This window comes from Serratia sp. PF-27 (genome assembly GCF_030053255.1).
GTDB lineage: Bacteria > Pseudomonadota > Gammaproteobacteria > Enterobacterales > Enterobacteriaceae > Serratia > Serratia bockelmannii.
The window spans coordinates 85,361-143,031 of the sequence record NZ_JASGBT010000023.1; the positions used below are offsets into that span (position 1 = coordinate 85,361).

The 57,671-nt window shown below is 58.2% G+C and carries 46 protein-coding genes (2 of these 46 running past the window's edge); 28 read left to right on the forward strand and 18 right to left on the reverse strand.

What is annotated here, in order from left to right:
- Positions 1-159: the 3' end of a replication-associated recombination protein A gene (locus QMZ29_RS23535; RefSeq protein ID WP_049204286.1), read on the forward strand. The gene continues 1,128 nt to the left of window position 1, outside the view; 159 of the gene's 1,287 nt are visible here — the last part of the coding sequence; its start codon lies off the left edge, out of view; it ends in the stop codon at positions 157-159.
- Between the two features lie 109 nt (positions 160-268).
- Positions 269-1,561 carry a serine--tRNA ligase gene (gene serS, locus QMZ29_RS23540; protein WP_025302270.1) on the forward strand — a complete coding sequence of 431 codons (1,293 nt, stop codon included), beginning with the start codon at positions 269-271 and terminating at the stop codon, positions 1,559-1,561.
- A gap of 53 nt (positions 1,562-1,614) precedes the next feature.
- Here serS and QMZ29_RS23545 read toward each other — a convergent pair whose 3' ends face one another.
- Entirely contained in the window at positions 1,615-1,980 is a 366-nt protein-coding gene (locus QMZ29_RS23545) for a DUF1801 domain-containing protein (protein ID WP_261423684.1), read from the reverse strand.
- A 163-nt stretch (positions 1,981-2,143) separates the two neighbouring features.
- Here QMZ29_RS23545 and QMZ29_RS23550 point away from each other — a divergent pair, with 163 nt between their 5' ends.
- The gene (locus tag QMZ29_RS23550) at positions 2,144-3,295 is read left to right on the forward strand and encodes an MFS transporter (RefSeq protein ID WP_033637849.1); all 1,152 of its coding nucleotides are present in this window, start codon (positions 2,144-2,146) and stop codon (positions 3,293-3,295) included.
- Positions 3,296-3,344: 49 nt separating this feature from the next.
- Here QMZ29_RS23550 and pflA read toward each other — a convergent pair whose 3' ends face one another.
- From pflA to ycaO, 4 genes are all read right to left on the reverse strand, one after another.
- Positions 3,345-4,085 carry a pyruvate formate lyase 1-activating protein gene (pflA, locus tag QMZ29_RS23555; RefSeq protein ID WP_016928325.1) on the reverse strand — a complete coding sequence of 247 codons (741 nt, stop codon included), beginning with the start codon at positions 4,083-4,085 and terminating at the stop codon, positions 3,345-3,347.
- Positions 4,086-4,364: 279 nt separating this feature from the next.
- Positions 4,365-6,647 carry a formate C-acetyltransferase gene (gene pflB, locus QMZ29_RS23560; protein ID WP_004928286.1) on the reverse strand — a complete coding sequence of 761 codons (2,283 nt, stop codon included), beginning with the start codon at positions 6,645-6,647 and terminating at the stop codon, positions 4,365-4,367.
- 54 nt (positions 6,648-6,701) lie between these two features.
- Positions 6,702-7,562 (reverse strand): formate transporter FocA, encoded by an 861-nt coding sequence (focA, locus tag QMZ29_RS23565; RefSeq protein ID WP_019454548.1) that lies wholly within the window; start codon positions 7,560-7,562, stop codon positions 6,702-6,704.
- 460 nt (positions 7,563-8,022) lie between these two features.
- Positions 8,023-9,786: a 30S ribosomal protein S12 methylthiotransferase accessory factor YcaO gene (ycaO, locus tag QMZ29_RS23570; RefSeq protein WP_261423683.1), complete on the reverse strand. Its 1,764-nt coding sequence runs from the start codon at positions 9,784-9,786 to the stop codon at positions 8,023-8,025.
- Positions 9,787-9,934: 148 nt separating this feature from the next.
- Here ycaO and ansB point away from each other — a divergent pair, with 148 nt between their 5' ends.
- The 9 genes from ansB to lpxK all read left to right on the forward strand — a co-directional run bounded on the left by ansB (position 9,935) and on the right by lpxK (position 22,238).
- Entirely contained in the window at positions 9,935-10,981 is a 1,047-nt protein-coding gene (gene ansB / locus QMZ29_RS23575; RefSeq protein WP_043137688.1) for an L-asparaginase 2, read from the forward strand.
- 302 nt (positions 10,982-11,283) lie between these two features.
- A complete protein-coding gene (gene serC, locus QMZ29_RS23580; RefSeq protein WP_033633446.1) occupies positions 11,284-12,369 on the forward strand; it encodes a 3-phosphoserine/phosphohydroxythreonine transaminase in 1,086 nt (361 codons plus the stop codon).
- A gap of 114 nt (positions 12,370-12,483) precedes the next feature.
- A complete protein-coding gene (gene aroA / locus QMZ29_RS23585; protein ID WP_261423682.1) occupies positions 12,484-13,770 on the forward strand; it encodes a 3-phosphoshikimate 1-carboxyvinyltransferase in 1,287 nt (428 codons plus the stop codon).
- Between the two features lie 262 nt (positions 13,771-14,032).
- Positions 14,033-14,722, forward strand: a complete 690-nt coding sequence (cmk, locus tag QMZ29_RS23590; protein ID WP_004928270.1) for a (d)CMP kinase — start codon at positions 14,033-14,035, stop codon at positions 14,720-14,722.
- A gap of 184 nt (positions 14,723-14,906) precedes the next feature.
- Positions 14,907-16,580, forward strand: a complete 1,674-nt coding sequence (gene rpsA / locus QMZ29_RS23595; protein WP_004928267.1) for a 30S ribosomal protein S1 — start codon at positions 14,907-14,909, stop codon at positions 16,578-16,580.
- 62 nt (positions 16,581-16,642) lie between these two features.
- The gene (gene ihfB, locus QMZ29_RS23600) at positions 16,643-16,927 is read left to right on the forward strand and encodes an integration host factor subunit beta (protein ID WP_004928264.1); all 285 of its coding nucleotides are present in this window, start codon (positions 16,643-16,645) and stop codon (positions 16,925-16,927) included.
- Between the two features lie 270 nt (positions 16,928-17,197).
- Positions 17,198-19,474 (forward strand): ComEC family protein, encoded by a 2,277-nt coding sequence (locus QMZ29_RS23605; protein WP_392396788.1) that lies wholly within the window; start codon positions 17,198-17,200, stop codon positions 19,472-19,474.
- A 35-nt stretch (positions 19,475-19,509) separates the two neighbouring features.
- Positions 19,510-21,258, forward strand: a complete 1,749-nt coding sequence (msbA, locus tag QMZ29_RS23610; RefSeq protein WP_025302279.1) for a lipid A ABC transporter ATP-binding protein/permease MsbA — start codon at positions 19,510-19,512, stop codon at positions 21,256-21,258.
- Complete coding sequence (gene lpxK / locus QMZ29_RS23615; protein ID WP_261423681.1) at positions 21,258-22,238, forward strand: tetraacyldisaccharide 4'-kinase; 981 nt, start codon at positions 21,258-21,260, stop codon at positions 22,236-22,238. The genes msbA and lpxK overlap by 1 nt, the downstream gene beginning before the upstream one ends.
- 2 nt (positions 22,239-22,240) lie before the next feature.
- On the opposite strand, the gene hglS is transcribed toward lpxK, so the two are convergent.
- A complete protein-coding gene (hglS, locus tag QMZ29_RS23620; protein WP_060432821.1) occupies positions 22,241-23,647 on the reverse strand; it encodes a 2-oxoadipate dioxygenase/decarboxylase HglS in 1,407 nt (468 codons plus the stop codon).
- Positions 23,648-24,172: 525 nt separating this feature from the next.
- Here hglS and cspE point away from each other — a divergent pair.
- The 6 genes from cspE (at position 24,173) to QMZ29_RS23650 (ending at position 28,439) form a co-directional block, all read left to right on the forward strand.
- A complete protein-coding gene (gene cspE / locus QMZ29_RS23625; protein WP_004928244.1) occupies positions 24,173-24,382 on the forward strand; it encodes a transcription antiterminator/RNA stability regulator CspE in 210 nt (69 codons plus the stop codon).
- Positions 24,383-24,604: 222 nt separating this feature from the next.
- Positions 24,605-24,826, forward strand: coding sequence for a cold-shock protein (locus QMZ29_RS23630; protein ID WP_004928241.1), 222 nt, complete (start codon positions 24,605-24,607; stop codon positions 24,824-24,826).
- Positions 24,827-24,939: 113 nt separating this feature from the next.
- On the forward strand, positions 24,940-26,166 hold the full coding sequence (locus QMZ29_RS23635) for a winged helix-turn-helix domain-containing protein (RefSeq protein ID WP_049204253.1): 1,227 nt from the start codon (positions 24,940-24,942) through the stop codon (positions 26,164-26,166).
- A 297-nt stretch (positions 26,167-26,463) separates the two neighbouring features.
- Positions 26,464-26,646 (forward strand): Trm112 family protein, encoded by a 183-nt coding sequence (locus QMZ29_RS23640; protein ID WP_004928237.1) that lies wholly within the window; start codon positions 26,464-26,466, stop codon positions 26,644-26,646.
- Positions 26,643-27,392, forward strand: a complete 750-nt coding sequence (kdsB, locus tag QMZ29_RS23645) for a 3-deoxy-manno-octulosonate cytidylyltransferase (RefSeq protein WP_004928235.1) — start codon at positions 26,643-26,645, stop codon at positions 27,390-27,392. Before QMZ29_RS23640 ends, kdsB begins: the two co-directional genes overlap by 4 nt.
- A gap of 150 nt (positions 27,393-27,542) precedes the next feature.
- Positions 27,543-28,439 (forward strand): YcbJ family phosphotransferase, encoded by an 897-nt coding sequence (locus tag QMZ29_RS23650; RefSeq protein ID WP_261423680.1) that lies wholly within the window; start codon positions 27,543-27,545, stop codon positions 28,437-28,439.
- A gap of 7 nt (positions 28,440-28,446) precedes the next feature.
- On the opposite strand, the gene elyC is transcribed toward QMZ29_RS23650, so the two are convergent.
- Entirely contained in the window at positions 28,447-29,220 is a 774-nt protein-coding gene (gene elyC, locus QMZ29_RS23655; protein WP_261423679.1) for an envelope biogenesis factor ElyC, read from the reverse strand.
- 151 nt (positions 29,221-29,371) lie between these two features.
- Here elyC and cmoM point away from each other — a divergent pair, with 151 nt between their 5' ends.
- From cmoM to QMZ29_RS23690, 7 genes are all read left to right on the forward strand, one after another.
- A complete protein-coding gene (cmoM, locus tag QMZ29_RS23660) occupies positions 29,372-30,157 on the forward strand; it encodes a tRNA uridine 5-oxyacetic acid(34) methyltransferase CmoM (RefSeq protein ID WP_025302286.1) in 786 nt (261 codons plus the stop codon).
- Positions 30,154-31,476: a chromosome partition protein MukF gene (gene mukF / locus QMZ29_RS23665; protein WP_004928228.1), complete on the forward strand. Its 1,323-nt coding sequence runs from the start codon at positions 30,154-30,156 to the stop codon at positions 31,474-31,476. The genes cmoM and mukF overlap by 4 nt, the downstream gene beginning before the upstream one ends.
- Positions 31,457-32,185 (forward strand): chromosome partition protein MukE, encoded by a 729-nt coding sequence (gene mukE, locus QMZ29_RS23670; RefSeq protein ID WP_004928226.1) that lies wholly within the window; start codon positions 31,457-31,459, stop codon positions 32,183-32,185. The genes mukF and mukE overlap by 20 nt, the downstream gene beginning before the upstream one ends.
- Positions 32,182-36,630, forward strand: a complete 4,449-nt coding sequence (mukB, locus tag QMZ29_RS23675; RefSeq protein WP_043137650.1) for a chromosome partition protein MukB — start codon at positions 32,182-32,184, stop codon at positions 36,628-36,630. Before mukE ends, mukB begins: the two co-directional genes overlap by 4 nt.
- A 220-nt stretch (positions 36,631-36,850) precedes the next feature.
- Positions 36,851-38,659, forward strand: coding sequence for a L,D-transpeptidase (gene ldtD, locus QMZ29_RS23680; RefSeq protein ID WP_025302288.1), 1,809 nt, complete (start codon positions 36,851-36,853; stop codon positions 38,657-38,659).
- 180 nt (positions 38,660-38,839) lie between these two features.
- Positions 38,840-39,388 carry a peptidoglycan L,D-endopeptidase MepK gene (mepK, locus tag QMZ29_RS23685; RefSeq protein ID WP_025302289.1) on the forward strand — a complete coding sequence of 183 codons (549 nt, stop codon included), beginning with the start codon at positions 38,840-38,842 and terminating at the stop codon, positions 39,386-39,388.
- A 64-nt stretch (positions 39,389-39,452) separates the two neighbouring features.
- Positions 39,453-40,100 carry an MBL fold metallo-hydrolase gene (locus tag QMZ29_RS23690; RefSeq protein WP_025302290.1) on the forward strand — a complete coding sequence of 216 codons (648 nt, stop codon included), beginning with the start codon at positions 39,453-39,455 and terminating at the stop codon, positions 40,098-40,100.
- Positions 40,101-40,177: 77 nt separating this feature from the next.
- On the opposite strand, the gene QMZ29_RS23695 is transcribed toward QMZ29_RS23690, so the two are convergent.
- The 5 genes from QMZ29_RS23695 to QMZ29_RS23715 all read right to left on the reverse strand — a co-directional run bounded on the left by QMZ29_RS23695 (position 40,178) and on the right by QMZ29_RS23715 (position 47,816).
- Entirely contained in the window at positions 40,178-41,368 is a 1,191-nt protein-coding gene (locus tag QMZ29_RS23695) for an amino acid aminotransferase (RefSeq protein WP_049208028.1), read from the reverse strand.
- 244 nt (positions 41,369-41,612) lie between these two features.
- Positions 41,613-42,740 carry a porin OmpC gene (gene ompC / locus QMZ29_RS23700; RefSeq protein WP_025302292.1) on the reverse strand — a complete coding sequence of 376 codons (1,128 nt, stop codon included), beginning with the start codon at positions 42,738-42,740 and terminating at the stop codon, positions 41,613-41,615.
- Between the two features lie 301 nt (positions 42,741-43,041).
- On the reverse strand, positions 43,042-44,442 hold the full coding sequence (gene asnS / locus QMZ29_RS23705) for an asparagine--tRNA ligase (RefSeq protein ID WP_004928205.1): 1,401 nt from the start codon (positions 44,440-44,442) through the stop codon (positions 43,042-43,044).
- A gap of 212 nt (positions 44,443-44,654) precedes the next feature.
- A complete protein-coding gene (gene pncB / locus QMZ29_RS23710; RefSeq protein ID WP_043137639.1) occupies positions 44,655-45,860 on the reverse strand; it encodes a nicotinate phosphoribosyltransferase in 1,206 nt (401 codons plus the stop codon).
- A 255-nt stretch (positions 45,861-46,115) separates the two neighbouring features.
- The gene (locus tag QMZ29_RS23715) at positions 46,116-47,816 is read right to left on the reverse strand and encodes a GGDEF domain-containing protein (RefSeq protein ID WP_025302294.1); all 1,701 of its coding nucleotides are present in this window, start codon (positions 47,814-47,816) and stop codon (positions 46,116-46,118) included.
- Between the two features lie 337 nt (positions 47,817-48,153).
- Here QMZ29_RS23715 and pepN point away from each other — a divergent pair, with 337 nt between their 5' ends.
- Positions 48,154-50,772, forward strand: coding sequence for an aminopeptidase N (pepN, locus tag QMZ29_RS23720; RefSeq protein WP_261423678.1), 2,619 nt, complete (start codon positions 48,154-48,156; stop codon positions 50,770-50,772).
- Positions 50,773-50,824: 52 nt separating this feature from the next.
- On the opposite strand, the gene ssuB is transcribed toward pepN, so the two are convergent.
- Genes ssuB through ssuE form a run of 5 tightly spaced genes read right to left on the reverse strand, consistent with a single transcriptional unit; the run spans position 50,825 to position 55,137 of the window.
- A complete protein-coding gene (gene ssuB, locus QMZ29_RS23725) occupies positions 50,825-51,598 on the reverse strand; it encodes an aliphatic sulfonates ABC transporter ATP-binding protein (RefSeq protein WP_025302296.1) in 774 nt (257 codons plus the stop codon).
- Complete coding sequence (ssuC, locus tag QMZ29_RS23730; RefSeq protein ID WP_167324982.1) at positions 51,595-52,389, reverse strand: aliphatic sulfonate ABC transporter permease SsuC; 795 nt, start codon at positions 52,387-52,389, stop codon at positions 51,595-51,597. The genes ssuB and ssuC overlap by 4 nt, the downstream gene beginning before the upstream one ends.
- Before the next feature lie 11 nt (positions 52,390-52,400).
- Positions 52,401-53,549 carry an FMNH2-dependent alkanesulfonate monooxygenase gene (ssuD, locus tag QMZ29_RS23735; RefSeq protein WP_025302298.1) on the reverse strand — a complete coding sequence of 383 codons (1,149 nt, stop codon included), beginning with the start codon at positions 53,547-53,549 and terminating at the stop codon, positions 52,401-52,403.
- Between the two features lie 19 nt (positions 53,550-53,568).
- The gene (locus tag QMZ29_RS23740; protein WP_261423677.1) at positions 53,569-54,534 is read right to left on the reverse strand and encodes a sulfonate ABC transporter substrate-binding protein; all 966 of its coding nucleotides are present in this window, start codon (positions 54,532-54,534) and stop codon (positions 53,569-53,571) included.
- 24 nt (positions 54,535-54,558) lie between these two features.
- Positions 54,559-55,137: an NADPH-dependent FMN reductase gene (gene ssuE / locus QMZ29_RS23745; RefSeq protein WP_043137622.1), complete on the reverse strand. Its 579-nt coding sequence runs from the start codon at positions 55,135-55,137 to the stop codon at positions 54,559-54,561.
- Positions 55,138-55,395: 258 nt separating this feature from the next.
- On the opposite strand from ssuE, the gene pyrD reads away from it, so the two are divergent.
- Positions 55,396-56,406 carry a quinone-dependent dihydroorotate dehydrogenase gene (pyrD, locus tag QMZ29_RS23750; protein WP_173889810.1) on the forward strand — a complete coding sequence of 337 codons (1,011 nt, stop codon included), beginning with the start codon at positions 55,396-55,398 and terminating at the stop codon, positions 56,404-56,406.
- Between the two features lie 176 nt (positions 56,407-56,582).
- On the forward strand, positions 56,583-57,131 hold the full coding sequence (locus QMZ29_RS23755; RefSeq protein ID WP_004928171.1) for a cell division protein ZapC: 549 nt from the start codon (positions 56,583-56,585) through the stop codon (positions 57,129-57,131).
- Positions 57,132-57,137: 6 nt separating this feature from the next.
- On the opposite strand, the gene QMZ29_RS23760 is transcribed toward QMZ29_RS23755, so the two are convergent.
- Positions 57,138-57,671 carry the 3' end of a YcbX family protein gene (locus QMZ29_RS23760; protein WP_016928298.1) on the reverse strand. 570 nt of this gene lie beyond the right edge of the window, so the window shows 534 of its 1,104 coding nt (coding positions 571-1,104); its start codon lies off the right edge, out of view — the gene reads right to left on this strand; it ends in the stop codon at positions 57,138-57,140.

The window sequence follows — 57,671 nt, forward strand, 5'->3', positions numbered from 1 at the left end:
CCCAACGCCTACGCCGCCGGCGAGAACTATTTCCCGCCCGAAATGGCCAAGACACGCTACTATCAACCGACCTCGCGTGGGCTTGAAGGGAAAATCGGCGAAAAGTTGGCATGGCTGGCTGAGCAGGATCAAAATAGCCCGACAAAACGCTACCGCTAGCGAGGCCGTTGCGGTAAGGTTAGCGGGTATCACTCTTCTTTTATGCGGCTATAAATCAGCCGCATAGAACAACAACACTTCTTTCAATAACAACAAGCACAGGATTAGCATGCTCGATCCCAATCTGCTGCGTAATGAGCTAGACGCAGTCGCCGTCAAACTGGCTCGCCGAGGCTTTAAACTCGATCTGGATCTGCTGCGTTCGCAGGAAGAACGCCGCAAAGTTCTGCAGGTAGAAACTGAAACGCTGCAAGCGGAACGCAACTCCCGATCGAAATCCATCGGCGCGGCCAAAGCGCGTGGGGAAGACATCGAGCCGCTGCGTCGCGAAGTGAACGAGCTGGGTGACAAGCTGGATGCCGCCAAGGCAGAGCTGGATACGCTGCAGAGCGAGATCCGCGATTACGCTTTGACGCTGCCTAACCTGCCGGACGACGCCGTGCCGGATGGTAAAGACGACAGTGAAAACCTGGAAGTCACCCGCTGGGGCGAACCGCGCCAGTACGACTTCGCGGTGCGCGATCACGTCGATCTGGGCGAAATGGCCGGCGGGCTGGATTTTGCCGCCGCGGTTAAGCTGACCGGTTCGCGCTTCGTGGTCATGAAGGGGCAAATCGCCCGCATGCACCGCGCGCTGTCCCAGTTCATGCTGGATCTGCACACCGAGCAGCACGGCTACCTGGAGGCCTACGTGCCTTACCTGGTCAACCACGCCACGCTGTACGGTACCGGCCAACTGCCGAAGTTCGGCGAAGACCTGTTCCATACCCGTCCGCTGGAAGAAGAAGCCGACAGCAGCAACTACGCGCTGATCCCAACGGCGGAAGTGCCGCTGACCAACCTGGTGCGCGACGAGATCGTCGAAGAGGAAACTCTGCCGCTGAAGATGACCGCGCACACGCCATGCTTCCGTGCGGAAGCCGGTTCTTACGGCCGTGACACCCGCGGTTTGATCCGCATGCACCAGTTCGACAAGGTCGAAATGGTGCAGATCGTCCGTCCGGAAGATTCGATGGATGCCCTGGAAGAGCTGACCGGCCATGCGGAAAAAGTGCTGCAGCTGCTGAACCTGCCTTACCGCAAGGTGCTGCTGTGCACCGGAGACATGGGCTTCGGCGCCTGCAAGACCTACGATCTGGAAGTGTGGCTGCCGGCGCAGAACACCTACCGCGAGATCTCGTCCTGCTCCAACATGTGGGACTTCCAGGCGCGCCGCATGCAGGCTCGCTGCCGCAGCAAGGCCGACAAGAAGCCGCGTCTGGTCCACACGCTGAACGGTTCCGGCCTGGCGGTCGGCCGTACGCTGGTGGCGGTGCTGGAAAACTACCAGCAGGCCGACGGTCGCATTCAGGTGCCTGAAGTGTTGCGTCCTTATATGGGCGGCCTGGAATACATCGGCTAAACGGCAAACTACGAGAAAAAAGCGCCTGCGGGCGCTTTTTTTATGTTGAGAATTCAGTCTGTCGTCAGTGCGTAAGCCTGTTGAATGTAGTCCGCAAGATGTTTGCTTTTCACCTCGCCGGACGAGTGGAGCTTGATGTGCCGCCGATACTGGCCGTTGCCTTCGAGCTGATGATGGCTGTCTGCCATCCGGTAGCCGTGGCCGAACTCCACCGTGACGTGATTGCGGTAGGCGAAAACGCCGCAGAAAAATTGAGTATGCGAGAACATGATGCCGCCGTATTTGACCGATTCGGTGACGCCGTTGCCGCTCGCCGCCGCGATCCGGCGCACCCGCTGCACGATGGCCAATAGCTCACCGTGCGTGCTGCCAATGTCCGCCAGCAGGGCCTCTACCGCCGCATCATTTGCCTGATTCATCCTGTCTCTCCATCGTCAAATCCGCTCTGCGCTCAGCATAGCGCTTTTTCAGCCGGTTAGCCGGAAACAAATCGTGCGGTGAAATGATAAGAGGCGATTGACTTTTTTATCGCCAGTGGCATGATGCGCGCACTCTCATTGCGCGTTCGGTCACAATTTCACTATGTCCGCATACTCCCGCCCAGTGCTCTTATTGCTCTGCGGCCTCTTGCTGCTCACGGTATCCATTGCCGTTTTGAATACGCTCGTGCCTCTTTGGTTAACGCATGCTCAGCTGTCAACCTGGCAGGTGGGAATGGTCAGCTCCTCTTATTTCAGCGGCAACCTGTTGGGCACGCTGGTGGCGGGCAAACTGATTCAGCGCGTCGGCTTTACCCGCAGCTATCATCTTTCTTGCCTGGTGTTTGCCGCCGCGACCGCCGGCATGGTGCTGTCGATCGATTTTTGGAGCTGGCTGGGCTGGCGTTTCTTCGCCGGCGTCGGCTGCGCCTGGATCTGGGTGATCGTGGAGAGCGCGCTGTTGCGCAGCGGTAACCTGAGCAACCGCGGCCAGCTGCTGGCGGCCTATATGATTGTCTATTACCTCGGTACGGTGACCGGGCAATTGCTGTTGAGCATGACCTCGACCGAATTGCTGCACGTGGTGCCGTGGGTGACCGCGATCGTGATCAGCGCCATGCTGCCAATGCTGTTTGCGCGGGTCAACCGCCATGAAGACGAGCCGCAGCAGGCGGCGGTGTGGACAATGTTAAGACGTCGCAGCGCGCGCCTCGGCATCAACGGCTGCATCATTTCCGGCATCGTGCTCGGTTCTCTGTATGGTCTGATGCCGCTGTATCTCTCCCATCAGGGCATGAGCGACGCCAACGTCGGTTACTGGATGGCGCTGCTGGTCAGCTCCGGCATCGTTGGGCAATGGCCGGTCGGGCGCTTGGCCGATCGTTATGGGCGCCTGCTGGTGCTGCGCATTCAGGTGTTCGTGGTGATCCTCGCCAGCGTGGCGATGCTCGGCAACTACGCCATGGCGCCTTCGCTGTTCATCCTCGGCTGCGCCGGCTTTACCCTGTATCCGGTGGCGATGTCCTGGGCCTGCGAGAAGGCGCTGCCGCACGAACTGGTGGCGATGAACCAGGCGCTGTTGATGAGTTACACCATCGGCAGCCTGCTGGGCCCGTCGATGACGGCGCTGCTGATGCAAAACTACTCCGACCGTGTGCTGTTCGTGATGATCGCCGCCGTAGCGCTGGTTTACCTGCTGATGCTGCTGAAAAAGCAGAAGCCGGATCACCACCACACGCCGTTCGCCGCCGCCTGAGCATAAAAAAACCGGCCATGAGCCGGTTTTTTCTTTTGGCGTGCGCCAATCAGTAAATCACTTTGTGACCGTAGCTTTCCAGGATGCCTTTGACGCGATCCATGGTCTCGGCCTTCGGCGGATGTACGCCGTCCAGTTTGTACTCTTCCCCCATCGCTATCCATTTATGCTTGCCCAGTTCGTGGTAGGGCAGCAGCTCGATTTTCTCGATGTTGGTCATGTCCTTGGTGAACTCGCCCAGCAGGTGTGCCGATTTGTCATCATCTGACCAGCCCGGCACCACCACGTAACGGATCCAGGTGCGTTGGTTACGTTTCGCCAGGTAGCGGGCGAATTCCAACGTGCGGTGGTTGGAGACGCCGACCAGATTCTGGTGGATATCGTCGTTCATCTGTTTCAGATCCAGCATCACCAGATCGGTGGTGTCCAGCAACTCGTCGATCACCGGATCGTAGCGGCGCACGAAGCCATTGGTGTCCAGGCAGGTATTGATGCCTTCGGCATGGCAGGCGCGGAACCAGTCGCGCACGAATTCAGCCTGCAGGATCGCCTCGCCGCCGGACGCGGTCACGCCGCCACCGGAAGCGTTCATGAAGTGGCGGTAGGCCACCGCGTCTTTCATCAGCTCTTCGACGGTCACTTCTTTGCCGCCGTGGGTGTCCCAGGTGTCGCGGTTATGGCAATAGAGGCAGCGCATCAGGCAGCCCTGGAAGAAGACGATAAAGCGGATCCCGGGCCCATCGACGGTGCCGCAGGATTCGAAGGAGTGGATGCGACCAGTTACTGACATTGCGGGGTTTTCTCCAATATTGACTGTCAAACGCAGTCTAAAAATAGGCGCGTGGCCGCCGGCCAGGTATCTGCGATGCAGCAGCGGGTGGAGCCGCCACCGGGGGTAATGATGCCTGTCGGCCGGTCAGTTGCCGGATAACTGTTTTGCCGGCTATCCATTCAGTATAGATGTCCGGCAAAACAGACTCTACAGAGTCAGGGGAGAGCGGTGGAAGAAAAGGGCCGGCAGAACCGGCCCTGACGTTGGCACCGGGCGGTTTCCCGCCCGGTTGGCGTATTACATCGTTTGAGTGAAGGTACGAGTAATGACGTCCTGCTGTTGCTCTTTGGTCAGCGAGTTGAAGCGCACGGCGTAACCGGAAACGCGGATGGTCAGCTGAGGGTATTTCTCAGGGTTTTCCATCGCGTCCAGCAGCATTTCGCGGTTCATTACGTTGACGTTCAGGTGCTGGCCGCCTTCGATGGAGGCTTCATGGTGGAAGTAACCATCCATCAGGCCCGCCAGGTTGGCTTTACGCACGTCGTCGTCTTTACCCAGCGCGTTAGGCACGATGGAGAAGGTGTAGGAGATCCCGTCTTTCGCGTAGGCAAACGGCAGTTTGGCTACCGAGGTCAGGGAGGCTACTGCGCCTTTCTGGTCGCGGCCGTGCATCGGGTTGGCACCTGGGCCGAACGGTGCGCCGGCGCGGCGGCCATCCGGGGTGTTACCGGTTTTCTTACCGTACACCACGTTGGAGGTGATGGTCAGTACGGACTGAGTCGGTACCGCATTGCGGTAGGTGCGCAGTTTCTGAATTTTCTTCATGAAACGTTCCACCAGGTCGCAAGCGATGTCATCGACGCGGGCGTCGTTGTTACCGAACTGCGGATACTCGCCTTCCACTTTGAAGTCGATGGCCAGGCCGTCTTCGTCGCGAATGGTGGTGACTTTCGCGTACTTGATGGCAGACAGGGAGTCGGCCGCCACGGACAGACCGGCGATGCCGCAAGCCATGGTGCGATAAACGTCACGGTCATGCAGCGCCATCAGCGCAGCTTCGTAGCTGTACTTGTCGTGCATGTAGTGAATGATGTTCAGCGCGGTCACGTATTGCTTGGCCAGCCAATCCATAAAGTGGTCCATGCGCGCCATGACTTTGTCATAGTCCAGCACTTCGTCCATCATCGGCGCTTCTTTCGGGCCGACCTGCATTTTCAGTTTTTCGTCAACGCCGCCGTTGATGGCGTACAGCATGGTTTTCGCCAAGTTGGCGCGGGCGCCGAAGAACTGCATTTGTTTGCCGACGATCATTGGGCTGACGCAGCAAGCGATGGCGTAGTCATCGTTGTTGAAGTCAGGACGCATCAGGTCGTCGTTTTCGTACTGAACGGAAGAGGTGTCGATGGACACTTTCGCCGCGAATTTCTTGAAGTTCAGCGGCAGCTTCTCAGACCACAGGATGGTCATGTTCGGCTCCGGAGACGGCCCCATGGTGTACAGGGTGTTCAGGAAGCGGAAGCTGTTTTTGGTGACCAGGGTACGGCCGTCGACGCCCATGCCGGCCAGGGATTCAGTCGCCCAGATTGGGTCGCCGGAGAACAGCTCATCGTACTCAGGAGTACGCAGGAAGCGCACCATACGCAGTTTCATCACCAGGTGGTCGATCAGTTCCTGCGCTTGCTCTTCGGTCAGTTTGCCCGCCTTGATGTCGCGCTCGATGAACACGTCGAGGAAGGTGGACACGCGGCCGAAGGACATGGCGGCGCCGTTCTGGGATTTCACCGCGGCCAGGTAGCCGAAGTAGGTCCACTGCACCGCTTCTTGGGCGCTGGTGGCCGGGCCAGAGATGTCGTAACCGTATTTGGCGGCCATCTCTTTGATCTGAGCCAGAGCGCGATGCTGTTCAGCGATCTCTTCGCGCAGCTGGATGGTCATTTCCAGGTCTTCGCCGTTTTCCAGTTTTTCCTGCAGCGATTTGAACTGGTTCAGCTTGTCGGCCATCAGGAAGTCGATGCCGTACAGCGCCACGCGGCGGTAGTCGCCGATGATGCGGCCACGGCCGTAAGCGTCTGGCAGACCGGTCAGCACGCCGGATTTACGGCAGTTCAGGATGTCTTTGGTGTAAACGTCGAATACGCCCTGGTTGTGGGTTTTACGGTATTCGGTGAACACTTTTTTCAGCTGCGGATCCAGTTCGCGGCCGTACACTTTGCACGAACCTTCGACCATTTTGATGCCGCCGAACGGGATCAGCGCGCGTTTCAGAGGGGCGTCGGTCTGCAGACCCACGATGGTTTCCAGCTCTTTGGCGATGTAACCCGCGTCGTGAGAAACGATGGTTGAAGCAACGTTGGTGTCGAAATCAACCGGCGCATGAGTGCGGTTTTCCAGTTTGATCCCTTCCATAACCTTGTCCCACAAGGTGGTGGTGGCTTGAGTTGCGCCAGCCAGGAAGGATTCGTCACCTTCATAAGGCGTGTAGTTTTTCTGGATGAAGTCACGAACGTTGACTTCATTCTGCCAGTCACCCTTGCTGAAACCTTCCCAAGCGTTGGCTAATTTCTCGTTAAGTTCGGTCATTGTACACCTACCTTTGATTGTGGATTTCTAACTCTGCGCGCGGTAACTCACAGCTTAGTGCTGTTCGCGGCCCCCGCGCAGATAAATTACCCAGTAAGTCAACCCAACCAGCAGACCGCCGCCGATGATGTTACCAATGGTGACCGGAATCAGGTTGTCGATGATGAAGTTGCTTACTGTCAGATGAGCGAATTGCTCAGGTACCGCCCCTACGGCTTGCCAGAATTCCGGCGTGGCGAAGTGTTTGACCACGATGCCCATAGGGATCATAAACATGTTGGCGATGCTGTGTTCGAAGCCGCTGGCGACAAACATACCGACCGGCAGCACCATGGCGAGCATCTTGTCGGTCAGGGTACGGCCGGAGTAGCTCATCCAGACCGCCAGGCAGACCATCAGGTTAGCCAGAATGCCGAGGCAGACGGCTTCGATAAAGGTGTGATGCAGCTTGTGGTCTGCGGTTTGCAGAACATTCAGGCCCCACTGGCCGTTGGCGACCATATACTCGCCGGAGAACCAGATCAGCGCCACGAAGAACAGCGCGCCGACCAGGTTGCCGAGATAAACGTTCAGCCAGTTGGCGCCCAGTTGGCCCCAGCTGATGCGGCCGCTGGCCTTGGCGATGACGATAAGCACGGTAGAGGTGAACAGGTCGGCGCCCGACACTACCACCAGCATTAACCCGAGAGAGAAGCAGATGCCGCCGACCAGTTTCGCCAGCCCGAAAGGCACGCCGGCGGTGCCGGTGGTCGCCGTGATGTAGAAAACGAAGGCGATGGAAATGAAGACACCGGCGGTGATCGCCAAATAAAACGTTTTCAGCGGATGTTTGGTGGCTTTATACACGCCGGCATCTTCAGCGATTTTCGCCGTTGCCGCAGGTAAAATCAGATCGAATGGGCTGTCAGTTTTCAAACTAACTCTCGCTCTTAAGGGTTAAAACAACGCAATGAGATACTAGCAAAGCAGTATAGGGGAAAATTTGATTTGGATCATAAGGCGGGGAAGTAGAGCGCCAAAATGACATGCTTTCTGTGTGGTTTTTGTAGGTAATTAATTGAATTTAAACAAAAAACAATTTTTTAATGTTTGCAATTTTTTTTGAATTCACCCGGTGTGCCGAGGGTGTCAAAGTTAAATTTTTAGGCGTTTTGTCGCTGTTCGTCGCTGAAAGTTTAATTATCGGTTAATTATTATTTCACCGTCCGGCAACAATCGCCGGTTTATTTATTCTTATGCTCGTTTAACCGCCTATTTTCCTGCGGGAAAATAAAACAGAATGCGTTGAAATAAACCGCAAAATGAAAACGCCGCAGCGGAGTGCGGCGTTTGACCGGGGAGGGTACCCCAAAAGTGGCGGTACCCCCAATGGCGATTAGGCCTTGGCCCAGTGGCGGCGTTTGGCCGCCTGCAGCTTCTCGTAGGCCGCCAGCAGCGCCTGATGGGCCGGCAGCGCCTTCAGCTCGGCATCGACGGCGAACAGCCCGTTGAAGCGTTCTTCACCGCTGATGGCGGCCGAGGCCGCGTCCACCGCTTCCTGGCCGTACATTTTCACGAACGCGGTGTAGTATTGCGCCGCTTCGCGCTCAGGCTCCTGCGCCAGCAGCAACAGCGTTTGCAGGCAGCGGTAGTAGTTGCTGCGCGCCGGGCTCAGCACCGAGGCGTTGAAGTCCTGCGTCCATTCGGTCCAAATCAGCGCCTGATCCAGATCGCCGCCCGCCAGTGCCAGCATCGACTTCAGCTCGCCCACGCGCAGGGTATGCCAGGCGTTGTCTTTGCCGCTGGCAATACCCAGCAGTTCGCGTACGCGGGTGAAATCGTCCAGCCCTTCATCGTCCAACTGCTCGATCAGCGCCAGGTATTCTTCCGGCTCCCACTCGCTGCCCGGCAGCGCCAGCAGCGTATCGCGCAGGTGCGCGCCCATGCTGTTGTTGGCCAGCAGCAGGTCTTCTGCCGGGTAGATATCGGACATGCCCGGCACGATGATGCGGCAAGCGTAGACGCCCAGGTGCTCGTAGTCGGCGATGTACACTTCCGCGTCTTCTTTGTCGAAGATGCTCATCAGGGTGGCGAACTCTTCCTGCGTGCTGCCGCTGAAGCTCCAGTCAACGAACGGATAGTCCGCATCCTGCTTGAACAGATCCCAGGAGATCAGGCCGCTGGAGTCGATGAAGTGCGTTTCCAGGTTGGTGTGTTCCGCCACTTCTTCGTCATCGAAGGTCGGTGCGGTGAACACGTCGAGATCTTTCAGGCTGCGGCCCTGCAGCAGCTCGGTTACCGTGCGCTCCAGCGCCACGCCGAAGTCCGGGTGCGCGCCGAACGAGGCGAAGCAGGTGCCGTTGGTCGGGTTGAATAGCACCACGCAGATCACCGGGTAGTTGCCGCCCAGCGAGGCGTCGTAGGAGAGGATCGGGAAACCTTCCTCTTCCAGCTTGGCGATGGCTTCCACCACGCCCGGGTAGCGGTTCAGCACTTCGTCCGGGATCGCCGGCAGGCTGATGGATTCGGCGATGATGCGGTTTTTCACATAGCGCTCGAACACTTCCGACAGGCCCTGCACCCGCGCTTCGTTGGCGGTGTTGCCGGCGGACATACCGTTGGAAACATACAGGTTGCCGATGATATTCATCGGAATGTACACGGTTTGCTGGTCGGACTGACGGGTAAACGGCAGCGCGCACACGCCGCGATCGGCATTACCGGACTGCAGATCGACAAGATCGCTGGCGCTCAGCTCTTGCTGCGGATCGTAGAAGGCGTGCAGACGCTCGTCGAGGATGCCGGCCGGCAGCGTATCGTCCGCCGGGATCGGGAACCATTTCTCATTCGGGTAGTGCACGAAGTCGCCTTCGGCGATCTGCCGGCCCAGATAGAAATCGGCGAAGAAGTAGTTGGTGGACAGGCGCTCGAAATATTCACCCAGCGCGGAGGCCAGCGCGGCTTTTTTGCTGGCGCCTTTGCCGTTGGTGAAGCACAGCGGGCAATCGCGATCGCGAATGTGCACCGACCACACGTGCGGCACTGGATTCAGCCAGGAGGCCTCTTCGATGTTGAAACCGAGGTCGCTCAGTTTCTGCTGGAAACGGGCGATGGAGTCTTCCAGAGCGGCGTCTTTACCGGGGATAAAAGTTTGCGTCATTGTCTTCACTTTTTGCGCGTACTAAAAACGCGCAATGATACGGGGTTTTACGCTGGAGCTCCACGTATTCCTAAAGCGGTGGCAAAGTCACAGTTTTTTTAAGGATAAAGGCCATAATTCAGCGAGTTATCTGTCACGGAGAAATCTAATGAAATCAGTGAAACTCAGCGTGTTAACCCTCTTGTTGACCGGCGTCAGCGCCTCGGCGCTGGCGCTGCCCAACATCACCCTGCTGGCGACAGGCGGCACCATCGCCGGTGGCGGCGATTCGGCGACGAAATCTAACTATACCGCGGGCAAGCTGGGTGTCGAGGCGCTGGTCGATGCGGTGCCGGCGCTGAAAGATATCGCCAACGTGCAGGGGGAGCAGGTGGTGAACATCGGCTCGCAGGACATGAACGATCAGGTCTGGCTGACGCTGGTGAAGAAAATTGACGCCGACTGCGGCAAAACCGACGGCTTCGTCATCACCCACGGCACCGATACGCTGGAAGAGACGGCCTATTTCCTCGATCTGACGGTGAAGTGCGACAAGCCGGTGGTGCTTGTCGGGGCGATGCGGCCGGCGACGGCGATGAGCGCCGATGGCCCGTTCAACCTGTATAATGCGGTGGTGACGGCGGCAGATCCGCAATCGGCCAACCGCGGGGTGCTGGTGGCGATGAACGACACCGTGCTGGACGCGCGCGACGTCACCAAGACCAATACCACCGCCGTGCAGACCTTCCAGTCGCCGAACTTTGGCCCGCTCGGGTATATCCACAACGGCAAGGTCGATTACCAGCGCTCACCGCAGCGCAAGCATACCCGTGATACGCCGTTCGACGTCAGCAAGCTGAACGAACTGCCGAAGGTCGGCATCGTCTACAACTACGCCAACGCCTCCGATGCGCCGGTCAAGGCGCTGATCGCCGAAGGGTACCAGGGCATCGTCAGCGCCGGGGTCGGCAACGGCAACCTGTATAAAACGGTGTTCGACACACTGGCGACGGCGGCACACAACGGCGTGGCGGTGGTGCGTTCTTCGCGCGTACCGACCGGCGCCACTACCGAAGATGCGGAAGTGGACGACGCCAAGTACGGCTTCGTGGCCGCCGGCACGCTGAATCCGCAAAAAGCGCGCATTTTGCTGCAGCTCGCGCTGACGCAAGCCAAAGACGCGAAGCAAATCCAGCAGATGTTCAATCAGTACTGATCGTTTTCTCTCCTGCGGGGGCCGACCGGGTTCCCGCAGCCATCTCGGCTGAATACAGCATAAAGCACCGCGTTAACCCGCTGAATTTCCCCATGTCGCAGGGTTTTATCGTCCAAACAATCGCGATGGCCGCAGAGCCTGTCATCACCCGGCGAGACCGTTTGCCGCCGGCGGGCGAATAAGCGTTGCAGCCATGGGGCGTGAGTGATAAAACCGATGGGTTGGTTAACGCGAGCGTTAACTTCGGGCATCTTTTCGACAGGTCGCTTTTCTGCGGCGAACAGTGAATGTGGTGAGGGGAAATGACTCAGGTTTATAATTTTAGCTCTGGCCCGGCGATGCTGCCGGTGGAAGTGTTGCGTCGTGCGGAACAGGAACTGTGCAACTGGCACGGCCTGGGCACGTCAGTGATGGAGATCAGTCACCGCAGCAAAGAATTCATCGCCGTTGCCGAGCAGGCGGAACAGGATCTGCGCGATCTGCTGAAAGTCCCCTCCAACTATAAGGTGCTGTTTTGCCACGGCGGCGCCCGCGCACAATTTGCCGCTCTGCCGCTGAACCTGCTGGGCGACAAGGCTACCGCCGACTATATCGACGGCGGCTATTGGGCGCACAGCGCCATCAAGGAAGCGGAAAAGTATTGCGCTCCGAACGTCATCGACGTGAAAACCCGCATCGACGGCCTGAGCGGCATCAAGCCGATGAAAGAGTGGCAACTCAGCGCCGACGCGGCTTATGTGCACTATTGCCCGAATGAGACCATCGACGGCGTGGCCATCGATGAAACGCCGGACTTCGGCGACAAAGTGGTGATCGGCGATTACTCCTCGACCATCCTGTCCCGCCCGCTCGACGTCAGCCGCTTCGGCGTGATTTACGCCGGCGCGCAGAAAAATATCGGCCCGGCCGGCCTGACGCTGGTGATCGTGCGTGACGATCTGCTGGGCAAGGCGCGCAAAGAAGTGCCGTCGATCCTCGACTACACCGTGCTGGCCGAGAACGATTCGATGTTCAACACCCCGCCGACCTTCGCCTGGTACCTGTCCGGGCTGGTGTTCAAATGGCTGAAAGAGCAGGGCGGCCTGGTGGAGATGCAAAAACGCAATCAGGCCAAGGCCGAGCTGCTGTACGCGACCATCGATAAATCCGACTTCTACCGCAGCCAGGTGGCCATCGCCAACCGCTCGTGGATGAACGTGCCGTTCCAACTGGCCGATGCGGCGCTGGACAAAGTGTTCCTCAGCGAAGCCGAGGCCATCGGCCTGCAGGCGCTGAAAGGCCACCGGGTAGTTGGCGGCATGCGCGCTTCTATTTACAATGCGATGCCGCTGGCCGGCGTGCAGGCGCTGACCGACTTCATGGCCGACTTCGAACGTCGTCACGGTTGATTCCGTCAGCCCGCCAGGCGCGGGCTGCCTCAGGCTGTTGTCCTTTTGCATTAAAGCGGCTCCGGCATTATTCCGGAGCCGTTTCGTTTATCAGAATTGGAGAGTTTTGTTCACATGGTGGATTCCCTGACGTTACAACCGGTCGCCCTGGTCAATGGCACCGTCAACTTACCCGGCTCGAAGAGCGTTTCTAACCGCGCTCTGCTGCTGGCGGCGCTGGCGAAAGGCACGACCCGGCTGACTAACCTGCTGGACAGCGACGACGTGCGTCATATGCTGAACGCGTTGCAGGCGTTGGGTGTGAACTATCAACTTTCCGCCGATCGTACCGTGTGCGAAGTGACCGGCGTGGCCGGGCCGCTGGTGGCCGGCCAGCCGCTGGAACTGTTCCTCGGCAACGCCGGTACGGCGATGCGCCCATTGGCGGCGGCGCTGTGCCTCGGCGAAGGCGACGTGGTGTTGACCGGTGAACCGCGCATGAAAGAGCGCCCGATCGGCCATCTGGTGGACGCGTTGCGCCAGGGCGGGGCGCAGATTGATTATCTCGAGCAGACCGATTACCCGCCGATTCGCCTGCGCGGCGGCTTCCTGGGCGGCGACGTCACCGTTGACGGCAGCGTCTCCAGCCAGTTCCTGACCGCGTTGCTGATGACCGCGCCGCTGGCGCCGCAGGATACGCAGATCCACATCAAGGGCGAGTTGGTTTCCAAGCCGTACATCGACATCACGCTGCATCTGATGCGTACCTTCGGCGTATCGGTGAGCCACGACAACTACCGGGTGTTCCATATCCAAGGGCGCCAGACGTATATCGCGCCGGGCGATTATCTGGTTGAGGGCGACGCTTCTTCCGCCTCCTACTTCCTGGCGGCGGCTGCGATCAAAGGCGGCACCGTGCGCGTGACCGGCATCGGCCGCAAAAGCGTGCAGGGCGACACCAAGTTCGCCGATGTTCTGGAGAAAATGGGCGCGTGCATCACCTGGGGCGACGATTTCATCGAGTGCAGCCGCGGTGAACTGCACGGCATCGACATGGACATGAACCACATTCCGGACGCGGCGATGACTATCGCCACCGCGGCGTTGTTCGCCGAGGGGCCGACCACCATACGCAATATCTACAACTGGCGGGTGAAGGAGACCGACCGTCTGGCGGCGATGGCCACCGAGCTGCGTAAAGTGGGGGCGGAAGTGGACGAGGGTGAAGACTACATTCACGTCGTGCCGCCGGCCAAACTGCAGTTTGCCGAGATCGGTACCTACAACGATCACCGCATGGCGATGTGCTTCTCGCTGGTGGCGCTGTCGGATACCCCGGTCACCATTCTCGATCCGAAATGCACCGCGAAAACCTTCCCGGATTATTTCGAGCAGTTGGCGCGCATCAGCCAGCCGGCGTAGTAACCCGTCAAATCGTTTATTTTAAGGCCCCTTTGTGGGCCTTTATCGTTTTTAACCTTCGGCGACCGGCGTTTCTTCTATACTTTTTCGCGGTTGTGCGCTTATTTTCAACAACCGGACAGTTCCAGGGTAACAGATTGCCGTAGGGCAGCGTATAATACGCCACCGTATTTGCCCCTGATTGGGCAGGTGGCAGAGCGCACGGGCTTCGAGTCGAAGCGTGCCGTGTCTCTGTGAGGTTTTCTACCTGAAGGAGAGAGAAATGACGGCTACAGCCCCGGTGATAACCGTTGATGGACCAAGTGGCGCAGGCAAAGGCACGCTGTGTAAAGCGTTGGCCGAGTCCCTTGGTTGGCGTTTGCTGGATTCCGGCGCGATCTATCGCGTGCTGGCGCTGGCGGCGTTGCATCATCAGGTGGATATCACTTCTGAGGAAGCGCTGGTTCCGCTGGCCGCACATCTCGATGTTCGCTTCGTTGCCCAGGACGGCAAGCTGCAGGTGATTTTGGAAGGTGAGGACGTCAGCAATGAGATCCGCACCGAAACCGTCGGCAACACCGCGTCGCAAGCGGCGGCGTTTCCTCGCGTGCGCGAGGCGTTGCTGCGCCGCCAGCGCGCATTCCGCGAAGCGCCCGGCCTGATTGCCGACGGTCGCGATATGGGCACGGTGGTGTTCCCGGACGCGCCGGTCAAGATTTTCCTCGACGCCAGCTCGGAGGAGCGCGCACACCGCCGCATGCTGCAGTTGCAGGAGAAGGGCTTTAATGTTAACTTTGAACGTCTTTTAGCCGAGATAAAGGAGCGGGACGACCGTGACCGTAATCGGCCTATCGCGCCTCTGGTGCCTGCTTCTGACGCCCTCGTGCTGGATTCTACCAGTATGTCGATCGAAGAAGTGATCCGGCAGGCGTTGACGTATGCACAGAAAGTGTTGGCGTTGCCGCAGCAATAAGCGCGGCGGCGCTATTGGCTTTTTGTCATATTTGTCATAGCGGTATCGCAATATATCGGGTAAAATTTTACCCCTGTAACCTTAAACCCTGTCGGCATGGAGCCAATGGCGGGGTATGTGAAACAACCCCATTCGGCGGGACGCTAAATGGACGTTAAACTAAAGAACCCTGAAGATTAACAACATGACTGAATCTTTCGCTCAACTCTTTGAAGAATCCTTAAAAGAAATCGAAACCCGCCCGGGTTCCATCGTTCGTGGCGTCGTTGTTGCTATCGACAAAGATATCGTACTGGTTGACGCCGGTCTGAAATCTGAGTCTGCCATCCCGGCTGAGCAATTCAAAAACGCCCAGGGCGAGCTGGAAATCCAGGTTGGTGACGAAGTTGACGTTGCTCTGGATGCTGTTGAAGACGGCTTCGGTGAAACCCTGCTGTCCCGTGAGAAAGCTAAGCGTCACGAAGCTTGGATCACGCTGGAAAAAGCCTACGAAGAAGCTGAGACTGTAACCGGTGTTATCAACGGCAAAGTGAAGGGTGGCTTCACCGTCGAGCTGAACGGCATCCGCGCGTTCCTGCCAGGTTCCCTGGTTGACGTGCGTCCGGTACGTGACACTCTGCACCTGGAAGGCAAAGAGCTTGAGTTCAAAGTCATCAAGCTGGATCAGAAGCGCAACAACGTTGTCGTTTCTCGCCGTGCGGTTATCGAATCCGAGAACAGCGCTGAGCGCGATCAACTGCTGGAAAACCTGCAGGAAGGCATGGAAGTTAAAGGTATCGTTAAGAACCTCACTGACTACGGTGCATTCGTTGATCTGGGCGGCGTAGACGGCCTGCTGCACATCACTGACATGGCTTGGAAACGCGTTAAGCACCCAAGCGAAATCGTCAATGTTGGCGATGAAATCACTGTTAAAGTGCTGAAGTTCGACCGCGAGCGTACTCGTGTATCCCTGGGCCTGAAACAGCTGGGCGAAGATCCATGGGTTGCTATCGCGAAACGTTACCCAGAAGGCACCAAGCTGACTGGCCGTGTAACCAACCTGACTGATTACGGCTGCTTCGTGGAAATCGAAGAAGGCGTTGAAGGTCTGGTACACGTTTCTGAAATGGATTGGACCAACAAAAACATCCATCCGTCCAAAGTTGTTAACGTGGGCGACGTAGTGGAAGTGATGGTTCTGGACATCGATGAAGAACGTCGTCGTATCTCCCTGGGCCTGAAGCAGTGCAAATCCAACCCATGGCAGCAGTTCGCAGAGACCCACAACAAGGGCGACCGCGTTGAAGGTAAAATCAAGTCTATCACTGACTTCGGTATCTTCATCGGCCTGGACGGCGGCATCGACGGCCTGGTTCACCTGTCTGACATCTCCTGGAACGTTGCAGGCGAAGAAGCAGTACGTGAATACAAGAAAGGCGACGAAATCGCTGCGGTTGTTCTGCAAGTTGACGCAGAGCGCGAGCGTATCTCCCTGGGCGTGAAGCAGCTGGCTGAAGACCCGTTCAATAACTACCTGTCTATGAACAAGAAAGGTGCTATTGTTACTGGTAAAGTCACTGCAGTTGACGCCAAAGGTGCTACAGTTGAATTGGCAGGCGGCGTAGAAGGTTACCTGCGTGCATCTGAAGCCTCTCGCGACCGCATTGAAGATGCAACTCTGGTTCTGAACGTAGGTGACGAAGTTGAAGCTAAATTCACCGGCGTTGACCGTAAGAACCGCGTTGTAAGCCTGTCCGTACGTGCTAAGGACGAAGCTGACGAGAAAGACGCCATCGCAACTGTTAACAACAAACAGGAAGAAGGCAACTTCTCTAACGCAATGGCTGAAGCTTTCAAAGCGGCTAAAGGCGAGTAATGACGGGGGGCGGTTTCTGACCGCCCCGATACGGTAGTTTAGCTGCAAAGCTTGGAGGTACTATGACCAAGTCTGAACTTATTGAAAGACTTGCTGGCCAGCAATCTCATATTCCGGCGAAGGCCGTTGAGGATGCAGTGAAAGAGATGCTTGAGCACATGGCCGCTACGCTGGCCGAGGGCGAACGCATTGAGATCCGCGGATTCGGCAGTTTTTCTCTTCACTACCGTGCCCCGCGTGTAGGTCGCAACCCGAAAACCGGTGACAAAGTTGAGCTGGACGGCAAGTACGTTCCTCACTTCAAACCAGGCAAAGAGTTGCGTGACCGCGCCAATATCTATGGCTAGTCGCTGACTGCTCATAGCGTTGTTGCTTGAAAAGAATATAAAACGGTGCCTTTAAGGCGCCGTTTTTTTTCGCCTGCGGTTCTCCCTGCTCCGCTTAGGAATTGCGCACCGCGCCGCATTTACGATGTTGCTCCTGCATAGATCTCTCTTATCCTGCCATGTTCACCGCATCTTCATTAAAGCCCGCTGGCGGTGACATGTCGGCTGAATGATCCTGCTTGCTTGCCATGACGCGCTTTTGCTCATGGCGGAGCCGATGGGAGAAGATCGATCAAAATTTCGCTGGATCTGGCGATACTCGCCGTTATCTGCGGCATCCTGCCGCTGCTGGTTTTACCTCAGTTGCCTGAGCAATGGCAGCTGTGGCCGATGCTGTTTGTCGCCTGTTTACTGCTGCGCACCCGTTGGCCGTGCTGCCGTTATTTGGCCTGCCTGGGATTGGGATTCATATGGGCGGTTTTCAACGCCGGAAGCCTGCTCGGGCAAATGGAGCGCCTAAGCCGCATGCCGGACATGATGGCGGTGGTGCAGGTGAGCAGCGTCGCGCTGGAGCCTGCCGTCAATAAGCAGGCGCTGATGCGCATCGAGCGGATAGATGGTCATTGGTTGGTACCTGCATTGACGTTTACCACGCTATGGGCTCCTGAGCAGCAGCGCCTGTGCGCCGGGCAGCGTTGGCAATTGAAACTGCGTTTGCGGCCGGTGCATGGCAAACTCAATGAAGGCGGCTTCGACAGCCAACGTTGGGCGATCGCGCAGCGCCAGCCGTTAACTGGCCAAGTCAGGCAGGCTCGTTTGCTGGATGGCGATTGCGGCTTACGCCAGCGCATAATCAGCCATGCGGAAACCAATATCGGCGAGCTGCGTTACAAGGCAGTATTGCTGGCGTTGGCATTTGGGGAGCGAACCGCACTGGAGCAGGCTTTACGCATGCTGATGTTGAAAACCGGCATCGCGCACTTGATGGCAATCTCAGGGTTGCATGTGGCGATGGTCGCCATCTTGTTCTGGGTTACATTGCGTGCGCTGCAGCTTTTTCTTCCTTCTCATCTAATTGGCTATCGCTTTCCGCTGGTCGCGGGCTGGGTGGCGACGCTGATCTATGTCTGGTTGGTAGGCGCCCAGCCGCCGGCGGTGCGCACCGCGTTGGCGATGACGCTGTGGATGCTGCTGCGCTTGCGCGGCGTCCATTGTTCTTCTTGGCAAGTGTGGCTGTGGTGTGTCGGGCTTATTTTACTGTGCGATCCGCTGGCGGTCTTGTCAGACAGTTTCTGGCTGTCGGTACTGGCGGTGGGGTGCCTGATTTTTTGGTTCGAATGGGCACCGCTCGGCGAGCGATTCCGATCGGCCTGGTATTGGGCACCGGTGCGTTGGCTGCATATTCAGCTCGGTATGACGTTGCTGCTGGTGCCGATGCAGGCCGCGCTGTTTCTGGGCCTGACGCTGACCTCGCTGCCGGCCAATTTGTGGGCGGTACCGATTGTCTCATTGGTGTCGGTGCCGCTGATTTTGCTGGCGGTGATGTTCGGTTTCTTCCCTTCGTTAAGCTACGGACTATGGTGGCTGGCGGACTTCACGCTGCAGTGGGTATTTGTACCTCTGAATTACCTGCAACGTGGTTGGGTGGATTTGGGGGCGGCTTCGCTGTTGGCCAGCGCGGCGGGATGGCTCATCGTCGTCTGTTGGCGCTTTCATTGGTGGTGGCGTTATGCGTCGGGACTGGCGACGATAGCGATATGCTGCGTGCTGTGGCGGGAAAAAGAACCGACTTACCGCTGGCGAGTCGATATGCTTGATGTCGGGCACGGTTTGGCGGTGGTCATTGAACAAAACGGTAAGGGAGTACTGTATGATACTGGCGATCGTTGGCCGGGTGGCAGTGCCGCCGAGCGGCATATTTTGCCAATGCTGAACTGGCGGAGTATTGAACTGGAACAGATCATTATCAGCCATGACCACCTCGATCATACCGGTGGGGCACCTGCTGTGCGGCGGGTGTTTCCACAGGCTACGGTGCGCAGCCCGATGCGCGGGGAGGGGCACTTGCCCTGCGTCGCCGGTGAGCGCTGGCGCTGGCAGGCGTTGCAATTCGAGGTGCTGTGGCCGCCGAAAACGCGTAAAAAGCCGGGCAATGACGACTCTTGCGTGATCCGTATCGACGACGGGAAACACAGCCTGCTGCTTACCGGTGATGCGGAAAAAAAGGCGGAGGCGCAGCTGCTCCGATTGCGGCGCGATCGCTTGGCGGCGACGGTGTTGCAGGTGGGGCACCATGGCAGCAGAACCTCCTCCACGCCGCCGTTTCTGCGCGCGGTCAATCCTCAGGCGGCATTGGCGTCAGCATCTCGTTACAACAAATGGCGTTTGCCGGCGCGCAAAGTGGTCGCCAGATACCGGGCAAATGGCATTATATGGCGCGATACGACGCGCTCCGGCCAGTTATCGGTACTTTTTTTCGACAATGATTGGCAAATTAAAGGCTTTCGCGAACAATTAATGCCCCGTTGGTACCATCAGCGGTTTGGCGTAGAGGGTGATAATGAGTAAAATAGGCCGCTATTTCTTCCGATGCTGGTATTTGCATGATGAATGATAAAGATCTCTCGACCTGGCAGACATTCCGTCGACTCTGGCCGATGATCACTCCTTTTAAGACCGGGCTGATTGTGGCCGCCATTGCGTTGATTATGAACGCAGCGGGGGACACGCTGATGCTGTCTCTGCTTAAACCGCTATTGGACGATGGGTTTGGAAAAACCGACAGCAGCGTGCTGGTGTGGATGCCGTTGGCCGTCATCGCGCTGATGCTGATGCGCGGCGTAACCAGCTTTGTTTCAAGCTACTGCATTTCCTGGGTTTCCGGCATGGTGGTGATGCAGATGCGTCGCCGCCTGTTTGGCCACATGATGAGAATGCCGGTGGCCTTCTTCGATCAACAGTCCACCGGGACTTTGCTGTCGCGCATTACCTATGATTCCGAGCAGGTAGCTTCCTCCTCGTCCAGCGCGCTGGTGACCGTGGTGCGTGAAGGGGCTTCGATCATTGGCCTGTTCATCATGATGTTCTACTACAGCTGGCAGCTGTCGGTGATCCTGATCGTGCTGGCGCCGATCGTCTCCATCGCTATTCGCCTGGTCTCCAAGCGTTTCCGCAACATCAGCAAGAACATGCAGAACACGATGGGGCAGGTGACCACCAGCGCCGAACAGATGCTGAAAGGCCATAAAGAAGTGCTGATCTTCGGTGGCCAGCAGGTGGAAACCGAGCGCTTCAACTCGGTCAGCAACCGCATGCGTCAACAGGGCATGAAACTGGTTTCCGCGTCTTCGATTTCCGATCCGATCATTCAGCTGATCGCTTCGCTGGCGCTGGCGTTCGTGCTGTTTGCCGCCAGCTTCCCAAGCGTGATGGCAACCCTGACCGCCGGTACCATTACCGTGGTGTTCTCATCGATGATCGCGCTGATGCGCCCGCTGAAGTCGCTGACCAACGTCAATGCCCAGTTCCAACGCGGGATGGCGGCATGCCAGACGCTGTTCTCCATTTTGGATATGGAACAGGAAAAAGACACCGGCACCCGCGAAGTGAAGCGTGCGAAAGGCGATATCGAATTCCGCAACGTCACTTTCTACTACCCATCCAAGGAAACGCCGGCGCTGCGTGATATCAACCTGAAAATCGCCGAAGGCAAGACCGTCGCCTTGGTGGGCCGTTCCGGTTCGGGTAAATCCACGATCGCCAACCTGTTGACGCGTTTCTACGATATCCAAGAAGGCGAAATCCTGATGGATGGCCACGATTTGCGCGAATATACCCTGGCCTCGCTGCGCAATCAGGTAGCGCTGGTCTCGCAAAACGTGCACCTGTTCAACGACACCATCGCCAACAACATTGCCTATGCACGCGAGAGTGAATATAGCCGCGAGCAGATTGAGAAAGCGGCCGAAATGGCGTACGCAATGGACTTCATCAACAAGATGGAGAACGGCCTGGATACGGTGATCGGTGAGAACGGCGTAATGCTGTCCGGCGGCCAACGTCAGCGTATCGCCATCGCGCGCGCGTTGCTGCGCGACTGCCCGATCCTGATCCTGGATGAGGCGACGTCTGCGCTGGATACCGAGTCCGAACGTGCCATCCAGGCTGCGCTGGACGAGTTGCAGAAAGACCGTACTTCGCTGGTGATCGCGCACCGTCTGTCGACGATTGAGAAGGCGGACGAGATCCTGGTGGTGGAAGATGGTCGCATTGTTGAACGCGGCGAACACACCGAGTTGCTTGAACGCCAGGGCGCCTATGCGCAACTGCACCGCATGCAGTTTGGTCAATAATGATTGAGCGCATCTGGTCCGGCGGTTCGCTGCTTTATCTGGCGCTGCTGCCGCTCTCCTGGCTGTATGGCCTGCTCAGTTGGCTGATTCGCCTAAGCTATCGCTGTGGCCTGCGCAAAAGCTGGCGCGCGCCGGTGCCGGTGGTGGTGGTGGGCAATCTCACTGCCGGCGGCAACGGCAAAACGCCGATGGTGATCTGGCTGGTGGAACACCTGCAGCAGCGGGGCTATCGCGTTGGGGTGGTGTCGCGCGGCTACGGCGGCAAGTCGGCGGTCTATCCTCTGGTGCTGGGTCAGAATACATCGACCCGCGAGGCGGGGGATGAGCCGGTGCTGATTTATCAGCGTACCGGGGCGCCCGTGGCGATCGCGCCCAAGCGCGCCGAGGCGGTGCAGGCTCTGCTGCAACAACAGCCGCTGGATGTGATCATCACCGACGACGGCTTGCAGCACTATGCCTTACAGCGTGACTTCGAGCTGGTGGTCATCGACGGTGTGCGTCGGTTCGGTAACGGCTGGTGGTTACCAGCCGGACCGATGCGTGAGCGTGCTGCGCGGCTTGGCAGCGTCGATGCGCGTGTCGCCAATGGCGGCGTGGCGCAGGCCGGAGAAATTGCTATGCGTCTGCAGGCGCGTGACGCAGTAAACCTGCTAAGCGGTGAACGTCGCCCGGCGGCCGAGCTGCCGCGCGTGGTGGCGATGGCGGGTATCGGCCATCCGCCGCGTTTCTTCGCGACGTTGGAAAAGCTGAACGTCGAGGTGGTGCAGGAAGTGGCGTTTGCCGATCATCAGGAATATCAGCAGCCGCAGCTGGCGGCGTTGGTTACCGCAGAGCAAACGCTGCTGATGACGGAGAAGGACGCGGTGAAATGCCGCGCCTTTGCCCAGCCTAATTGGTGGTATTTACCGGTTGATGCGGTGCTACCTTCCGCTCAGGCTGAGCAACTGCTGCAGGATATCGAGTCTCTACTGGCTAAGTAACCTCAGGACGCCAGCGTGACAAGCCCCAGGGCTTGCGCGCAGGCTTCCAGCGAACGCTGCTGGGTTTGTTGATACAGCGCCAGCTCGTCGATCACCTCACTGCCCAACGCTTGTTCAAACGCTGCCCGGCTTGACGCCGCATTGTACTGTGTATGGCGGCTGTCCCCCAGATTCGATTGGAAAATCCCCGCCGCGCTGACCGGCAGAAAATCTTCATACACCAGTGGCTGGAAGCGAACGTGTTCTTTCTCGATCAGTTGCTCCAGGGTGCTGTGCTTATCCAGTGATTCTTTGGCCGCCAGGCCGCACTCGGTCGGGAAATAGCGGAACCAGGCCAGCTGTTGCTCGCGCAGCGTGGCGTAATCATCCGGAAACGCCCGGAAGTTTTCTTCCAGCAACTGATAATAGCGTTCGGCATTTTTCTCGCTCGGCGGCGCCTGCAGCGCATCGTTGGTGGCCTTCAGCAGACGGTCGTAAAGTTCGCGTCCTTTGGTCGTCAGCGCTACACCACGCTGTTCGATCTCGCCGAAGCGTGCGGTATGATGACCGGCGACGACGCGGCCGTCGCGCTCAACGAAATCGACGCGTTCTTCCAACGCTTTGAAGCTGGTCTGGCGCAGCAGGATCGCGCGACGGCGCCGAGGCGGCCCCTCAATGACCGCTTTGGGCGTAATACCGCGGGCGGGCATCGCCTGCTGAACGCGATCGATATCCAGCGTGCGCGGTGTCAGGTGGTTGATATGCGGCCCTTTAAACGCCACGACGTCGGCGATCAGGCGATGCTGATCGTGCAGCTGCCGGTATTCTTCGGCGCTGACCGTCGCCTGGTTGTGCCAGCGGAAGGTTTCCAGCGCTTGTTCGACAAATTCTTGCGCCTGTACTTCATTTAGCCCGCCTTGCGCTTCCTGCAACGCGATCAGTTCCAACGCGCGATCGGTAAAGATACGGCGGCGCGCCAGCAAGCCTTCGGCCAGCTCACGCAGCGCGGGATCTTCTATCAGCTCCAGGCGAAGCAAGGAGGTAAATACGCGGAACGGACTGACCTGCAGCGCGTCTTCGTGTACGGCGCGAAAGGCGGTCGAGTGCACGGGAACGCCCGCCACAGACAGATCATAGTAACCGACCGGCGCCATGCCCATCACCCGGAACAGACGGCGCAGGGTGGCCAGTTCGCCAGCAGTGCCGACCCGGATCGCGCCGTGGCGCTCCATCGCAAGGCGTTCGATCTCGCCGGTGATTTGCAGTTGATGAGCCAGTGCGGCATCTTCGCGCAGAACCTGTCGGTTGGTTTCCGCCACCAGCTCCAGCAGATCGCCGTACAGTGGTACCTCCTTTTGGTACATGTCCGACATCGCGTGAGAGAATCTGGCGCGGATTTCATTAGGTGAAACGAACTGCTGGGCGGTCATGCGCATAGCTCCTTGATTCAGCATAATCTGAAAAATCGTGTTTTTAGCGGCAAAAGTGCTGGCGAAAAAGCCGTCTGCCTTGTTTTCCCCTCAAGTTTAGCCATCTGATTTGGGATTTGTTATAGACGTGGCAAGCATATTAGAGTTTTATGCGTTAGCTCTCATTTGCAGCGCACGGACGGACAAATGATGCCCCGGTGAGCAGAGGAACGCGGTGGATCGGCCGCGGCGAGCGTTAAATTAAGTCATGCATATTCAGGGGGATAAAAATAAATTCGGCGTATTTATGAATTTAATGCAATAAACCCCTTGTGCATCCACCATTTTTATGAGTAAATGCAAGTCGGCCTGTAATCCAGACCTATTTATGTTCGAGTTTAGAGTTAAGCAGTTCCTCCAAAAACGTTATCATCCGATTCCGCTTCAAAGACGAACCTTCTAAGTACCTCCCATAAGTAATGTTTCTGACATGGCCACAATTGCCTCTTATGGCAGGTTTTGTAAATATATTTAAAGGTAAAAGTAATGTCTAAGAAGACGGGTCAAGTTAAGTGGTTCAACGAAAGCAAAGGTTTTGGTTTCATTGAGCAGCACGACGGCGGCAAAGATGTATTCGTACACTTCTCCGCTATCATGACCGACGGTTTCAAGACCCTGGCTGAAGGCCAGCGCGTCGAGTACACCATTCAGGACAGCCCGCGCGGGCCGGCTGCCGCTAACGTAGTTGCTCTGTAAGAAGACAGGGAACGCGTATAAGAGATCTTAATACAACCATGGTGATGCCTCAGCGCTGAATCATGCGGAAGATATTAAGTTCAACAAGCCCGCCTTCGTGCGGGTTTTTTAATTTTTTGCTCACGAGAGGTTTGTTACGAAAAACTTTAGGATGGGCTGGTAGCGTCCAGACAATATAAAAAATGACGTTGTCAAGGATGCTCAAGTAAAAGGATATAAGTTATGTTTAAAAATACTGTGTTAAAAATGGGCCGTGTGAAATGGTTTAATCAGGCCGAAGGCTATGGTTTTATTTCACCGGTAGATGGCAGCGACGAAATCTATGTCAATCGCAACGCTATCGCCAACACCAAAAATAAGTCGTTGAACGAAGGTCAGAACGTTGAGTTCTCGATCTATCGCAGCTCGCATGGGCTGTCCGCGGCAGACGTTATCGCGTTCTGATCGCACCCACCTTCCTCGCCAGTGCCGGTGTCGCCACCCGCAAGCACTGGCGAAGATAAATCCCGCGATATCCACTATTATCAGGCCATTGCCTACTCGCCACGGATATCAGGATGACCATCCCGACCCTTTCCCTTACCGCCGCTCGCGCGCTGCACCTTGCCGCCCAAGGGCTGCTTTCTCCGCTTAAACGCCAGGCTCGGCCCGATGACGTCTTGAGTGCGATCCAGCGCATGGGGTTGTTACAAATCGATACCATTAGCGTCGTTGCTCGCAGCCCGTATCTGGTGCTGTTCAGCCGTTTGGGAGCCTATCAGCCGGAGTGGCTTGAGCAGGCGCTCGCCGGCCGCAAGCTGTTCGAGTATTGGGCGCACGAGGCCTGTTTCCTGCCGATCGAAGATTTTGGCCTGCTGCGCCACCGCATGCTGGCGCCGCATGATATGGGCTGGAAATACTCCGCCGCCTGGGTGCAGCAGCACCAGGCCGCGATGGACAACCTGCTGCGGCACATCGAACAACAGGGGCCGGTGCGCTCCGCCGATTTCAGCGCCGAGAAGAAGGGCAACAGCGGGTGGTGGGACTGGAAACCGGAGAAACGTCATCTGGAAATTCTTTTTACCGCCGGCAAGCTGATGGTGGCCGAACGTCGCAACTTCCACCGGGTTTACGATCTGACCGAAAGGCTGCTGCCGGCCTGGGACGATGCGCGCCATACGCTGCCTGTGGAGCAGGCGCGCCGGCAGATGCTGTGCCGCACCTGCCGCTATCTGGGCATTTTCCGCGCCGAGTGGTTGGCGGACTACTATCGGCTGAAGCGCGTGGCGCCAAAAGCCTTGCTGGCAGCGCTGCAGGAACAGGGCGAGATTACGCCGGTGCAGGTAGAGGGGCTGGAAGGACAATTCTATGTGCATGAATCACTGGCGGAATTGCTGCCGCTGGCGGAGCAGGGCAAACTCAAATCGACGGTCACCAGCCTGCTTTCGCCTTTTGATCCGGTGGTGTGGGATCGCCGTCGGGCGCTCGAGCTGTTCAACTTTGACTATCGGCTAGAGTGTTACACGCCGAAAGAAAAACGTCGCTATGGCTACTTCACCTTGCCGGTGCTGCATCGTGGCGAGCTGGTGGGGCGGATTGACGCCAAGGCGCACCGTCGCCAGGGCATCTTCGAGATCATCAGTTTCCATGCGGAGCCGCAGGTGCGCTTCGGCAAACAGCGAACGCAAGATATCCGACAGGCCATCGCGCGCACGGCCAAATGGCACGGTGCACAACGCGTCGCGCTGGGTGACATTCCGGCGGTGTTGGCCGCTGAATGGGGTGCCGGCTGGGAAGTGGGATAACGAGCGACGCCGTCGGTGGGGTAAAACGAAGTTAAGCGTCGCTCGTTACAAAGGGGCTCAGTGGCTGAAGTTAGCGAACAGAGCGATGATTTTATGCAGACGTTTGATCACGTATTACTACCTTTTTTGTGATTTGCATCACAAAATTCTACGCCGGGATGCGCCGTAGTTCAAGCTGTTGCGCCGGCGCGGTGAGGAAATATCGGCGGGTTGGTGCCGCCGATGATTAACCTGAGGCCGGGCGTTATGCTATCCTCACTGCCTTTCCCAGATGACCAATCCCCTTGCGGAGGATGCATGGACCACCGTTTACTCGAAATCGTTGCCTGCCCGGTATGCAACGGCAAACTCTATTTCAATAAAGAAAACCAGGAGCTGGTGTGCAAAGCGGACGGGTTGGCTTACCCGCTGCGCGACGGCATCCCGGTGCTGTTGGAAAATGAAGCGCGTGCGCTGTCGCTGGACGAGAAGCACGCATGAGTTTTATCGCTATTATTCCCGCCCGCTACGCCTCAACCCGTTTGCCGGGCAAACCGCTGGCAGATATTCACGGTAAGCCGATGGTGGTGCACGTGATGGAGCGTGCCCGTGAGTCCGGCGCCAGCCGCGTCATCGTGGCGACCGATCATCCTGAAGTCGCCAAAGCGGTGGAAGCCGCCGGCGGCGAAGTGTGCATGACCAGCCCGGATCACCATTCCGGCACCGAGCGTCTGGCGGAAGTGATCGCGCACTACGGCTTTGCCGACGACCAGATCATCGTTAACGTGCAGGGCGACGAACCGCTGATCCCACCGGTGATCGTGCGTCAGGTCGCAGAGAATCTGGCGGGCAGCCAGGCCGGCATGGCGACGTTGGCAGTGCCGATCGAGAGCGCGGAAGAGGCTTTCAACCCCAACGCGGTGAAGGTCGTAATGGACGCACAGGGCTACGCACTCTATTTCTCACGCGCCACCATTCCGTGGGATCGCGAACGTTTCGCTGCGTCGAAAGAGAGCATCGGCGACAGCCTGCTGCGTCACATCGGCATCTATGCGTACCGTGCCGGTTTCGTGCGCCGCTACGTCAGCTGGGCGCCGAGCCAACTGGAACAGATCGAGCTGTTGGAACAGCTGCGCGTGCTGTGGTACGGTGAAAAAATCCACGTGGCGGTCGCGAAAGCGATCCCGAGCGTGGGGGTCGATACGCCGGAAGATCTCCAGCGCGTGCGCGACAGCATTCAACCCTGAGCCTGATTTCGTCGGCGCGGCGCGCAACGCGCCGACGATGTAATACCTCCCCTATTGATCCCCGTTTTGTTGATCTGCGTTGAAGAATTTTTCCGCTCACCGTTCGATGATGTTACGCATCCCCCCATATTAGCCTGAGGTGAATGCCTTATGGAGCAGTTACGCGCAGAACTGAGCATTGTGCTGGGTGAGTCCATCAGCCGGCTGGAGCGGGTGAGCGAGCAGCCTTATGCGCATATGTATTCGCTGTACGATCGGCAGGGCAACGCCATCCCGCTGATGGCGAAAAGTTTTATCTGTCAGGGTATTGCCCAACAGGAGGCGTATAAGTTGTCGATGTTGGCGCGCGACGGGGATATTCGCCTGCCGACGGTGTACGGCGTAGTGTGCACCCACCAGGCGCCGTATACGGAAATCCTGCTGATCGAACGCCTGCGCGGCGTGTCGGCCGAAGCGCCAACGCGTTCGCCGGATCGCTGGAACATGTTGATGGAGCAGATCGTCGACGGGGTATTGGCCTGGCACCGCATCGACAGTCACGGCAGCGTCGGCAGCGTTGACAGCACGCAGGAGAACGACTGGTTTTGTTGGTATCAACAGCGGGTTGAAGTGCTGTGGGCGACGTTGGTCAATCTCACTACCCCGCAGCTGACCATGGCGGATCGGCGTTTGCTGTATCGCACGCGCGAAGCGCTGACTCATTTCTTCGTCGGCTTCGACGATCCCTGCGTCCTGGTGCACGGCAACCTGTCGCTGCGCAGTATGCTGAAAGATCCCAAAAGCGATCAACTGCTGGCGATGCTCAATCCCGGTGTGGTGCTGTGGGCGCCGCGCGAATACGATCTTTTCCGCCTTTGCGAGCCGGGCATGCCCAGCCAACTGCTGTTCAGCTATCTGCAGCGGGCGCCGGTCGCCGACGCTTTCCTTGCGCGGCGCTGGCTATACGTGGTGTGGGAAGCGGTAGGGCGTTTGATCCATACCGGCAAGTTGGAGCGGCGGCCGTTCGACTATGCGTCGCAACAGCTGCTGCCCTGGCTGGCCGGTTGAACGGGTTTTACTCGGCGCCGGCGCTATCCGCGCCTTTCAGCCACTGCCACAGGCTGCCCAGCGTTTCATACCAGGCACGTTCGGTATGGCCGAGGAACATCGACGACGGTGTGGCGCGATCCCAGATATTCAGCGGCGAGTCGATCGCCAACTGGTTGGCCGGTGCTGGGATCGGGTGCAGGCCTTTAGCCTTGAAGAAACGCATGGCACGCGGCAAATGGTTGGCGGAGGTCACCAGAATGAACGGTTGCTCGCCGACCAACTTGGCGACCTGAGCGGCTTCTTCCTCGGTATCGCGCGGTTCCCTCAAAATCACCATATCGCTGCGCGGCACGCCCAGGCTTTCGGCTACCAGCGCCGCCGTGGCGGCGTTGCTTTGCATGCGTCCGGCGGACGCGCCGGTAAACACCATCCTGGCGCCGGGATGCGCAAGGTAGAGCCGCACGCCTTCCGTCACGCGCGGCAGACTGTTGCCGAGCAGGTTCGAGCTAGGTGCCCAGTCGGGATTGTAGGTATAGCCCCCGCCCAACACCACGATGTAGCTGACCGGATCGTTGCCGCGATAAGTCTGGTATTCGGCTTCGATCGGCCGCAGCAGTCGGTCGGCCACCGGTTGCAGGCTGAAAAGCAGTAAAAACAGCCAGCTCAGCGTGAAAATCGTCTTACCGCTTTTTTGCCAACGGGTGAACCACAGCAGTAACAGCGCCAGCCCCATCATCAGCATCAACAGCGGTAGCGGCATCAGCAGGGCGCCAAAGAACTTTTTCAGGTTGAACAGCATCGAAAATCAGATCCTTTTGGGTGAAAAAGCGGCATCCAGGCATAAACAGGCCGCAAGAAGATACATTCTAAGCCAGTCTGTGCCAAAATAGCAGGTTTGAATGGGCGTGCGCTTTGCCGCCGCAAGAATGAGATCAGCGGAGCCGTTGTCCATGCAGGATCGCAATTTTGACGATATTGCTGAAAAATTTGCGCGTAATATTTACGGCACCACGAAAGGAAAAATCCGCCAGGCGGTGGTTTGGCAGGATCTGACCGGGCTGCTGGCGCAGTTGCCGCAGCGGCCGCTGCGCATCCTTGACGCCGGGGGCGGGGAAGGCCATATGGCCTGCCAACTGGCAGAATTAGGACATCAGGTGTTGTTGTGCGATCTTTCTGGTGAGATGATCCAGCGCGCCGCGCAGCTGGCGGAGCAGAAAGGTGTGAGCCAGAACATGCAATTCGTACAAAGTTCTGCGCAGGATATCGCTCAACATTTGGAACAGCCGGTTGATCTGATATTGTTTCATGCAGTGCTTGAATGGATCGCCGAACCCGAAGCGGCACTGCAGGCATTGTGCGACTGTCTGACGCCGGGTGGCGCGCTGTCGCTGATGTTCTTCAACGCTAACGGTCTCTTGATGCGTAACGTGGTGTTGGGTAATTTCCAACTGGTGGATCCCGAAGTCAGACGGCGCCGCAAGCGTTCGCTGTCGCCACAATATCCGCACGATCCGCTATTGGTCTACGGCTGGCTGGAACAACTGGGCATGCGCATCAGCGGCAAAACCGGCGTGCGGGTGTTTCACGACTACCTGCAGAGCAGACAGCTGCAAACACAAAAATTTGAAGAGTTACTGGCGCTTGAACAGCACTATTGCCGGCAGGAGCCGTACGTGAGTTTGGGGCGCTATATTCACGTCATGGCGCATAAACCAAACCTGAAGGACGAACTATGAGTGAATTTTCCCAGACAGTACCCGAACTGGTCGCCTGGGCACGGAAAAATGATTTCTCTATTTCGCTCCCTACGGAGCGTCTCGCATTTCTGCTTGCCATCGCCACCCTGAACGGCGAACGGCTGGACGGCGAGATGAGCGAAGGTGAGCTGGTTGATGCATTTCGCCATGTCAGCAAGGGTTTTGAACAGACGCATGAAACGGTGGCGATGCGCGCCAACAATGCGATCAACGACATGGTGCGCCAGCGCCTGTTGAACCGCTTTACCAGCGAACTGGCGGACGGCAACGCGATTTACCGCCTGACGCCGCTGGGTATCGGCATTACCGATTACTATATTCGCCAACGCGAATTCTCCACGCTGCGTCTGTCGATGCAGCTGTCGATCGTGGCGCAGGAACTCAAACGCGCCGCCGATGCCGCCGACGAGGGCGGCGACGATTTCCATTGGCATCGCAACGTGTTCGCGCCATTGAAATATTCGGTGGCGGAAATCTTCGACAGCATCGACATGACGCAACGTGTGATGGACGAGCAGCAGCAGAGCGTGAAAAACGACATCGCGGCGCTGCTGAGCAAAGACTGGCGGGCGGCGATCTCCAGCTGCGAAATGCTGCTGTCGGAAACCTCGGGCACCCTGCGCGAACTGCAGGATACGCTGGATGCGGCGGGCGACAAGCTGCAGGCCAATCTGCTGCGCATCCAGGACGCAACCCTCGGCAACGTGGAGCTCGGCTTCGTCGACAAGCTGGTGTTCGATCTGCAGAGCAAGCTGGATCGCATCATCAGCTGGGGTCAGCAGGCGATCGACCTGTGGATCGGTTACGATCGCCACGTACATAAATTTATCCGTACCGCTATCGATATGGATAAAAACCGCGTGTTCGCCCAACGCTTGCGCCAGTCGGTGCAAACCTATTTCGACCACCCGTGGGCGCTGACCCATGCCAATGCCGATCGTCTGCTGGACATGCGCGACGAAGAACTGGCGCTGCGCAGCGAGGAAGTGACCGGGGAACTGCCGCCGGATCTGGAGTTCGAAGAGTTCAGCGAAATTCGCGAACAGCTGGCGGCGATGATCGAAGAGGCGCTGAAGGTGTACCAGGAACAGCAGATGCCGCTCAATCTTGCAGCGGTGATGCGCGATTACCTGGCGCAATACCCGCGTGCGCGTCATTTCGACGTGGCACGTTTAGTGGTCGACCAGGCAGTGCGCCTCGGTGTGGCTGAAGCAGATTTCTCAGGGTTGCCGGCGGAATGGCAGGCAATCAATGATTACGGAGCCAAGGTCCAGGCCCATGTCATCGACAAATATTGAACAAGTAATGCCAGTCAAGCTGGCCAAAGCGTTGTCCAACTCGCTGTTCCCGGCGCTGGATAGCCAACTGCGCGCGGGTCGTCACATCGGTATCGATGAGTTGGACAACCACGCCTTTTTAATGGATTTCCAGGATGAGCTGGAAGAATTTTACAACCGTTACAGCGTCGAGCTGATTCGGGCGCCGGAAGGTTTCTTCTATTTGCGCCCGCGCTCCACCACGCTGATCCCGCGTTCGGTGCTGTCCGAGCTGGATATGATGGTCGGCAAGATCTTGTGCTACCTGTATCTCAGCCCCGAGCGCCTGGCGCACGAAGGCATTTTCAGCCATCAGGAGCTGTACGACGAGCTGCTGAGCCTGGCGGATGAGAACAAGCTGCTGAAGTTCGTCAACCAGCGCTCCACCGGTTCGGATCTCGATCGGCAGAAGCTGCACGAGAAGGTGCGCACCTCGCTGAACCGCCTGCGCCGCCTCGGCATGGTCTATTTCATGGGCAATGACAGCAGCAAGTTCCGCATTACCGAGGCGGTGTTCCGCTTCGGCGCCGACGTGCGCAGCGGCGACGATCCGCGTGAAGCGCAGCTGCGCATGATTCGCGACGGCGAGGCGATGCCGGTTGAAACCAGCCTGTCGCTGAACGATGAGAATGACGCTGAGGATCAGCAGGTTGATAACGCTCCTGACGGTGCAGAGGATGAACAGGAATGATTGAACGCGGTAAATTTCGCTCGCTGACGCTGGTTAACTGGAACGGTTTCTTCGCCCGTACCTTTGATCTGGATGAGCTGGTGACCACGCTGTCCGGCGGTAACGGGGCGGGGAAGTCCACCACCATGGCGGCCTTCGTCACCGCACTGATCCCCGACCTGACGCTGCTGCACTTCCGTAACACCACCGAAGCGGGCGCCACCAGCGGTTCGCGCGACAAAGGCTTGCACGGCAAGCTGCGTGCCGGCGTGTGTTACTCCACCCTCGACGTCGTCAACTCGCGCCACCAGCGCGTGGTGGTCGGTGTGCGCCTGCAGCAGGTGGCAGGGCGCGATCGTAAGGTCGACATCAAACCTTTCACCATCCAGGGCCTGCCGACCGCGGTACAGCCGACCGAACTGCTGACCCAGACCGTGGGCGATCGCCAGGCGCGCGTGCTGTCGCTGCAAGAGCTGAAAGAGCGCGTGGAAGAGATGGAGGGCGTGCAGTTCAAGCAGTTCAACTCCATCACCGATTACCACTCGCTGATGTTCGATCTGGGCGTGATCCCGAAACGCCTGCGTTCGTCCGCCGATCGCAGCAAATTCTACCGTCTGATTGAAGCGTCGCTGTACGGTGGTATCTCCAGCGCCATCACCCGCTCGCTGCGCGATTACCTGCTGCCGGAAAACAGCGGCGTGCGCAAGGCGTTCCAGGACATGGAAGCGGCGCTGCGCGAAAACCGCATGACGCTGGAAGCGATCCGCGTCACCCAGTCGGATCGCGACCTGTTCAAGCATTTGATCTCCGAGGCCACCTCCTATGTGGCGGCGGACTATATGCGCCACGCCAACGAACGCCGCATCCATCTGGACGGCGCGCTGGCGCTGCGCAGCGATCTGTTGGGCAGCCGCAAGCAGCTGGCCGCCGAACAGTATCGCCATGTGGAAATGGCGCGCGAGCTGAGCGAACAGAGCGGCGCCGAATCCGATCTGGAAACCGATTACCAGGCCGCCAGCGACCACCTGAATCTGGTGCAGACGGCGATGCGTCAGCAGGAGAAGATCGAACGCTATGAAGCCGATCTGGAAGAGCTGACCTACCGTCTGGAAGAGCAGAACGAAGTGGTGGCCGAGGCGAGCGAGCAGCAGGCCGAAAACGAGGCGCGCGCCGAAGCGGCCGAGCTGGAAGTGGACGAACTGAAGAGCCAGTTGGCCGACTACCAGCAGGCGCTCGACGTGCAGCAGACCCGCGCCATTCAGTACCAACAGGCGCTGCAGGCATTGGAGCGCGCGCGCGCGCTGTGCCAACTGCCGGACCTGACCGCCGACAACGCAGAACAGTGGCTGGACACCTTCCAGGCCCGCGAGCAGGAAGCGACCGAAGCGTTGCTGATGCTGGAACAGAAGCTGAGCGTGGCCGACGCCGCACACGGCCAGTTCGAACAGGCCTATCAGCTGGTGGGTAAAATTGCCGGCCAGGTCAGCCGCAGCGAAGCCTGGCAGTGCGCGCGCGAATTGCTGCGCGACTGGCCTTCGCAGCAACACCTCGCCGAGCGCGTTCAGCCGCTGCGTTTGCGCCTGAGCGAACTGGAACAGCGCCTGCGCTCGCAGCAGGACGCCGAACGCCTGCTGAACGAATTTTGCAAACGCCATGGTCAAGAGTACCAGCCGGACGATCTCGACATGCTGCAACAGGAGCTTGAAGAGCGCCTGGAAGCGCTGTCGCAGAACGTCAGCGAAGCCGGTGAACGCCGTATGGAGATGCGCCAGGAACTGGAGCAGATCCAGCAGCGCATCCGTGAGCTGACGGCGCGTGCCCCGGTGTGGCTGGCGGCGCAGGACGCCCTGGGCCAGCTCAGCGATCAGAGCGGAGAGCCGCTGGAAAACAGCCAGCAGGTGACCGAATACATGCAGCAGCTGCTGGAGCGCGAGCGTGAAACCACCGTCGAGCGCGACGAAGTGGCGGCCCGCAAACGTGAAGTGGAAGCGCAGATCGAACGTCTCAGCCAGCCGGGCGGCGCGGAAGATCAACGCCTGGTCACGCTGGCCGAACGTTTCGGCGGCGTGCTGCTGTCGGAAATTTACGATGATGTCACCATCGACGACGCGCCTTACTTCTCGGCGCTGTACGGCCCTTCGCGCCACGCCATCGTGGTGCCGGATCTGTCGCTGGTGCGCGAAATGCTGGAAGGGCTGGAAGATTGCCCGGAAGATCTTTACCTGATCGAAGGGGATCCGCAGTCGTTCGATGACAGCGTGTTCGCCGTCGAAGAGCAGGACAAAGCGGTGGTGGTGAAGATCGCCGATCGCCAGTGGCGTTATTCTCGTTATCCGGAAGTGCCGTTGTTCGGCCGCGCGGCGCGCGAAAACCGTCTGGAAGTGCTGCATGCCGAGCGTGAAACGCTGGCGGAGCGCTACGCCACGCTGTCGTTCGACGTGCAGAAAACCCAGCGTTCACACCAGGCCTTCAGCCGCTTTATCGGCACCCATCTGGCGGTGGCGTTCGACGCTGACCCGGAAGCGGAGATCCGCGGTTTGAGCGCCCGCCGTGGCGAAATCGAACGCGCGCTGAACAATCACGAAGCGCAGAACCAGCAGCAGCGTCAGCAGTACGATCAGGCCAAAGAGGGCATTTCCGCGCTCAACCGCCTGATGCCGCTGGTATCGTTGCTGAACGATGAAACGCTGCAGGATCGCGTCGACGAGATCCGCGAAGAGCTGGAAGAGGCGCAGGACGCCGCGCGTCATATTCAGCAGCACGGCGTGTCGCTGACCAAGCTGGAGCCGCTGCTGTCGGTGCTGCAGAGCGATCCGCAGCAGCATGAACAGCTGCAGCAGGACTACGCGCAGGCGCAAAGCGTGCAGCGCCAGGCCAAACAGCAGGCGTTCGCGCTGACGGAAGTGGTGCAGCGCCGCGCGCATTTCAGCTATACCGACTCCGCCGGCATGCAGAATGCCAACAACGATCTCAACGACAAGCTGCGTCAGCGCCTGGAGCAGGCGGAAGCCGAACGCGCCCGTGCCCGTGAACAGCTGCGTCAGTATCAAACCCAGTTCACCCAGTACAGCCAGGTGCTGGCCTCGCTGAAAAGTTCGTATGACGCCAAGCGCGACATGCTGAAAGAGCTGAGCCAGGAGCTGGTGGATATCGGCGTGCAGGCCGACGCCAACGCCGAAGCGCGTGCGCGCCAGCGCCGCGACGAGCTGCATACGGCGTTGAGCAACAACCGTGCTCGTCGCAATCAGTTGGAGAAACAGCTGACCTTCTGCGAAGCCGAAATGGACGGCCTGCAGAAGAAACTGCGCAAGCTGGAACGCGACTATCATCAGCTGCGCGAGCAGGTGGTGACCGCCAAGGCGGGCTGGTGCGCGGTGATGCGTCTGGTGAAAGACAATGGCGTGGAACGCCGCCTGCATCGCCGCGAGCTGGCGTATATGGATGGCGACGAGCTGCGTTCGATGTCGGATAAGGCGCTCGGTGCGCTGCGTCTGGCCGTGGCGGACAACGAACACCTGCGAGACGTGCTGCGCCTGTCGGAAGATCCGAAGCGGCCGGAGCGCAAGATTCAGTTCTATATCGCGGTGTACCAACACCTGCGCGAGCGTATCCGCCAGGACATCATTCGCACCGACGATCCGGTCGAGGCCATCGAGCAGATGGAGATCGAGCTGGGCCGTCTAACCGAAGAGCTGACCGCGCGCGAGCAGAAGCTGGCGATCAGTTCGAAAAGCGTGGCCAACATCATTCGCAAAACCATTCAGCGCGAACAGAACCGTATTCGCATGCTGAACCAGGGGCTGCAGGCCGTTTCCTTCGGCCAGGTGAAGAGCGTGCGCCTGAACGTCAATGTGCGAGAAGCGCACGCCACCCTGTTGGACGTGCTCTCTGAGCAACAGGAACAACATCAGGATCTGTTTAACAGTAACCGCCTGACCTTCTCCGAAGCGTTGGCCAAGCTTTACCAGCGCCTGAATCCGCAGATCGACATGGGGCAGCGCACGCCACAGACCATCGGCGAGGAGTTGCTGGACTACCGCAACTATCTGGAGATGGAAGTGGAAGTGTACCGTGGCTCCGACGGCTGGCTGCGTGCGGAAAGCGGCGCGTTGTCGACCGGTGAAGCCATCGGTACCGGGATGTCAATTCTGGTGATGGTGGTACAGAGCTGGGAAGAAGAGTCCCGCCGTCTGCGCGGCAAAGACATCTCGCCGTGTCGCCTGCTGTTCCTCGATGAAGCGGCGCGTCTGGATGCCAAGTCGATCGCCACGCTGTTCGAACTGTGCGACCGTTTGGAGATGCAGCTCATCATCGCGGCGCCGGAAAACATCAGTCCAGAGAAGGGCACCACCTATAAACTGGTGCGTAAGGTGTTCCAGAACCACGAGCATGTGCACGTGGTGGGGTTGCGCGGTTTTGCCGGCGAGCCGCCGGCGCTGGGCACTGCGTCGGTTGAAACGCAGTAAGGTAGAAAAACGCCCTAAAAATCCGAAAATAGCCGCCGTAGGGTGGCTATTTTTTTGTACGCGTGGATGATAGTCCTGCTTTTTTATCCGTTGAAAAGCGGTTAGTTTAATCAGATAAACAGTAATTCGACGCCCGCAGGGCGAAACGGCCTTTCTGTTTGTATACTGAAACTATATGCAGTTTTTGACGTTTTTTTTGTGAGCATACAGGGGGCAAGGGATGTTGCTTAAAAAGGGAAACTCTCTACGACGTTTGGCGCTGAGTGGCGCTATCGCCTGTAGTCTTGTGTCGTCGTTTTCCGCATCGGCCACCGTAGCGGCGTTACCAGTGGCATCAGCAGGCATGTCCGTTGCGCAGAGCCGTTCTGAACTGCTGGCCGCGTTGCCGCGCGGCATGGATTTGCACTACCTGTCCACGCTGGCGCCGCTGTATGCGGCGAACCATATGCAGCCGATGTGGCAGGATCGCGAAGCCGTTCAGCAGTTTCAGCAGCAGCTGGCCGAGCTGGCGATGTCCGGCGTGCAGCCGCAGTTCACCCAGTGGGTGAAGATGTTGACCGATCCGGCGCTCAATGAAGTGGGCCGCGATGTGGTGTTGTCCGATGCGATGCTGGGCTATTTGCAGTTCGTGTCCGCGATCGGCGCCAACGGCAACAACTGGCTGTACAGCAATATTCCCTACAAGCTTGGCTTGCCGCCCACCGCAGTGATTAATCAGTGGCAGCTGGCGGTGCGCCAGGCGCGTACCCTGAGCTACGTGAATTCGCTCGCGCCGCAACATCCGCAATACGCCAAGATGCATCAGGCGCTGCGCGACTTGCTGGCGGACAATCGCCCTTGGCCCCAGGTGGGCAGTGGCCCGAGCCTGCGCCCAGGCCAAATGAGCAATGATATCCCGGCGCTGCGTGAGATCCTGACGCGCACCGGTATGCTGGCCACCTCGGCGCCGGAAGCGGAAGCGGAACCGGCGGTGGTCTCGGCGAAAAGCAATGAGCCCGACGACGGCGGGCTGACGGTAGACGAAGAGAAAAGCCGCGTGACGGTCAGCCCATCGGCGGCGCCGGTGACGGAGCTGACCGCGGAACAGACGCCGCCGCAGATCGGCAGCGTGGTGAGCGACAATCTCTATACCGACGAGCTGGCGGAGGGCGTCAAGCGCTTCCAGAAATGGCAGGGGCTGACGGCGGACGGCGTGATCGGCGTACGCACTCGCGAGTGGCTCAACGTGTCACCGAAAACCCGTGCCGCGCTGTTGGCGTTGAATATCCAACGTCTGCGAATTTTACCGGGGCATGTCGGCACCGGCATTATGGTGAACATTCCCAATTACTCGCTGACCTACTATCAGAACGGCAACGAAGTGTTGTCCTCCCGCGTTATCGTCGGGCGGCCGAGCCGCAAGACGCCGCTGATGAGCAGCGCGTTGAACAACGTGGTGGTCAACCCGCCTTGGAACGTGCCGACCACGCTGGTGCGTGAGGATATCGTGCCGAAGGCGATGCGCGACGGTAACTATTTCCAGAAACACGGCTACACCGTGCTGTCGGGCTGGAGCAACGATGCAGAAGTGATCAACCCGTCTATGATCGACTGGAGCATGGTCTCTGCGCGTAACTTCCCGTATCGCGTCCGTCAGGCGCCGGGAGCGACCAACTCGCTGGGGCGCTTCAAGTTCAATATGCCGAGCTCGGACGCCATCTACCTGCACGATACTCCGAACCACAGCCTGTTCCAGAAAGACATCCGCGCGCTCAGCTCCGGCTGCGTGAGGGTGAATAAGGCGTCCGATTTGGCGAATATGCTGCTGCAGGACGCCGGCTGGAACAACAGCCGCGTGTCTTCCACGCTGAAAGAGGGGAATACCACTTATGTGAATATTCGCCAGCGTATTCCCGTAAAACTGTATTATCTGACCGCCTGGGTTTCGGATGACGGCCAACCGCAATTCCGTACAGATATTTACAATTATGATAATACGGTGCGATCGGGCGCACAAATTTTGGCTCAGGCCAAAAAATTAATGCAGTAAATGCAGTAATTATAAATAAATAACGGTCAGAATGTTTGGCTATACCGCAGGCCCCCGTAGCCGGGGGCCTGTAAACCTAGGCGTATCGCGGGTTGACTCAGCATACGCAGGCGGTTATGGTTCGGACAGTGCGCTGCTTTGTGCATTTATTTTGACATTCTTGCCGGGTTTAACAGAGTCATGGACAAAATTGATCATCACCGCCGTAAATGGCTGGCGCTAGGTGGCGCTGCTATGGGCATAGCGCTGCTTCCAGGGCAGGCGTTTGCCAGTCTTTCCACCGCTCGACCGCGTATTTTAGTGCTGAATAACCTGAATACCGGTGAATCTATTAAAGCCGAGTTCTTTGACGGCAAAGGTTACAATAAAGAAGAGTTGGTGCGGTTAAATCATCTGTTCCGCGATTATCGCGCCAACAAGGTTAAATCGATCGATCCCCGCTTGTTTGATCACCTTTATCGTCTGCAGGGGCTGCTGGGCACCAGCAAGCCGGTGCAGCTGATCTCCGGATACCGTTCCGTAGATACCAACAACGAATTGCGCGCACACAGCCGCGGCGTGGCCAAGCACAGCTACCACACCAAGGGCCAGGCGATGGATTTCCATATCGAAGGTATCCAATTGAGTAATATCCGTAAAGCGGCGTTAAAAATGCGCGCCGGTGGTGTAGGATATTACCCACGTAGCAACTTCGTACACATCGATACCGGCCCGGTTCGGACCTGGTAACCGCTGTGCCGTCAGTGAATAACGCCGTCCCTTGCGGAAGCGGCGTTATTGTCGTTGGAGCCTTATGAAATACCATCTTATTCCCGTTACCGCTTTTAGCCAGAACTGCAGCCTGATTTGGTGTGAAAACACGCAGCAAGCGGCGTTGGTCGATCCCGGCGGTGAAGCGGAAAAAATCAAAGCGGAAGTCGCGCAGCAGGGGGTGATGATCACTCAGATCTTGCTGACCCACGGCCATTTGGATCATGTTGGTGCGGCGGCGGAGCTGGCGGACCATTATCAGGTGCCGATTTACGGCCCGGATAAAGAAGACGCTTTTTGGCTGGATGGTTTGCCGGCGCAGAGCCGGATGTTCGGGCTGGAAGAGTGTGCGCCGCTGACGCCGACTCGCTGGCTATCAGAAGGTGATGAGATGCAGGTGGGCGAAATGACGCTCAAGGTGCTGCACTGCCCCGGGCATACGCCGGGCCACATCGTCTTTATCAATGAGCAAGCGCGTTTGGCGCTGGTGGGCGACGTGCTGTTTAACGGTGGCGTAGGGCGCAGCGACTTCCCGCGTGGAGACCATCAGGCGCTGATCGCCTCTATTCGCACCAAGCTGCTGCCATTGGGCGACGATATGCGCTTTATTCCTGGCCACGGCCCGATGTCGACCTTTGGCCACGAGCGCCAGACCAACCCGTTCCTGCGAGAAGAGCCGGCAGTGTGGTAGCGATTATTTCCCGGCAGAAATAATCAAGGGCGCATAGAGCGCCCTTTTTTTATGATTTATGACCTGTTTCGATGCATTTAGAGCACGGCGACGATGGCTTCACACAGCGGTGCCATGTTGTCCGGCGTCATGCCGGCCACGTTCACCCGGCCTGAGTTCACGGCGTAGACGCCAAACTCTTCGCGCAGACGCAGCACCTGTTCTTTGGTCAGACCGCTGAAGGAGAACATGCCATTCTGCTGGATGATGAAGCTGAAGTCCTGTTGGGCGCCTTTTTCCTGCAGGGTGTTCACGAACAGCTGACGCATGCGGTGAATGCGCTGGCGCATGTCGGTCAGCTCCTGCTCCCACATCGCGCGCAGCGCATCGTTACCCAAAATGGTGGCGACAACGGCGGCGCCGTGTGACGGCGGGTTGGAGTAGTTGGCGCGAATAGCCGCTTTTACCTGGCTGAAGGCGCGCTCGGCGGTTTCGGCATCGGCAGCTACAATGGTGCAAGCGCCGACGCGCTCATTGTACAGACCGAAGTTTTTTGAGTAGGAGCTGGCGACAATCAGCTCTTGATGTTTGGCGGCGAAAATACGCAGGCCCTGCGCATCCTCTTCCAGACCCTTGGCGAAGCCCTGGTAGGCGAAGTCGAACAGAGGCAGCCAGCCATTGGCCACGGAAAGCTCAGCCAGCTGTGCCCACTGTTCCGCCGTTGGATCGATACCGGTCGGGTTATGGCAGCAGCCGTGAAACAGCACCACATCACCGGCCTGGGCTTGTTTCAGGCTGTTCAGCAGGCCGTCGAAATCCAATGCGTGGTTGGCGGCGTCGTAGTAGGCGTACTCCAGGACTTCCAGGCCCACGGCGCTAAAGACGTTCTTGTGGTTCGGCCAGCTTGGGTTGCTGATCCAGATGCGCTTGGCGCTGGTCTGGTTGGCGATAAAGTCTGCCGCCACGCGCAGGCCACCGGTGCCACCTGGCGTCTGTGCGGTACGTGCGCGACGATCGGCGACGATCGGGCTCTCTTTACCGAACAGCAGCACTTGCGTGCAGCTGGCAAACGCCGGGATGCCTTCAATGCCGAGATAGTTTTTGGTGATCTCATTTTCCAGCAGATACTGTTCAGCTTTCTTTACGCTGGTTAACACCGGGGTTTTACCGGTTTCGTCTTTATAAACGCCAATCCCTAAATTGATTTTATTCGGGCGGGCGTCGGCGCGGAAAATGTCGGTCAGGCCCAGGATCGGGTCGGCGGGTGCGGCGGTGATTTTTTCAAACATGTCAGGTGCTTCCAAATCTCGGAGTTAAGCAGACAGAAGCATCAGGGTAGCGCCAGTTATCGGCTTTGCCAACCGTTTGCGATAAAAACACCGCGATCTTGTGAACGGGAAGGATTCGACAGAAAAAATGATGGGGAAGGGGAAATCTGCAGGATAAAACGTTACCGGAAGACACAAATAAAAACAGGGCCGAAGCCCTGTTTTTTAACTTAGCCGACGGTAAACCGCCGTTAAGCGAGACAACTTAGAACTGGTACACCAGACCAACAGCTACGATATCGTCGGTAGCGGTGCCGGTTGCTTTGGTGAACTCGTTGTCATCCAGCAGGTTGATTTTGTAATCAACGTAGGTGGACATGTTTTTGTTGAAGTAGTAAGTGGTACCAACAGAAACATATTTAACCAGATCTTGGTCAGAACCTACGCCTGGGACGTTCAGGTTTTTACCTTTAGACTGCAGGTAAGACACTTCTGGACGCAGACCGAAGTCGAACTGGTACTGAGCAGTCACTTCGAAGTTCTGAGTTTTGCTCGCGAAGCCACCGCACTTGTCATCGGTAGCTGCACAGCCTGGACCGAAGTTACCGCCGCCGAACGGGGTCATGTTACGGGTTTCTGCGTACATCGCCGCCAGGTAAACGTTGTTGGCGTCGTATTTCGCACCCACGGTCCATGCATCAGCCTTGTCGCCACGCTCGTTGGAACGCAGTTTCTGATCGTCGGTACGGTTGGAGGAAGCGTATGCAGCGCCGAAGCTTACGCCTTCGCCGATGTCATAAGTAGAGGAGATACCCCAGCCGTCGCCGTTTTGTTTCTTGACGTTACGACCGTCGTTCTGGTTTTTGCCCTGGTATTGCAGAGCGAAGTTCAGACCGTCAACCAGACCGAAGAAGTTGTTGTTACGATAGGTCGCAACGCCGTTGGTACGGCCGGTCATGAAGTTGTCGGTGTAGGTGTAGGTGTCGCCACCGAACTCTGGCAGCATATCGGTCCAGCCTTCCACGTCGTACAGTACGCCGTAGTTACGGCCGTAGTCGAAGGAGCCGTAGTCAGCGAATTTCAGACCGGCGAAGCCCAGACGGGTTTTGGTGCCTTCGGTGCCCTGAGATTCGGAGTGGTTAGCCTGGACGTTGTATTCCCACTGGCCGTAACCGGTCAGTTGGTCAGTAATCTGAGTTTCACCTTTGAAGCCGAAACGAACATAGGTCTGATCGCCGTCGTTACCTTTGTCGTCGGAGAAGTAGTGCAGACCGTCAACTTTGCCGTACAGATCCAGCTTGTTGCCGTCTTTGTTGTAGATTTCAGCTGCGTTTGCTGCACCAGCAGCCAACAGAGCCGGGATAACCACTGCAAGAATGTTGCGCTTCATCATTATTACCCTCATTGGTGTTATTCGGACACCTTTGCCACTGCCGCCAATAATTCTTTGGGAACTATTGTTGATAGATTGGTGTCGTCCTGTGTCTGAACGCAGTGTTCCATTCACAGGCGGGTTAATCTAGGACGAAAATGATACCAATGTCCCAATCAGGTTGCAAAAGGAAAGTATGTGTAACCAAATGTAATTTTTCGGGAACTTTGTGACGTGCGTCAATATTAAAAAATGCGAAAGGCCAGCGAGGCTGGCCTTTGTTTTGTAACGAAATCGTTTAAAAAACGAGTGATCGTATAAATTAGAAGCTTGCGTTACGTGGCGTGCGTGGGAATGGAATCACATCGCGCACGTTTTGCACGCCGGTGACATAGGCGATTAAACGTTCAAAGCCCAGGCCGAAACCGGAATGCGGCACGGTGCCGTAGCGGCGCAGATCGCGATACCACCAGTAGTCTTCTTTATTCAGACCCATCTCTTCCAGACGCTGATCGAGCACGTCGAGGCGTTCTTCACGCTGCGAGCCGCCGATGATTTCGCCGATGCCGGGTGCCAGCACGTCCATGGCCGCAACGGTTTTGCCGTCTTCGTTCATGCGCATATAGAACGCTTTGATGTCTTTCGGGTAGTTTTTCACCACCACCGGCGCTTGGAAGTGTTTCTCCGCCAGGTAACGTTCATGTTCGGAAGAGAGATCGATACCCCAGGAAACCGGGTTTTCGAAGGTTTGGCCCGAGGCCAGCAGGATCTCAATGGCGTCGGTGTAGTCCACCTGGGCGAAATCGGAAGAAACGAAACGTTCCAGACGAGCGATAGCGTCTTTATCCACGCGCTCGGCGAAGAATTTCAGATCGTCGGCGCGTTCATCCAGCACCGCCTGGAACACATACTTCAGCATGCTTTCGGCCAGGCCGGCAACGTCGTCCAGCGTCGCGAAGGCCACTTCCGGCTCGATCATCCAGAATTCCGCCAGGTGGCGGCTGGTGTTGGAGTTTTCGGCGCGGAAGGTTGGGCCGAAGGTGTAAACCTTCGACAGCGCGCAAGCGTAGGTTTCGCCGTTCAGCTGGCCGGAAACGGTAAGGAAGGCTTCCTTACCGAAGAAGTCTTCGCTGAAGTCGACGGCGCCCTTGTCGGTGCGCGGCAGGTTTTCCAGGTCCAGCGTGGACACGCGGAACATCTCGCCGGCGCCTTCGGTATCGGAGGCGGTGATCAGCGGGGTGGACACCCAGAAATAGCCATTTTCATGGAAGAAGCGGTGAATCGCCTGCGCCAGCGTATGACGCACGCGCGCCACGGCGCCGATCAGGTTGGTACGCGGGCGCAGGTGAGCCACTTCGCGCAGGTATTCGATGCTGTGACGTTTGGCCGCCATCGGGTAAGTGTCCGGATCGTCGACCCAGCCGACCACTTTGATCGCGGTAGCCTGCAGTTCGAAGCTCTGGCCTTCGCCCGGTGAAGCGACGACTTTGCCGGTGACTTCAACCGAACAGCCGGTAGTCAGATGCAGCACTTCATCCTGATAATTCGGCAGAGAATTATTAACGACGGCCTGTAACGGATCAAAGCAGGAACCGTCATAGACGGCCAGGAAGGAGATACCAGCTTTTGAATCTCTCCGGGTACGTACCCAGCCGCGTACGGTGACTTCACTGTCAACCGCAGCACGACCTTGCAGTACGTCGACTACAGGCACTACGCTCATAGATTTCTCTCTTTAATAATTTGGTTTAGAAATAGCTTACAACCCAAGAATATGGGGGTAATGGCTATGTTACTTGCCGCGGTGCAGAGCACAAGCAGAAATCATCGGATTGGCGCAACATTATTGCGGCTGACTGAAAAGAGGGCGGTCGGGATAAAAACAAAAAAGCCGGCGCGTGAACCAGGCCGGCTTTCTTTCTATATAGAGGAGGTTCAGCTGGCTTTCTTCACCAGCGGCAGATCGAAGGCTTTGCGCAGGGCCCTGACGAAAGCCTGGTCCTGGCAGATGGTCTTGCCGGGGCTGTCGGAGAGTTTAGCCACCGGCTTGCCTTTGCATTCGACCAGCTTGATCACGATATTCAATGGCTTAACGCCCGGAATATCGCAGGTCAGGCGCGTGCCGATACCGAAGCTGAGATTGATGCGCTGATAGAAGTGGCGATAGAGCGCCAGCGCTTTTTCCAGATCCAGGTTGTCCGAGAACACCAGCGTTTTACTCATCGGATCGATGCCCAGTTTCTGATAGTGGGCAATGGCTTTTTCACCCCACTCGACGGGATCGCCCGAATCGTGGCGCAGCCCCTGATAACGCTCGGCGAACTGCGGGCCGAAGTCGCGCAGGAAGGCATCCATGGTAATGCAGTCGGTGAGCGCGATGCCGAGCTGATCCGGGTATTCATCCAGCCAGGCCTGCAATGCGGCGCGCTGGCTGTTGGCCAGCACCGGGCTTATCTGCTGATGCGCCTGGAACCATTCATGCGCCTGCGTGCCGACCGGCGCCAGGCCGAGCTGATGAGCCAGATCGTAATTGCTGGTGCCCGACAGGTACGGGAATTCGGCCTGCAAGGTGCTGACGATGGCCTGCTGCACGCCCTGAGAGAAACGGCGACGGGTACCGAAGTCCATCAGCTTGAAGCGCGAAAGGTCGAGATCGCCCGCCAGCGCCTTGAACTGCGCCAGCTTGGTTTGCAGATGCGCCACCGCCTGTTCCGGCGTCGCCAGCGGCGAGCGCCGGCGGTGCACCACTTCACTGATCACCGCCAGCAACGGCACTTCCCACATGATCACTTCACGCCAGGGGCCGGCGATGCGGATGTGCAGTTTTCCGTCGCGGTTGTCGATGGTGACCTGCTGCGGATCGTAGCGGAACGTGCGCAGCCAGTTCAGGTAATCCTGACGGAAGAAGGGCAGACCCGAAAGATAAGCGAATTCGGCGTCGGTCAGCGCCAGCCGGCTCATCAGCGCCACCTGCGCGCGGATCTCGTCGGCATATTCGCCCAACAGTTCGTCGCCGCGGCAGCGGAATTCCGCCGCCACGCTGATCGCGGGATAGCGATGGAACACTGCTTGCTGCATATGAAGCTTATAAGCATCGGTATCAAGCAGTGATGTCAAAATCGGGGAAGCGTATTGAGTCATAGCGCGTTACAGCATCCTCGTCAGGCGCGTGTCCAAATCCGGATAATCATAAAAGTGGGGGTGGAGTATACCCGGATTATCCTGTTATTGAAGCTGCATCACACCATAAATCACCAAAGCGGGTCGAGGATTAAACGTGCCTTTATGACGGCCTGGCGGCGACGGGGAGAAAAAAAAGCCAGATATGCCTGTAAGGTGAATGACTTAGCCTAATTAGTCATAAAAATTATAATGTTAATTATTTTAAACAGCGAATCAGATAAAGCCGGCTTCGGTATGCACGCTGACCCGATCCTTGCCGCTCTTTTTGCAAAAATAGAGCGCTTCGTCCGCCTGTTTGATCGCCGCCTGCAGTGCGGTGAACGCGTTGACCGGCGCGATGCCGCAGCTGGTGGTGAAATGCACTTGCCGTCCGTCGGCCAGGTGTAGCGTCAGGCGATGAGTGCGGGCGCGCAATTGCTCCATGATGTCCCGCGCGTTGTCCAACGAACAGTTACCCAGCAGCACCGCAAACTCTTCGCCGCCGTAGCGGCAGAAAATGTCGCTGGCACGGAACGCGCGTTGCAGCAGGTGTCCGAATGCCACCAGCGCCCGGTCGCCCACGTCGTGGCCGTAGCTGTCGTTGAGCTGTTTGAAGTTGTCGATATCGATCAGGCAAAAGGCCTGCGGGTAGCTGCCGTCGCCCAGTAGCTGAGATTCAAGGAAGAATTTACGACGGTTGTAGATATTGGTGAGCGGATCGAGGAAGGAAGAGGCCTCGAGCTCTTTAATCAGCAGTTGTTTCTCGCTCTCCAGCGAGACCTTGTCCAACTGGTATTGCCTGAGCTGCTGAATGGCGTCGCTGATGGCGATCAGTTCCTGGCTGTAGAAGGCGTCGTTGCGATCGATATTCATCTCACCGCGCGACAGCCGTACGATATTGTTGTGGGTCTTGGTCAGCCAACGGTTGATGCTGGTGCAGAACACCAGCGCCGGCAAAATGAACAGCAATACCACCAGGCCGGCAAGTGCGATCATGCCGTAAATGGTCGTCTGGCTGTCGTAAATCTTGTGGCGCGAGGCGAGGGTTTCCAATTCGAAGCTGCGCTGATACAGCGCCTGCGAAAGCCCGCTCACATCGTCGACATAGCGCGAAATAAGCGCTGTGGGATAGGGCTTGTGGGTATCGATAGCGGTGTACAGCCCATCGGTAATCTGTTGAAGGCGTTCAGCGGACACCTGGGCGAGCAACGCATTGACGATGTCGGTGATTTGTCCATCGTCGTAGTTGATCTTCATGAAGATCAATCGGGTGCTCAGGGCGTTCAGCACGCCGGTCAGTTGAATGGACTTCAGATAGGCGTCTTTGCGAACCAGCGGGCTTACATTGACGTCGATAATCTGGTCGCTCAATTCCGTCAGTGACATATTCAGCCGGTTATTGAGACGGATGGCCTCGAGAAACATAAAGGAGTCGGTATCCACCATCCGGGTATCGTAGGTATAACGGTAATAGCTCTTGCTGGTTTGCGAGATGTAATAGGCGCTGTTGATGTTGAACAGATTAGCGTTGGTGTTATTGATCTGCGAAAGCTGCAGGTTGTCATTATCCAGCAACTGTTCCATCAGGCCGATCATCGACAGCGCGGCAATTTTTTGCCGAACCCCGAGCTGTCTGGCGACCTCATCGTCCAGATGTTCGCGGATCCGGGTGATTCTCTCGCGCGCCACCCGATCGGCGGCCAAACATTGCGCGCGGGTGATCTGAGGATCGATCAGGCTCAATCGTTTGAGACGGTGAGCCTGCAGCGCCGCCTGGAAGGCTTCGGAGATTTCTTTGGCGCGATCAATTTTGTACAGGTTGAGTTGGTTGTCGCGGTAATCGGTATGGGCTTCAAGCAGCTCATCGACGATGAACAGAGAGAAGGAGGTCATCAGGCACAGGGTAAAAAAATAGATTGCGTATTTGATTTTCATAGTGCGAGTCATCCCTGGGCCTGATGCCGCAATTATACCACCATGCCGCCTGAGCCGCCTCAACTATGCCGGCGCCCCCCGATGGTGGTTTTTTAGCATTAAATGCTGATTTTTATTTGGCCATTGGTCACCCGCGCTGCCGCCAGACGGACGATTTATGATTTGCCTCTGATTTCTCTATCGTGGTCGCCCGGCGGCTCTGGGCTTTTCGGCCAGCTGTGATACAGTTTATTCACAATTCAGGCCCGCCGCGCGCTGCCGGGAAACACACCGGCTGCGGTACGAAGGGGAAGAGCGGCCTGGCACCTATAACTCACTGAGATGTTTAAGGGTTTTTATGACACAACAGCCACAGGCAAAATACCGCCACGACTATCGCGCGCCCGATTACACCACGACCGATATCGATTTGGACTTCAGTCTGGACGCGGAAACCACGCGCGTGACCGCCGTCAGTAAAATCAAACGTCAGGGCACGGCCGGTGCACCGCTGGTGCTGGATGGTGAAGATCTGACGCTGGTGAGCATTCAGGTCGACGGCCAACCGTGGAGCGCCTACCGTCAGCAGGATAACCAGCTGATCATCGATGAGTTGCCGGCACAATTCACTCTTACCATCGTCAACGACATTCACCCGGCGAAAAACACCGCGCTGGAAGGGCTGTACCTGTCCGGCGATGCGCTGTGCACGCAATGCGAAGCCGAAGGCTTCCACCACATTACCTATTACCAGGATCGCCCGGACGTGCTGGCGCGCTTTACCACTCGCATCGTGGCCGACAAGGCGCGCTATCCGTTCCTGCTGTCAAACGGCAACCGCATTGGCCAGGGTGAATTGGCCGATGGCCGCCACTGGGTGCAATGGCAGGATCCGTTCCCGAAACCTTGCTACCTGTTCGCGCTGGTGGCGGGGGACTTCGACGTGCTGCGCGACAGCTTCACCACCCGTTCAGGCCGTAAGGTCGCACTGGAGCTGTTCGTCGATCGCGGCAATCTGGATCGCGCCGGCTGGGCGATGACGTCGCTGAAGAACTCGATGAAGTGGGACGAGACCCGTTTCGGTCTGGAATACGATCTCGACATTTATATGATCGTGGCGGTCGATTTCTTCAATATGGGCGCGATGGAGAACAAAGGGTTAAATATCTTTAACTCCAAATATGTGCTGGCGAAGGCGGAAACCGCCACCGACAAGGATTACCTGAACATCGAAGCGGTGATTGGCCACGAATACTTCCACAACTGGACCGGTAACCGCGTGACCTGCCGAGACTGGTTCCAGCTCAGCCTGAAAGAGGGGCTGACGGTGTTCCGCGATCAGGAGTTCAGTTCCGATCTGGGATCGCGCTCGGTCAACCGCATCGATAACGTGCGCGTAATGCGCGGCGCGCAGTTCGCCGAAGACGCCAGCCCGATGGCGCACGCCATCCGCCCGGACAAAGTGATCGAGATGAACAACTTCTACACCCTGACGGTGTATGAAAAAGGTTCTGAAGTGATCCGCATGATGCACACCCTGCTGGGGGAAGCGAACTTCCAGAAAGGGATGCAGCTCTATTTCGAACGCCACGACGGCAGCGCCGCTACCTGCGATGACTTCGTGCAGGCGATGGAGGACGCGTCCAACGTGGATCTGTCGCGCTTCCGCCGTTGGTATAGCCAGTCCGGCACGCCGCTGTTGACGGTGCGCGACGAGTACGATGCGGAAACCCAGCAATATCGCCTGCATGTCAGTCAGAAAACCGCGCCGACCGCCGATCAGCCGGAGAAATTGCCGCTGCATATCCCGCTGGATATCGAACTGTACGACAGTGAAGGCAACGTCATTCCCTTACAAAAGGGGGGGCTGCCGGTCAACAATGTGCTGAACGTCACCGAAGCGGAGCAGACTTTCGTGTTCGACGGCGTGGCGCACAAGCCGGTGCCCTCGCTGCTGCGCGAGTTCTCCGCACCGGTGAAACTGGACTATCCGTACAGCGATCAGCAACTGACCTTCCTGATGCAGCACGCACGCAATGAATTTGCGCGTTGGGATGCGGCACAGAGCCTGCTGGCGACCTACATCAAACTGAACGTGGCGCGGCACCAGCAGAAGCAGCCACTGTCGCTGCCGTTGCACGTGGCCGATGCGTTCCGCGCGGTGCTGCTGGACGAAAAACTGGATCCGGCGCTGGCGGCGCAGATCCTGACCTTGCCGTCGGAGAACGAAATCGCCGAGCTGTTCGCCACTATCGATCCAGAAGCGATCGCCGCGGTGCACGAAGCGATCGTACGCTGCCTGGCGCGGGAGTTGGCCGATGAGTGGCTGGCGGTGTATCACGCCAACAAGACCGACGGCTACCGCGTGGAGCACGCCGAGATCGCCAAGCGCGCCTTGCGCAATGTATGCCTGGGCTATCTGGCGTTCGGCGAAGATGTGGTGCTGGCGGACCATCTGGTGAGCGAACAGTATCGCCAGGCGGACAACATGACCGAATCGCTGGCGGCGCTGTCTGCTGCGGTCGCGGCCCAGCTGCCGTGCCGCGATGCGCTGCTGGCGGCGTTCGACGAGCGCTGGCATCAGGATGGCCTGGTGATGGACAAATGGTTCGTGCTGCAGGGCAGCAGCCCATCGGCAGACGTGTTGAGCAAGGTGCGCGCGCTGCTGCAACACCGCTCGTTCAGCCTGAGCAACCCGAACCGCACCCGCTCGTTGATTGGCGGCTTCGCTTCCGGCAACCCGGCGGCGTTCCATGCCGCGGACGGCAGCGGCTATCAGTTCCTGGCGGAGATCCTCAGCGATCTCAACCAGCGCAACCCGCAGATCGCCGCGCGCCTGATTGAACCGCTGATTCGCCTGAAGCGTTACGACGCGGGTCGCCAGGCGCTGATGCGCAAGGCGCTGGAACAGCTGAAAGGGTTGGAAAACCTGTCCGGCGATCTGTACGAGAAGATCAGTAAGGCGCTCGACGCCTGATCTTTTCACGCTGATATAGATAAGGGACGGCCTGCGCCGTCCCTTTTTTCGTTCAATTCGCCGCCTGGCGTGAACTGGCCGCGGTGACCGGCGGTGATAATACCCGCTCCAGCACTTCAGCTTCCAGTTCCGCCAGCCTGGCCGAACCTTTGCGGCGTGGCCGCGGCAGATCGATGCTCAGATCCAGTCCGATGTGGCCCTCTTCAATCAGGATCACCCGATCCGCCAGCGTGATGGCTTCGCTGACGTCGTGCGTCACCAGCAGTACGGTAAAACCGTGCTGTTGCCACAGTGTCTCTATCAGCCCTTGCATCTCGATGCGCGTCAGGGCATCCAGCGCCCCGAGCGGTTCGTCCAGCAGCAGCAGGCGGGGGCGGTGGATCAGCGCGCGCGCCAGGGCGACCCGCTGCTTTTGTCCACCGGACAGCGCCGCCGGCCAGTCGCGGGCGCGATCCGCCAAACCGACCGCGTCCAGTGCCTGCAGCGCCGCGTCGTGCCAGTGGCCGCGCAGCCCCAGGCCCACGTTGTCGATCACCGTTTTCCACGGCAGCAGGCGCGCATCCTGAAACATCAACCGGGTATCCTCTTTGGCGGCGGCAAGCGGCGCGTTGCCGCTGAGCAGCGCGCCGCTGCTGGCCTGTTCCAGGCCGGCTAACAGGCGCAGCAGGGTGCTCTTGCCGCAGCCGCTGCGGCCGACCACCGCCACGAACTGCCCGGCGGAAATGCGCAGCTGAATATTGTCCAGCACGGTGCGGTTGCCGTAACGTTTGCCGATGGATTCCAGCGTCACCGGCGTGCCTTGGGCAAGGCGAGCGGGAAGGGTCATAGCGCTTCTCCCTGTTTCAGTTGATAGGCCGGATGCCAGCGTAACCAGACGCGCTCCAGCAGCTGCGCGCCCACGTCCGCCAGCTTGCCGAGCAGGGCGTACAGCACGATCGCCACCACCACCACGTCGGTTTGCAGGAATTCACGCGCGTTCATCGCCAGGTAGCCGATGCCTGAGTTGGCCGAAATGGTTTCGGCGACGATCAGCGTCAGCCACATGAAGCCGAGAGCGAAACGCACGCCGACCATAATCGACGGCAGTGCGCCCGGCAGCACCACCTGTGTAAACAGGCGGAAACCGCTCAGGCCGTAGCTGCGGGCCATCTCCAACAGGCCGCGATCGATGTTCTTGATGCCGTGATAGGTATTGAGATAAATCGGGAACAGCGTACCGAGCGCCACCAAAAAGATCTTGGCGGATTCATCGATGCCGAACCACAGGATCACCAACGGGATAAGCGCCAGGTGCGGCACGTTGCGGATCATTTGCACCGAGCTGTCCAGCAGGCGTTCGCCCCAGCGCGAAAGCCCGGTAATAAAACCGAGGATCAGTCCGATGCTGCCGCCGATGGCAAAGCCGATCAACGCGCGCTGGCTACTGATGCTCAGGTGTTGCCACAGCTCGCCGCTTTGGCTCAGGCGCCAGAAGGCGGCGAGCACCGCGCTCGGCGCAGGCAAAATGCGGTTGGACAGCCAGCCAGTTTCGACGGCGATTTGCCAGAGGATCACCAGCGCCAACGGCAGCGCCCAGGGAGCCAGCCGATACAGGATGCGTTGTACGTTATTTGCCATCGGGGTGCTCCTCAGCTCTGCGACACTTTTTGCGGAACATAAATGTTGGCCACCACTTCGCCCTGCGGGCGCACCGGCTGAAGGCGCGCAGGCGTTTCTTCCTGCGCCAGATCGAGGTGAGGGAACAGCAGTTCGCCGACGCGGTAGGCCTCTTCCAGATGCGGATAGCCGGAGAGAATAAAGGTGTCGATGCCCAGATCGGCGTATTCCTGCATGCGTGCGGCGACCGTCGGGCCATCGCCCACCAGCGCGGTGCCGGCGCCGCCGCGCACCAGGCCGATGCCGGCCCACAGGTTCGGGCTGATCTCCAGGTTGTCCTTCTTGCCGCCGTGCAGCGCCGCCATGCGCCGTTGGCCGACGGAGTCGAAGCGCGCAAAGGCCTGCTGCGCGTTGGCGATGGTTTCCTCATCGAGGTGGGCGATCAGCCGATCGGCGGCGCGCCAGGCCTCTTCGGTGGTTTCCCGCACGATGACATGCAGACGGATGCCGAAACGCACCTGTCGGCCCTTCGCCGCCGCTTTGGCGCGTACTTCCTCGATCTTCTCTTTGACCTGCGCCGGCGGCTCTCCCCAGGTGAGGTACATTTCTACCTGTTCGGCGGCCAGATCCTGCGCGGCGGCGGAGGATCCACCGAAATAGAGCGGCGGACGCGGTTGCTGCACCGGTGGGAACAGCAGCTTGGCCCCTTTCACCTGAATATGCTTGCCGTCGAAATCGACGGTTTCGCCTTCCAGTACCCGGCGCCAGATATGAGTGAACTCGGTCGAGGCCTCGTAACGCTCTTCATGACTGAGATGTAACCCCTCCGCCGCCAGCTCTTCCGGATCGCCGCCGGTGACCAGATTGAACAGCGCGCGCCCGTTGGACAGGCGATCCAGCGTCGCCGCCTGACGCGCCGCCAGCGTAGGGGAGATGATGCCCGGCCGCAACGCGACCAAAAACTTCAGCCGCTGGGTGACCGGGATCAACGAGGCGGCCACCAGCCAGGAGTCTTCGCAAGAGCGACCGGTGGGGATCAGCACACCGCCGAATCCCAGCCGATCCGCCGCCTGGGCGATCTGCTGCAAGTAACCGTGATCGACGCTGCGAGCGCCCTGCGCGCTGCCAAGATAGTGGCCGTCGCCATGGGTGGGTAAAAACCAGAAAACGTTCAGGCTCATCGTCAATGTTCCCCCGTATTTATTGCGCGCTTGGGCGCCAGATGCGTTGCGAGATGTCGACCTTCACCGGCACCAACCGGTTGGCGTAAAACAGGTCGGCGGTTTGCTGCTGCGCGGCGATCGTATGCGCATCGAGCGGTGTGATGGCGGTCGGAGGGCGGTGATCCAGATAGCTGGCGATCACCCGTTCCGGCAGCCCCATGGCGTTGGCCAGCAGGGTCACGCTTTGCGCCCGGTCGCTGCGGGTGAGTGCATCGGCCTGGGTTAGCACCGTCAGGACCTGGCTGATAAAGGCGCCATTGGCTTCGACATAGGGGCGCGCCGCCAGATAGAAGGAACCGGTCTGGTTCAGATCGGTGCCGTCGCCGAGCACCCGCACGCCGCCCTGCAGCAGCGCGGCGGAATAATAAGGATCCCAGATAGCCCAGGCATCGACGTTGCCCTGCTGGAATGCGGCGCGCGCATCGGCGGGCGTCAAATAGGCGGGCTGGATATCCGTAAATTTCAGTCCGGCCTTTTGCAGCGATCGCAGCAGCAGGTTATGTGAGCTGGATCCTTTCTGGAACGCGACCTTATGGCCTTTCAGATCGGCGACGGTTTTGATCGGGCTATTTTCCGGCACCAGGATTACTTCGGCCTTCGGTTTGGGCGGCTCAACGCCGACATACAGCAGATCCGCGCCGGCGGCCTGCGCAAAGATCGGCGGAATATCACCGGTGCTGCCCAGATCGATGCTGCCGACGTTCAAGGCCTCCAGCATCTGCGGGCCGGCGGGAAATTCAATCCAACTGATGCGGGTGGCGGGGAAGCGTTCCTCCAGCAGCCGGTGGCTTTTCGCCAGCACCAGACTCACCGATCCTTTCTGGTAACCGATGCGAAATTGCGCCGGATCCTGCGCGACGGCGGCGTTGGCCCAGACCAGCGACAGCAGGCCGGTGAAGGCCGCGGCGCTCAGCCAACGTCGCAAAGCGTTGCGTTGTTTCATTCAGGCCCTCCTTTTCCAGGCATGTCAGGCGGTTTGACGCGCCGTCAGCGGCGAGGCGACGCGCAGCGCGGGCGGTTTGCGGCGGCCAAGCGCCAAATAGAAACTGGCGAGCGCCTCTTCCAACCGGGCGGCCACGGCGTCGGTGAGCGTGGCGCTTTCGCCGGTCAGTTGGATCTGGCTGTCGTCGGCGAACACGCCGTGCAGCACCTCTTGCGCTTTCAGCGCCGCCAGCACCGGTTTCAGCGCATAGTCCACCGCCAGCATGTGGCCGACGGAACCGCCGGTCGCCAGCGGCAGCACCACCTTATGATCCAGTGCGCGTTCCGGCAGCAGGTCCAGCAGGGTTTTCAGCGCGCCGGAGAACGACGCTTTATAAACCGGCGTGGAAATCAGCAGGCCGTCGGCCTGCGCCAGCTGCTCGGCAAACGCCTTGATCGCCGGGCTGTTGAAGTTGGCGTACAGCAGGTCTTCGGCGTCAAAGTCGTGCAGGGTATAGGCCGTCACTTCCACCCCTTGCTGCCGCAGCCAGTTCTGACTCAGCGAGAGCAGCGCGGCGGAACGTGATGGGATACGTGGGCTACCGGCCAGTGATATAACGCGCATTGCCACTCCTTATAACTAAAAGTTAGGTTTAATTAGAAAATCAATGGGAAGTGTTTTAAACCTACCAGCAACCGGGCGCGTTGTTTAAATCTCATTTTTTGATTTGGATATGCGCAAAAGCGGATTGGCGCCGATTTGGCGGTGAAGTGGGAAAACGATTGCGTAAAAACGGCTTTTTTTGCCTTTAATCAATTCCAATTAGGCGGGGGATACCGGATAATACGCCCCCGGTTTGCAACCGGGAAATCAGGAGAGTCCATGTACTACCCCCTCATCAGGAAAGCGTTGTTCCAGCTCGATCCGGAGCGCGCGCACGAAGTGACCTTTCGTCAGCTCAGCCGTATTACCGGCACCCCATTAGCGTTTCTTGTCCGTCAGTCCGTGCCGACCAAACCGGTCAGCTGCATGGGGCTGTCGTTTAAAAACCCGCTGGGATTGGCCGCCGGTCTGGATAAAAACGGCGAATGCATCGATGCGTTCGGCGCGATGGGCTTCGGCCATGTGGAAGTCGGCACCGTGACGCCGCGTCCGCAACCGGGCAACGATAAGCCGCGCTTGTTCCGCGTGGTTGAGGCGGAAGGCCTGATTAACCGCATGGGGTTCAATAACCATGGCGTGGACAATCTGGTTGAAAACGTTAAGAAATCCCATTTCGGCGGCATTCTTGGGATCAATATCGGCAAGAATAAAGACACGCCGGTCGAGCAGGGAAAAGACGATTATTTGATCTGCATGGATAAAGTTTATCCGTATGCCGGATATATCGCGATTAACATCTCTTCACCGAATACGCCGGGGTTACGATCCTTACAGTATGGCGAAGCGCTGGACGATCTTTTGGCTGCGATTAAAAATAAGCAGCAGGAATTACATGCGCGGCATCACAAATATGTGCCGGTGGCGGTAAAGATCGCGCCGGATCTTTCAGAAGAAGAATTGATCCAAATTGCCGATAGCCTGGTGCGGCATAATATCGATGGCGTGATCGCCACCAATACCACGTTGGATCGAAAATTGATCCAGGGGTTGAATTACTGCGAACAAGCGGGCGGGTTAAGCGGGCGTCCGTTGCAATCACGCAGCACCGAAGTGATCCGTCGTCTCTCCACCGAACTGCAGGGGGGCCTGCCGATTATCGGCGTAGGCGGCATTGATTCGCTGACGGCGGCGCGCGAAAAAATGGAGGCCGGCGCGAGCCTGCTGCAAATTTATTCCGGATTTATCTATCACGGCCCGCGTTTGATTAAAGATATCGTTACCCATATCTAATATTTTTCCTCTCATTTTATTCCGGGGGTTTATTTCTGCCCCCGGCTCGTCTATATTTTGTTCGTTAGCATAAATATCGTTCGCGGAATTATCCGATGTTTAAGCTATTTTATCGGTGATAAAATCGCCTTTTAGGGTGAGTGCGGCATTGGCATAGGCAGCGAGAAGGATACGAAATGAAGATAAAACCTGACGATAATTGGCGTTGGTATTTTGATGCCGAACACGATCGGCTAATGCTGGATTTAGCTAATGGTATGATCTTTCGTTCACGTTTCCCGGCCAAAATGTTAACGCCGGACGCCTTTGATGAATGCGCTTTTTGCGTGGATGACGCCGCCCTTTATTTCACCTATGAAGAACAGTGCAAGCAGGTCAAGCTGAGCCATGAACAGCGCGCCGAGCTGGTGTTGAATGCGCTGGTCGCCTATCGCTTCCTGAAACCGCTGATGCCAAAGAGCTGGCATTTCTCGCAGCAGCATTACCCGCTGCAGCCGAAAAATGGCGAGCTGGCGGCGGTGAAAGTGATGGAGAGCGGCGCGGAAGCGCGCTTGCTGGTGGTGGAGGCCGGGGATAACGCCAGCCTGTGCCTGCTGGCGCAAAATCAGCTGACGGTCGCTGGCCGTACCATGGTATTGGGTGACGCCATCAAGGTGATGCACGATCGGCTGAAACCCTGCGCGCAGGATGAAAGCGCCGCCCCGGCTTACGACAGGGCGGTATAAGGCGGATTACGCCAACGTCAAATCACTTTTCGGGATGCAGCTGCAGCACAGGATGGTGCCGTTGTCGCCCAGCGCGCTTTTCTTCAGGGGCGCGACTTCACCGCTCAACAACGTAATGCGGCAGCTGCCGCAAATCCCGGCGCGGCAGGAGTAAGGTACGCGGATGCCTTGCTGTTCCAACTGCTCGAGCAGGATCTGCTGGTTATTGCCGGTAAACACCTTGCCTTCATATTCGATCGTGACGCTGTGCGCGCTGTCTTGTGGCGCCTGCACGCTCTCCACCACTTTCCCGGCGCCATAAGGGCGCGGCGGCTTGGTCGACAGCACTTCCACCGTATCGCCCACGCGAATGATGCCGCTGTTGCGCGCGATCATATTCTGGCCAAAATCGATGTCGCCGTTGTCGGCGGAGCGGAATTTTTGCAGCGTGCTGAGCGGTTCGCCGCTCGGGTGCTTGCGGCCACGCTCGGTGCTGACGGTGGTAAGCACGCAGCGGCTGCAGGGTTTCACCAGATCGAACATCACGTCACCGACGCGGAT

Coding starts and splice junctions, on each gene's coding strand:
- ldtD (WP_025302288.1), top strand. CDS start 36,851: ATGTTGCTTAAAAAGGGAAACTCTCTACGACGTTTGGCGCTGAGTGGC.
- pflB (WP_004928286.1), bottom strand. CDS start 6,647: ATGACCGAACTTAACGAGAAATTAGCCAACGCTTGGGAAGGTTTCAGC.
- serS (WP_025302270.1), top strand. CDS start 269: ATGCTCGATCCCAATCTGCTGCGTAATGAGCTAGACGCAGTCGCCGTC.
- ssuB (WP_025302296.1), bottom strand. CDS start 51,598: ATGACCCTTCCCGCTCGCCTTGCCCAAGGCACGCCGGTGACGCTGGAA.
- cspE (WP_004928244.1), top strand. CDS start 24,173: ATGTCTAAGAAGACGGGTCAAGTTAAGTGGTTCAACGAAAGCAAAGGT.
- QMZ29_RS23715 (WP_025302294.1), bottom strand. CDS start 47,816: ATGAAAATCAAATACGCAATCTATTTTTTTACCCTGTGCCTGATGACC.
- QMZ29_RS23740 (WP_261423677.1), bottom strand. CDS start 54,534: ATGAAACAACGCAACGCTTTGCGACGTTGGCTGAGCGCCGCGGCCTTC.
- serC (WP_033633446.1), top strand. CDS start 11,284: ATGACTCAGGTTTATAATTTTAGCTCTGGCCCGGCGATGCTGCCGGTG.
- kdsB (WP_004928235.1), top strand. CDS start 26,643: ATGAGTTTTATCGCTATTATTCCCGCCCGCTACGCCTCAACCCGTTTG.
- mepK (WP_025302289.1), top strand. CDS start 38,840: ATGGACAAAATTGATCATCACCGCCGTAAATGGCTGGCGCTAGGTGGC.
- ssuE (WP_043137622.1), bottom strand. CDS start 55,137: ATGCGCGTTATATCACTGGCCGGTAGCCCACGTATCCCATCACGTTCC.
- QMZ29_RS23545 (WP_261423684.1), bottom strand. CDS start 1,980: ATGAATCAGGCAAATGATGCGGCGGTAGAGGCCCTGCTGGCGGACATT.
- rpsA (WP_004928267.1), top strand. CDS start 14,907: ATGACTGAATCTTTCGCTCAACTCTTTGAAGAATCCTTAAAAGAAATC.
- msbA (WP_025302279.1), top strand. CDS start 19,510: ATGATGAATGATAAAGATCTCTCGACCTGGCAGACATTCCGTCGACTC.
- QMZ29_RS23640 (WP_004928237.1), top strand. CDS start 26,464: ATGGACCACCGTTTACTCGAAATCGTTGCCTGCCCGGTATGCAACGGC.
- hglS (WP_060432821.1), bottom strand. CDS start 23,647: ATGACCGCCCAGCAGTTCGTTTCACCTAATGAAATCCGCGCCAGATTC.
- ihfB (WP_004928264.1), top strand. CDS start 16,643: ATGACCAAGTCTGAACTTATTGAAAGACTTGCTGGCCAGCAATCTCAT.
- elyC (WP_261423679.1), bottom strand. CDS start 29,220: ATGCTGTTCAACCTGAAAAAGTTCTTTGGCGCCCTGCTGATGCCGCTA.
- pflA (WP_016928325.1), bottom strand. CDS start 4,085: ATGTCAGTAACTGGTCGCATCCACTCCTTCGAATCCTGCGGCACCGTC.
- pncB (WP_043137639.1), bottom strand. CDS start 45,860: ATGACTCAATACGCTTCCCCGATTTTGACATCACTGCTTGATACCGAT.
- pepN (WP_261423678.1), top strand. CDS start 48,154: ATGACACAACAGCCACAGGCAAAATACCGCCACGACTATCGCGCGCCC.
- ssuC (WP_167324982.1), bottom strand. CDS start 52,389: ATGGCAAATAACGTACAACGCATCCTGTATCGGCTGGCTCCCTGGGCG.
- cmoM (WP_025302286.1), top strand. CDS start 29,372: ATGCAGGATCGCAATTTTGACGATATTGCTGAAAAATTTGCGCGTAAT.
- QMZ29_RS23690 (WP_025302290.1), top strand. CDS start 39,453: ATGAAATACCATCTTATTCCCGTTACCGCTTTTAGCCAGAACTGCAGC.
- aroA (WP_261423682.1), top strand. CDS start 12,484: ATGGTGGATTCCCTGACGTTACAACCGGTCGCCCTGGTCAATGGCACC.
- asnS (WP_004928205.1), bottom strand. CDS start 44,442: ATGAGCGTAGTGCCTGTAGTCGACGTACTGCAAGGTCGTGCTGCGGTT.
- QMZ29_RS23755 (WP_004928171.1), top strand. CDS start 56,583: ATGAAGATAAAACCTGACGATAATTGGCGTTGGTATTTTGATGCCGAA.
- ompC (WP_025302292.1), bottom strand. CDS start 42,740: ATGATGAAGCGCAACATTCTTGCAGTGGTTATCCCGGCTCTGTTGGCT.
- ansB (WP_043137688.1), top strand. CDS start 9,935: ATGAAATCAGTGAAACTCAGCGTGTTAACCCTCTTGTTGACCGGCGTC.
- cmk (WP_004928270.1), top strand. CDS start 14,033: ATGACGGCTACAGCCCCGGTGATAACCGTTGATGGACCAAGTGGCGCA.
- mukF (WP_004928228.1), top strand. CDS start 30,154: ATGAGTGAATTTTCCCAGACAGTACCCGAACTGGTCGCCTGGGCACGG.
- QMZ29_RS23550 (WP_033637849.1), top strand. CDS start 2,144: ATGTCCGCATACTCCCGCCCAGTGCTCTTATTGCTCTGCGGCCTCTTG.
- pyrD (WP_173889810.1), top strand. CDS start 55,396: ATGTACTACCCCCTCATCAGGAAAGCGTTGTTCCAGCTCGATCCGGAG.
- lpxK (WP_261423681.1), top strand. CDS start 21,258: ATGATTGAGCGCATCTGGTCCGGCGGTTCGCTGCTTTATCTGGCGCTG.
- QMZ29_RS23650 (WP_261423680.1), top strand. CDS start 27,543: ATGGAGCAGTTACGCGCAGAACTGAGCATTGTGCTGGGTGAGTCCATC.
- ssuD (WP_025302298.1), bottom strand. CDS start 53,549: ATGAGCCTGAACGTTTTCTGGTTTTTACCCACCCATGGCGACGGCCAC.
- mukE (WP_004928226.1), top strand. CDS start 31,457: ATGTCATCGACAAATATTGAACAAGTAATGCCAGTCAAGCTGGCCAAA.
- QMZ29_RS23695 (WP_049208028.1), bottom strand. CDS start 41,368: ATGTTTGAAAAAATCACCGCCGCACCCGCCGACCCGATCCTGGGCCTG.
- ycaO (WP_261423683.1), bottom strand. CDS start 9,786: ATGACGCAAACTTTTATCCCCGGTAAAGACGCCGCTCTGGAAGACTCC.
- QMZ29_RS23630 (WP_004928241.1), top strand. CDS start 24,605: ATGTTTAAAAATACTGTGTTAAAAATGGGCCGTGTGAAATGGTTTAAT.
- mukB (WP_043137650.1), top strand. CDS start 32,182: ATGATTGAACGCGGTAAATTTCGCTCGCTGACGCTGGTTAACTGGAAC.
- QMZ29_RS23635 (WP_049204253.1), top strand. CDS start 24,940: ATGACCATCCCGACCCTTTCCCTTACCGCCGCTCGCGCGCTGCACCTT.